The organism is Streptomyces sp. NPDC050560 (assembly GCF_044457285.1).
Lineage (GTDB): Bacteria > Actinomycetota > Actinomycetes > Streptomycetales > Streptomycetaceae > Streptomyces.
The window spans coordinates 115,211-171,551 of the sequence record NZ_JBITGT010000010.1; the positions used below are offsets into that span (position 1 = coordinate 115,211).

Annotated in this window: 53 protein-coding genes and 1 pseudogene (2 of these 54 cut by a window edge); 30 read left to right on the forward strand and 24 right to left on the reverse strand. The window is 74.0% G+C overall.

All coding sequences use genetic code 11. The features are described from left to right. The 6 genes in view from ACIBIW_RS23555 to ACIBIW_RS23580 are tightly spaced (at most 19 nt apart) and all read left to right on the forward strand, a layout consistent with a single transcriptional unit that may run on beyond the window. A protein-coding gene (locus ACIBIW_RS23555) for a sugar ABC transporter ATP-binding protein (protein WP_399338963.1) crosses the window boundary here: on the forward strand, positions 1-1,313 show its 3' portion. Its footprint begins 244 nt before the window's first position; only the last 1,313 of its 1,557 coding nucleotides appear in the window; its start codon lies off the left edge, out of view; it ends in the stop codon at positions 1,311-1,313. Continuing rightward, positions 1,306-2,340, forward strand: coding sequence for an ABC transporter permease (locus ACIBIW_RS23560; RefSeq protein WP_399338964.1), 1,035 nt, complete (start codon positions 1,306-1,308; stop codon positions 2,338-2,340). Before ACIBIW_RS23555 ends, ACIBIW_RS23560 begins: the two co-directional genes overlap by 8 nt. Positions 2,341-2,359: 19 nt before the next feature. Continuing rightward, positions 2,360-3,709, forward strand: coding sequence for an L-fuconate dehydratase (locus tag ACIBIW_RS23565; RefSeq protein ID WP_399338965.1), 1,350 nt, complete (start codon positions 2,360-2,362; stop codon positions 3,707-3,709). After that, positions 3,706-4,470, forward strand: coding sequence for an SDR family NAD(P)-dependent oxidoreductase (locus ACIBIW_RS23570; RefSeq protein WP_399338966.1), 765 nt, complete (start codon positions 3,706-3,708; stop codon positions 4,468-4,470). Before ACIBIW_RS23565 ends, ACIBIW_RS23570 begins: the two co-directional genes overlap by 4 nt. 5 nt (positions 4,471-4,475) lie before the next feature. Continuing rightward, positions 4,476-5,477 carry an aldo/keto reductase gene (locus ACIBIW_RS23575; protein ID WP_399338967.1) on the forward strand — a complete coding sequence of 334 codons (1,002 nt, stop codon included), beginning with the start codon at positions 4,476-4,478 and terminating at the stop codon, positions 5,475-5,477. Further along, positions 5,474-6,370 (forward strand): amidohydrolase family protein, encoded by an 897-nt coding sequence (locus ACIBIW_RS23580; protein ID WP_399338968.1) that lies wholly within the window; start codon positions 5,474-5,476, stop codon positions 6,368-6,370. The genes ACIBIW_RS23575 and ACIBIW_RS23580 overlap by 4 nt, the downstream gene beginning before the upstream one ends. Here the strand turns inward: ACIBIW_RS23580 and ACIBIW_RS23585 are convergent. Next, positions 6,316-7,755, reverse strand: a complete 1,440-nt coding sequence (locus ACIBIW_RS23585) for a lipase maturation factor family protein (RefSeq protein WP_399338969.1) — start codon at positions 7,753-7,755, stop codon at positions 6,316-6,318. The genes ACIBIW_RS23580 and ACIBIW_RS23585 overlap by 55 nt on opposite strands. 134 nt (positions 7,756-7,889) lie before the next feature. Here ACIBIW_RS23585 and ACIBIW_RS23590 point away from each other — a divergent pair. After that, positions 7,890-9,539, forward strand: a pseudogene (locus ACIBIW_RS23590) (SpoIIE family protein phosphatase); the annotation flags it as partial. Between the two features lie 134 nt (positions 9,540-9,673). Continuing rightward, positions 9,674-10,534 carry an Fpg/Nei family DNA glycosylase gene (locus tag ACIBIW_RS23595; protein WP_399338970.1) on the forward strand — a complete coding sequence of 287 codons (861 nt, stop codon included), beginning with the start codon at positions 9,674-9,676 and terminating at the stop codon, positions 10,532-10,534. A 23-nt stretch (positions 10,535-10,557) separates the two neighbouring features. Here ACIBIW_RS23595 and ACIBIW_RS23600 read toward each other — a convergent pair whose 3' ends face one another. Beyond that, positions 10,558-11,205 (reverse strand): hypothetical protein, encoded by a 648-nt coding sequence (locus tag ACIBIW_RS23600; protein ID WP_399338971.1) that lies wholly within the window; start codon positions 11,203-11,205, stop codon positions 10,558-10,560. Positions 11,206-11,329: 124 nt separating this feature from the next. Here ACIBIW_RS23600 and ACIBIW_RS23605 point away from each other — a divergent pair, with 124 nt between their 5' ends. From ACIBIW_RS23605 to ACIBIW_RS23620, 4 genes are read left to right on the forward strand one after another with little or no spacing between them, the layout of a single operon-like run. Then, positions 11,330-12,088, forward strand: a complete 759-nt coding sequence (locus tag ACIBIW_RS23605) for a LytR/AlgR family response regulator transcription factor (RefSeq protein WP_399338972.1) — start codon at positions 11,330-11,332, stop codon at positions 12,086-12,088. A gap of 58 nt (positions 12,089-12,146) precedes the next feature. After that, positions 12,147-12,530: a hypothetical protein gene (locus ACIBIW_RS23610; protein WP_399338973.1), complete on the forward strand. Its 384-nt coding sequence runs from the start codon at positions 12,147-12,149 to the stop codon at positions 12,528-12,530. Next, entirely contained in the window at positions 12,527-14,098 is a 1,572-nt protein-coding gene (locus ACIBIW_RS23615) for a cation acetate symporter (RefSeq protein WP_399338974.1), read from the forward strand. The genes ACIBIW_RS23610 and ACIBIW_RS23615 overlap by 4 nt, the downstream gene beginning before the upstream one ends. After that, positions 14,095-15,303, forward strand: a complete 1,209-nt coding sequence (locus ACIBIW_RS23620; RefSeq protein ID WP_399338975.1) for a sensor histidine kinase — start codon at positions 14,095-14,097, stop codon at positions 15,301-15,303. Before ACIBIW_RS23615 ends, ACIBIW_RS23620 begins: the two co-directional genes overlap by 4 nt. Before the next feature lie 131 nt (positions 15,304-15,434). Here the strand turns inward: ACIBIW_RS23620 and ACIBIW_RS23625 are convergent, their stop codons facing one another. After that, a complete protein-coding gene (locus tag ACIBIW_RS23625) occupies positions 15,435-15,950 on the reverse strand; it encodes a hypothetical protein (protein WP_399338976.1) in 516 nt (171 codons plus the stop codon). Between the two features lie 137 nt (positions 15,951-16,087). After that, positions 16,088-16,609 carry a sigma-70 family RNA polymerase sigma factor gene (locus ACIBIW_RS23630; protein WP_399338977.1) on the reverse strand — a complete coding sequence of 174 codons (522 nt, stop codon included), beginning with the start codon at positions 16,607-16,609 and terminating at the stop codon, positions 16,088-16,090. A gap of 219 nt (positions 16,610-16,828) precedes the next feature. On the opposite strand from ACIBIW_RS23630, the gene map reads away from it, so the two are divergent. Next, entirely contained in the window at positions 16,829-17,596 is a 768-nt protein-coding gene (map, locus tag ACIBIW_RS23635) for a type I methionyl aminopeptidase (protein WP_399338978.1), read from the forward strand. On the opposite strand, the gene ACIBIW_RS23640 is transcribed toward map, so the two are convergent. The 5 genes from ACIBIW_RS23640 to ACIBIW_RS23660 are packed head-to-tail and all read right to left on the reverse strand — an operon-like array spanning position 17,583 to position 23,057. Then, the gene (locus tag ACIBIW_RS23640) at positions 17,583-18,506 is read right to left on the reverse strand and encodes a Gfo/Idh/MocA family protein (RefSeq protein ID WP_399338979.1); all 924 of its coding nucleotides are present in this window, start codon (positions 18,504-18,506) and stop codon (positions 17,583-17,585) included. The genes map and ACIBIW_RS23640 overlap by 14 nt on opposite strands. Positions 18,507-18,561: 55 nt before the next feature. Continuing rightward, positions 18,562-19,761 (reverse strand): ROK family protein, encoded by a 1,200-nt coding sequence (locus ACIBIW_RS23645; protein ID WP_399338980.1) that lies wholly within the window; start codon positions 19,759-19,761, stop codon positions 18,562-18,564. A 60-nt stretch (positions 19,762-19,821) separates the two neighbouring features. Further along, a complete protein-coding gene (locus tag ACIBIW_RS23650; protein ID WP_399338981.1) occupies positions 19,822-20,688 on the reverse strand; it encodes a carbohydrate ABC transporter permease in 867 nt (288 codons plus the stop codon). Further along, positions 20,685-21,659 (reverse strand): carbohydrate ABC transporter permease, encoded by a 975-nt coding sequence (locus ACIBIW_RS23655; protein ID WP_399338982.1) that lies wholly within the window; start codon positions 21,657-21,659, stop codon positions 20,685-20,687. The genes ACIBIW_RS23650 and ACIBIW_RS23655 overlap by 4 nt, the downstream gene beginning before the upstream one ends. Positions 21,660-21,680: 21 nt before the next feature. Continuing rightward, positions 21,681-23,057, reverse strand: a complete 1,377-nt coding sequence (locus ACIBIW_RS23660; protein WP_399339207.1) for an ABC transporter substrate-binding protein — start codon at positions 23,055-23,057, stop codon at positions 21,681-21,683. 352 nt (positions 23,058-23,409) lie between these two features. Between ACIBIW_RS23660 and ACIBIW_RS23665 the strand changes: the two genes are divergently transcribed. From ACIBIW_RS23665 to ACIBIW_RS23685, 5 genes are all read left to right on the forward strand, one after another. Further along, a complete protein-coding gene (locus tag ACIBIW_RS23665; protein WP_399338983.1) occupies positions 23,410-24,456 on the forward strand; it encodes a zinc-binding alcohol dehydrogenase in 1,047 nt (348 codons plus the stop codon). Between the two features lie 11 nt (positions 24,457-24,467). After that, entirely contained in the window at positions 24,468-25,268 is an 801-nt protein-coding gene (locus ACIBIW_RS23670; protein WP_399338984.1) for a sugar phosphate isomerase/epimerase family protein, read from the forward strand. A 46-nt stretch (positions 25,269-25,314) separates the two neighbouring features. After that, positions 25,315-26,667: an MGH1-like glycoside hydrolase domain-containing protein gene (locus ACIBIW_RS23675; protein WP_399338985.1), complete on the forward strand. Its 1,353-nt coding sequence runs from the start codon at positions 25,315-25,317 to the stop codon at positions 26,665-26,667. Next, entirely contained in the window at positions 26,664-28,703 is a 2,040-nt protein-coding gene (locus ACIBIW_RS23680; protein WP_399338986.1) for a glycogen debranching N-terminal domain-containing protein, read from the forward strand. The genes ACIBIW_RS23675 and ACIBIW_RS23680 overlap by 4 nt, the downstream gene beginning before the upstream one ends. Positions 28,704-28,790: 87 nt before the next feature. After that, positions 28,791-29,975: a CapA family protein gene (locus ACIBIW_RS23685; RefSeq protein ID WP_399338987.1), complete on the forward strand. Its 1,185-nt coding sequence runs from the start codon at positions 28,791-28,793 to the stop codon at positions 29,973-29,975. Positions 29,976-30,005: 30 nt separating this feature from the next. Here ACIBIW_RS23685 and ACIBIW_RS23690 read toward each other — a convergent pair whose 3' ends face one another. The 3 genes from ACIBIW_RS23690 to ACIBIW_RS23700 all read right to left on the reverse strand — a co-directional run bounded on the left by ACIBIW_RS23690 (position 30,006) and on the right by ACIBIW_RS23700 (position 32,805). Then, complete coding sequence (locus ACIBIW_RS23690; protein WP_399338988.1) at positions 30,006-31,475, reverse strand: amino acid permease; 1,470 nt, start codon at positions 31,473-31,475, stop codon at positions 30,006-30,008. Positions 31,476-31,572: 97 nt separating this feature from the next. Continuing rightward, positions 31,573-32,034 (reverse strand): universal stress protein, encoded by a 462-nt coding sequence (locus ACIBIW_RS23695; RefSeq protein ID WP_399338989.1) that lies wholly within the window; start codon positions 32,032-32,034, stop codon positions 31,573-31,575. A gap of 96 nt (positions 32,035-32,130) precedes the next feature. After that, on the reverse strand, positions 32,131-32,805 hold the full coding sequence (locus ACIBIW_RS23700; RefSeq protein WP_399338990.1) for a class F sortase: 675 nt from the start codon (positions 32,803-32,805) through the stop codon (positions 32,131-32,133). Positions 32,806-33,186: 381 nt separating this feature from the next. Here ACIBIW_RS23700 and ACIBIW_RS23705 point away from each other — a divergent pair, with 381 nt between their 5' ends. After that, the gene (locus tag ACIBIW_RS23705; RefSeq protein WP_399338991.1) at positions 33,187-33,693 is read left to right on the forward strand and encodes a hypothetical protein; all 507 of its coding nucleotides are present in this window, start codon (positions 33,187-33,189) and stop codon (positions 33,691-33,693) included. A gap of 77 nt (positions 33,694-33,770) precedes the next feature. On the opposite strand, the gene ACIBIW_RS23710 is transcribed toward ACIBIW_RS23705, so the two are convergent. From ACIBIW_RS23710 to ACIBIW_RS23720, 3 genes are all read right to left on the reverse strand, one after another. Beyond that, positions 33,771-34,292: a hypothetical protein gene (locus ACIBIW_RS23710; protein ID WP_399338992.1), complete on the reverse strand. Its 522-nt coding sequence runs from the start codon at positions 34,290-34,292 to the stop codon at positions 33,771-33,773. Between the two features lie 188 nt (positions 34,293-34,480). Continuing rightward, the gene (locus ACIBIW_RS23715) at positions 34,481-35,242 is read right to left on the reverse strand and encodes a DUF4239 domain-containing protein (RefSeq protein WP_399338993.1); all 762 of its coding nucleotides are present in this window, start codon (positions 35,240-35,242) and stop codon (positions 34,481-34,483) included. A gap of 16 nt (positions 35,243-35,258) precedes the next feature. Continuing rightward, the gene (locus tag ACIBIW_RS23720) at positions 35,259-35,387 is read right to left on the reverse strand and encodes a hypothetical protein (RefSeq protein WP_399338994.1); all 129 of its coding nucleotides are present in this window, start codon (positions 35,385-35,387) and stop codon (positions 35,259-35,261) included. Between the two features lie 1,104 nt (positions 35,388-36,491). Here ACIBIW_RS23720 and ACIBIW_RS23725 point away from each other — a divergent pair. Then, entirely contained in the window at positions 36,492-37,304 is an 813-nt protein-coding gene (locus ACIBIW_RS23725) for an SAM-dependent methyltransferase (protein WP_399338995.1), read from the forward strand. After that, the gene (locus ACIBIW_RS23730) at positions 37,301-39,436 is read left to right on the forward strand and encodes a putative bifunctional diguanylate cyclase/phosphodiesterase (RefSeq protein ID WP_399338996.1); all 2,136 of its coding nucleotides are present in this window, start codon (positions 37,301-37,303) and stop codon (positions 39,434-39,436) included. Before ACIBIW_RS23725 ends, ACIBIW_RS23730 begins: the two co-directional genes overlap by 4 nt. A gap of 117 nt (positions 39,437-39,553) precedes the next feature. On the opposite strand, the gene ACIBIW_RS23735 is transcribed toward ACIBIW_RS23730, so the two are convergent. Continuing rightward, positions 39,554-40,435, reverse strand: coding sequence for a LysR family transcriptional regulator (locus ACIBIW_RS23735; protein ID WP_399338997.1), 882 nt, complete (start codon positions 40,433-40,435; stop codon positions 39,554-39,556). Between the two features lie 92 nt (positions 40,436-40,527). Between ACIBIW_RS23735 and ACIBIW_RS23740 the strand changes: the two genes are divergently transcribed. The 5 genes from ACIBIW_RS23740 to ACIBIW_RS23760 all read left to right on the forward strand — a co-directional run bounded on the left by ACIBIW_RS23740 (position 40,528) and on the right by ACIBIW_RS23760 (position 45,853). After that, a complete protein-coding gene (locus ACIBIW_RS23740) occupies positions 40,528-41,235 on the forward strand; it encodes a succinate dehydrogenase (protein WP_399338998.1) in 708 nt (235 codons plus the stop codon). A gap of 1 nt (position 41,236) precedes the next feature. Then, on the forward strand, positions 41,237-43,186 hold the full coding sequence (locus ACIBIW_RS23745) for a fumarate reductase/succinate dehydrogenase flavoprotein subunit (protein ID WP_399338999.1): 1,950 nt from the start codon (positions 41,237-41,239) through the stop codon (positions 43,184-43,186). Next, a complete protein-coding gene (locus ACIBIW_RS23750; RefSeq protein WP_399339000.1) occupies positions 43,183-43,932 on the forward strand; it encodes a succinate dehydrogenase/fumarate reductase iron-sulfur subunit in 750 nt (249 codons plus the stop codon). Before ACIBIW_RS23745 ends, ACIBIW_RS23750 begins: the two co-directional genes overlap by 4 nt. Positions 43,933-44,159: 227 nt before the next feature. Continuing rightward, complete coding sequence (locus ACIBIW_RS23755; protein ID WP_399339001.1) at positions 44,160-44,912, forward strand: GNAT family N-acetyltransferase; 753 nt, start codon at positions 44,160-44,162, stop codon at positions 44,910-44,912. Next, the gene (locus ACIBIW_RS23760) at positions 44,909-45,853 is read left to right on the forward strand and encodes a lysophospholipid acyltransferase family protein (RefSeq protein WP_399339002.1); all 945 of its coding nucleotides are present in this window, start codon (positions 44,909-44,911) and stop codon (positions 45,851-45,853) included. The genes ACIBIW_RS23755 and ACIBIW_RS23760 overlap by 4 nt, the downstream gene beginning before the upstream one ends. On the opposite strand, the gene ACIBIW_RS23765 is transcribed toward ACIBIW_RS23760, so the two are convergent. Beyond that, complete coding sequence (locus ACIBIW_RS23765; protein WP_399339003.1) at positions 45,787-46,797, reverse strand: MsnO8 family LLM class oxidoreductase; 1,011 nt, start codon at positions 46,795-46,797, stop codon at positions 45,787-45,789. The genes ACIBIW_RS23760 and ACIBIW_RS23765 overlap by 67 nt on opposite strands. A gap of 136 nt (positions 46,798-46,933) precedes the next feature. Here ACIBIW_RS23765 and ACIBIW_RS23770 point away from each other — a divergent pair, with 136 nt between their 5' ends. Further along, positions 46,934-47,419: a hypothetical protein gene (locus tag ACIBIW_RS23770; RefSeq protein ID WP_399339004.1), complete on the forward strand. Its 486-nt coding sequence runs from the start codon at positions 46,934-46,936 to the stop codon at positions 47,417-47,419. A 45-nt stretch (positions 47,420-47,464) separates the two neighbouring features. On the opposite strand, the gene ACIBIW_RS23775 is transcribed toward ACIBIW_RS23770, so the two are convergent. Then, positions 47,465-47,680: a dodecin gene (locus tag ACIBIW_RS23775; RefSeq protein WP_399339005.1), complete on the reverse strand. Its 216-nt coding sequence runs from the start codon at positions 47,678-47,680 to the stop codon at positions 47,465-47,467. A 241-nt stretch (positions 47,681-47,921) separates the two neighbouring features. On the opposite strand from ACIBIW_RS23775, the gene ACIBIW_RS23780 reads away from it, so the two are divergent. Next, positions 47,922-48,776: a hydroxypyruvate isomerase family protein gene (locus ACIBIW_RS23780; protein WP_399339006.1), complete on the forward strand. Its 855-nt coding sequence runs from the start codon at positions 47,922-47,924 to the stop codon at positions 48,774-48,776. Beyond that, complete coding sequence (locus ACIBIW_RS23785) at positions 48,773-49,669, forward strand: NAD(P)-dependent oxidoreductase (protein WP_399339007.1); 897 nt, start codon at positions 48,773-48,775, stop codon at positions 49,667-49,669. The genes ACIBIW_RS23780 and ACIBIW_RS23785 overlap by 4 nt, the downstream gene beginning before the upstream one ends. 59 nt (positions 49,670-49,728) lie before the next feature. Here the strand turns inward: ACIBIW_RS23785 and egtD are convergent, their stop codons facing one another. The 6 genes from egtD to trxA form a co-directional block, all read right to left on the reverse strand. Further along, positions 49,729-50,688 carry an L-histidine N(alpha)-methyltransferase gene (gene egtD / locus ACIBIW_RS23790; protein WP_399339008.1) on the reverse strand — a complete coding sequence of 320 codons (960 nt, stop codon included), beginning with the start codon at positions 50,686-50,688 and terminating at the stop codon, positions 49,729-49,731. Continuing rightward, the gene (gene egtC / locus ACIBIW_RS23795) at positions 50,685-51,476 is read right to left on the reverse strand and encodes an ergothioneine biosynthesis protein EgtC (RefSeq protein WP_399339009.1); all 792 of its coding nucleotides are present in this window, start codon (positions 51,474-51,476) and stop codon (positions 50,685-50,687) included. Before egtC ends, egtD begins: the two co-directional genes overlap by 4 nt. After that, positions 51,476-52,822: an ergothioneine biosynthesis protein EgtB gene (gene egtB / locus ACIBIW_RS23800; protein ID WP_399339010.1), complete on the reverse strand. Its 1,347-nt coding sequence runs from the start codon at positions 52,820-52,822 to the stop codon at positions 51,476-51,478. Before egtB ends, egtC begins: the two co-directional genes overlap by 1 nt. Beyond that, a complete protein-coding gene (gene egtA / locus ACIBIW_RS23805) occupies positions 52,819-54,135 on the reverse strand; it encodes an ergothioneine biosynthesis glutamate--cysteine ligase EgtA (RefSeq protein WP_399339011.1) in 1,317 nt (438 codons plus the stop codon). Before egtA ends, egtB begins: the two co-directional genes overlap by 4 nt. A gap of 46 nt (positions 54,136-54,181) precedes the next feature. Further along, entirely contained in the window at positions 54,182-54,640 is a 459-nt protein-coding gene (locus ACIBIW_RS23810; RefSeq protein ID WP_399339012.1) for a type II toxin-antitoxin system PemK/MazF family toxin, read from the reverse strand. Positions 54,641-54,761: 121 nt separating this feature from the next. Beyond that, complete coding sequence (trxA, locus tag ACIBIW_RS23815; protein WP_399339013.1) at positions 54,762-55,226, reverse strand: thioredoxin; 465 nt, start codon at positions 55,224-55,226, stop codon at positions 54,762-54,764. A 74-nt stretch (positions 55,227-55,300) separates the two neighbouring features. On the opposite strand from trxA, the gene ACIBIW_RS23820 reads away from it, so the two are divergent. Next, positions 55,301-56,341, forward strand: partial view of a dihydrolipoyl dehydrogenase family protein gene (locus tag ACIBIW_RS23820; protein WP_399339014.1) — the 5' portion only. 405 nt of this gene lie beyond the right edge of the window; only the first 1,041 of its 1,446 coding nucleotides appear in the window; its start codon is at positions 55,301-55,303; its stop codon lies beyond the right edge, outside the window.

Genomic DNA, 56,341 nt, shown 5'->3' on the forward strand with positions numbered 1-56,341 from the left:
CCGACCGCGCCGCCTGGCGCAGCCGGGTCGCCTGCGTCTACCAGTACCCCACCGTCGTGCCCGAGCTGACCGTCGCGGAGAACCTCTTCCTCGGCCGCCAGCCCGGCGCCAGACAGGGCTTCTTCAGTTGGCGCAGGCTGCGCTCCGAGGCCGCGGAACTCCTCGGCACCTGGGACATCCGCGTCGACCCCGACCTGCGCACCGGCGACCTCACCGTCGAGAACCGGCAGATGCTGGAGATCGCCCGCGCCCTCAGCCAGGGCACCCGCTTCATCATCCTCGACGAGCCCACCGCCCAGCTCGACAACCGCGAGATCGAGGGCCTCTTCGAGCGGATGCGGCGTCTCCAGGACTCCGGCGTCACCTTCCTGTTCATCTCGCACCACCTCCAGGAGGTGTACGAGGTCTGCCAGACCGTCACCGTGCTGCGCGACGCCCGCTGGGTGACCACCGCCCCCGTCGCCGAACTCGACCGGCACGCGCTGGTCGAGGCCATGGCGGGGGAGACCGTCACCCGCGAGGAGTCCGCGGCCAGGGCGGGCGTACCCGACGACGCCCCGGTCCTGCTCGACGTGCGCGGCCTCGGCGCAGCCGCGTACCGGGACATCGACCTCGCCGTCCGCAGGGGCGAGGTCGTCGGGCTCGCCGGATCGAGCGCGAGCGGCAAGATCGAGCTGGCCGAGACCCTGGCGGGGCTGCACCGCCCGGACAGCGGCAGCGCCACCATCGAGGGCCGCCCGCTGCCCTTCGGCGACGTCACCAGGACGCTGCGGGCCGGTGTCGGCTGGGTGCCACGCGACCGCCATGTCCAGGGCCTCGTCACCGAGCTGACCATCGGCGACAACGCCACCCTCAGCGTCCTCGACCGCATCGGCAACCGCGGCTTCGTCGCCACCGAGCGCAGACGCGGCGTCGCCGCCGACCTCATCGAACGCCTCGACATCCACGCCGAGGGCCCCGACCAGCCCGTCTCCGACCTCTCGGGCGGCAACGCGCAGAAGGTCGTCATGGCACGCGCACTGGCCTCGGACCCGCGCGTCCTGGTGCTGATCAACCCCACCGCCGGGGTGGACGTCAGATCCAAGGAGTCACTGCTGCAACGCGTCGACACCGCCCGCGAGGACGGCACCGCGGTGGTCATCGTCTCCGACGAGATCGACGACCTGCGCCGCTGCGACCGCGTCCTCGTCCTCTTCCACGGCCGTGTCACCGCCGAGCACCCCGCGGGCTGGCGCGACCACGAACTGATCGCCTCCATCGAGGGCGTCTCCGCTCGGCCGCAGCACCCACAAGGAGTTGAACACGATGGCTGACACGAAGGCGCAGTCGGCGCCCGGCCCCACCGCGGGGAAGCAGGAGGGAAGGGCCGCGCCCAGGTCGGTACTGCTCCGCAAGGCACGGGAACTCTCCCTCGTCCCCGCGCTGATCGTGCTCGTCGTCCTCGGCGCCGTCCTGAACGACGACTTCCTGACCGAGTCGAACCTGATCGGCATCCTCACCTCGTCCGCCGCCCTCGCCATGGTGGTGCTCGCCGAGTCCCTGGTGCTGATCTCCGGCAAGTTCGACCTGTCCCTGGAGTCCGTCGTCGGCATCGCGCCCGCCCTCGGCGCCCTGCTCGTGCTGCCCGCCGCCAAGTCCGGCTTCGGCACCGAGTGGCCCGCCTGGCTCTGCCTGCTGGCGATCCTGGCGGCCGGGGCGGTCCTCGGCACCTTCAACGGGCTGCTCGTGGTGAAGCTGAAGCTGAACGCGTTCATCGTCACCCTCGCCATGCTGATCGTGCTGCGCGGCCTGCTGGTCGGCGCCACGAAGGGCAAGACCCTCTTCGACATGCCCGACGCCTTCTTCACCGTCGCCACCACCACCTTCCTGCACGTGCCCATGTCGGTGTGGATCGCGGCCGTCGCCTTCGTCGTCGCCGGTCTCGTGCTGCGCTACCACCGCTGGGGCCGGGCGCTCTACGCCATCGGCGGCAACGTCGACGCCGCGCGCGCCGCCGGCATCAGGGTGGACCGGATACGCCTCGGCGTGTACGTCATCGCCGGGGTGCTCGCCGCCGCGGGCGGCATCATGTACACCGGCTACGTCGGCGCCATCGGCGCCAACCAGGGCGAGAACATGATCTTCACCGTGTTCGCCGCCGCCGTGATCGGCGGCATCAGCCTGGACGGCGGCCGGGGCACCATGTTCGGGGCCGTGACCGGGGTGCTGCTGCTCGGCGTGGTCAAGAACATGCTCACCCTGGCGCAGGTGCAGTCCTTCTGGATCGACGCCATCTACGGCGGAATCATTCTGCTCGCCCTGATGATCGCCCGCGTCACGACCGGCCGCGCACAGGACTGACCCGAACGAAAGGCCCCCCGTGACCTCCACCGCCACCCCAGCCGCCCGTATCACCGCGCTCGACACGTACGACATCCGCTTCCCCACCTCACGCGACCTCGACGGCTCCGACGCCATGAACCCCGACCCCGACTACTCGGCCGCCTATGTGGTGCTGCGCACCGACGCGGCGGACGGGCTCGAAGGGCACGGGTTCACCTTCACCATCGGGCGCGGCAACGACGTCCAGGTCGCCGCCATCGACGCGCTGCGCGACCACGTCGTCGGCCGCGACGTCGCCGCGCTCGGCGCCGACCCGGGCTCCCTCGGCCGCGCCCTCACCGGAGACAGCCAACTGCGCTGGCTCGGCCCGGAGAAGGGGGTGATGCACATGGCCGTCGGCGCCGTCGTCAACGCCGCCTGGGACCTCGCCGCCAAGGCCGCGGGCAAACCGCTGTGGCGGCTGCTCGCGGACGCCGAGCCCGAATGGCTCGTCGGACAGGTCGACTTCCGCTACATCACCGACGCGCTCACCCCCGACGACGCCCTCGCCCTGCTGCGCCGCGGCCGACAGGGCGCGCCGGAACGCGTCGCCACCCTGCTGGAGCGCGGCTTCCCCGCGTACACCACCTCCCCTGGCTGGCTCGGCTACGACGACGAGAAGCTGACCAGGCTCGCCGCGCAGGCCGTCGCCGACGGCTTCACCCAGATCAAGCTGAAGGTCGGCGCCGACCTGGAGGACGACACCAGGCGCTGCCGCGTCGCACGCTCCGTCATCGGGCCCGACGTCCGTATGGCCGTCGACGCCAACCAGCGCTGGAACGTGGACGAGGCCATCGCCTGGACCCGGGCGCTCGCCGAGTTCCGGCCCTACTGGGTGGAGGAGCCCACCAGCCCCGACGACATCCTCGGCCACGCCGCGATCCGCCGCGCCGTGGCCCCGGTGAAGGTCGCCACCGGCGAACACGTGCAGAACCGCATCGTGTTCAAACAGCTCCTCCAGGCCGGGGCCATCGACATCCTCCAGATCGACGCGGCCCGGGTCGGCGGCGTCAACGAGAACCTGGCGATCCTGCTGCTCGCCGCCAAGTTCGGCGTCCCGGTCTGCCCGCACGCCGGCGGCGTCGGCCTGTGCGAACTCGTCCAGCACCTCTCGATGTTCGACTACGCGGCCCTGGCCGGCTCCACCGACGACCGCGTCATCGAATACGTCGACCACCTCCACGAGCACTTCGTGGACCCCGTGGTGATCAGGGACGGCCACTACGCGGCGCCCACCGCGCCCGGCTTCTCCGCCACCATGCACCCGCGCTCCCTCACCGACTACACCTACCCGGGCGGCACCTTCTGGGCCGCCGACATCGCCGCACGAAAGGAAGCCGTCGCGTGAGCCACCCGCAGGACTTCGAAGGTCTCAGGGCGCTGGTGACCGGGGGCGCCTCCGGGATCGGACGGGCCACCGCGGCCCTCCTCGCCGCCCGCGGCGCCGCCGTCGCCGTGCTCGACCTCGACCCGAAGGACGTCCCCGAGGGCCAACTGGCGTTGCGGTGTGATGTGTCGGATGACGGTTCTGTGCGGGGTGCGGTGGGGGAGGTGGTGGAGCGTCTGGGGGGTGTGGATGTGGTGGTGAACAATGCGGGGATTGGTGCGCAGGGGACGGTGGTGGACAACGGTGATGCGGAGTGGCATCGGGTGCTGGATGTGAATGTGGTGGGGATGGTGCGGGTGGTGCGGGCGGTGTTGCCGTTTTTGCGGGTGTCGTCGTGTGCGTCGGTGGTGAATGTGTGTTCGGTTGCGGCGGTGGCGGGGTTGCCGCGGCGGGTGTTGTATTCGGCGAGCAAGGGTGCGGTGCTGGCGTTGACGCGGGCGATGGCGGCGGATCATGTGGGGGATGGGGTGCGGGTGAACTGTGTGAATCCGGGGACGGCTGATACGCCGTGGATCGGGCGGCTGTTGGACTCGGCCGACGACCCAGTGGCGGAGCGGGCCGCGCTGGAGGCCCGGCAGCCGATGGGGCGGTTGGTGTCGGCGGAGGAGGTGGCGGCGGCGGTGGTGTATCTGGCGTCTCCGGCGGCGGCGTCGACGACGGGTACGGCGCTGGCGGTGGACGGCGGGATGGACGGCCTGCGCGTACGCCCCACCGGGCGGTGACCCCCGTGCGCACCCGCACCCTCGGCCGCAGCGGAGTCGAGGTCAGCGCCCTGGGCTTCGGCACGGCGGGCATCGGCGGCCTCTACACCCCGGTCACCGGGGACGAGGCGCGCGCCGCCGTCGACGCGGCCTGGGACGCGGGCATCCGCTACTACGACACCGCGCCCCACTACGCCATCGGCCACGCGGAGCGCCGCGTGGGCGCCGCGCTCGCCGACCGCCCACGCGACGCCTACACCCTCTCCACCAAGGCCGGCAGACGCCTCATGGCGGGCCCCGCGCGCCCCGGCGACCGCGACGACAGCGCCCACGGCTTCGCCGTCCCCGCCACCCACCACCGGGTCTGGGACTTCACCGCCGACGGCATCCGCCGCAGCCTCCACGAGAGCCTGGAACGCCTCGGGCTCGACCGCGTCGACGTCCTCCTGCTCCACGACCCCGACGACCACGGCGAGCAGGCGTTCACCGAGGCGTACCCGGCCGCGGAACGGCTGCGCGCCGAGGGCGTGGTCCGCGCGATAGGCGCCGGCATGAACCAGACCGCGATGCTCACCCGCTTCGTCCGGGACACCGACGTCGACATGGTGCTCTGCGCGGGCCGCTACACCCTCCTCGACCAGAGCGCCCTCACCGGCCTGCTCCCCGAGGCCGAGCGGCGCGGCGCCGCCGTCGTGGCCGGCGGCGTGTTCAACTCCGGGCTGCTCGCCGACCCGCGCCCCGGCGCCACCTACGACTACACCACCGCGCCCCCCGGCCTCCTGGAGCGCGCCCTCGCCGTCAAGGCCGCCGCCGAGCGCCACGGCACCACCCTGCGCGCCGCCGCGCTCGCCCTGCCCCTCGCCCACCCCGCCGTCGCCGCCGTGCTCGTCGGCGCCCGCTCGGCGGCGGAGGTACGGGACTGCGCCGCCCTGGCCGCCGAGCCCGTACCCGACGCCCTCTGGCAGGAGCTGCGGGCCACGGGCCTGCTCGCGCCCGATGTCCCCGTACCGGAAGGAGGCAGCGCGTGAGCGCCGAGCCCTGGATCATCGACGCCCACCACCACGTATGGGACCTCGCGGTCCGCGACCAGCCCTGGATCAGCGGCCCCGCGACGGCGCCGCTGCGCCGCTCCTTCACGCTCGCCGACCTGGCGGCCGACACCGCGGGCGCCGGGATCGCCGCGACCGTGCTGGTGCAGACCGTCACCGTCGCCGCCGAGACCCCCGAGTTCCTGGCGCTCGCCGACGGCCCAGGACCCGTCGCCAAGGTGGTCGGCTGGACCGACCTCACCAGGCCCGACGTCGCCGAGGCGCTGGCCGCCCTCGGGGCCTGCCGCGGCGGGCGGCACCTCGCGGGCATCAGACACCAGGTGCAGGAGGAGAACGACCCGGGCTGGCTCCAGCGGCCCGACGTGGCGCGCGGCCTCGCCGCCGTCGCGGCCGCCGGACTCGTCTACGACCTGGTGGTGCTGCCGCACCAGCTCCCCGCCTGTGTCCGCGCCGCCGCCGCGCAGCCCGGGCTCACCTTCGTCCTCGACCACCTCGGCAAACCCCCCATCGCCTCCGGGAGCCTCGAACCCTGGGCCGGGTGGGTACGGGAGCTGGCCGCGCTGCCCAACACCGTGTGCAAGCTGTCCGGGATGGTCACCGAGGCCGACCCGGCGGCCTGGACCGTCGAGGCGCTGCGGCCCTACGCCGAGACCGTGCTCGACGCCTTCGGGCCCGCACGCGTGATGTTCGGCTCCGACTGGCCGGTGTGCACCCTCGCCGCCCCGTACACCCGGGTACTGGACGTCGCCCTGGCCCTCACCGACCGGCTCGCGCCCGCCGAGCGCGAGGCCGTCTTCGCCGGTACCGCCGCCCGCGTCTACGGCGTCGGGGCCCCGGACGGCGCCCCTTCGAGCCGGGTCGGCGCCAGGTAGTCCCGTACGAACGTCCGCTCCCAGCAGGCCCCCGTCGCCCGCAGCTCGGCGGGCGTGGTGAACCGGTAGCGGAACAGTCGCGCCCGCACATGCCGTGGCGGCGACCCGGGCGGGAAAGGCGAGGACCGCAGCAGCCGCAGCGTGTCACGGTCGCCTTCGAGGAGCCGTTCGACGAACGGGGTGAACCAGGAGCGGGCGTACGCGGGGGAGAGGGCCGCGAACCACATCATCCAGTCGAGCCGCAGGTGGTACGGCGCGAACTGCCGCGGCCACCTGCGCGGATCGCCCGGCTTGCCGCGGAACTCGTACGCCCGCCAGTCGCCGTCCGCCCGGGGCCGCTCGTCCGCCGTGCCCTCCACCACCACCTCGAAACGCATCCTGCTCACCGTCCCGAAGGCGCCGTAGGTGTTCACAAGACGCAGCGGCTCGAACGAACTGTTCATGAGCTGCCGCCTGGACAGCAGGTTGCGCACGGGCCCCAGGCTCAGCACCACGAGCACCGCCGTCACCGCGATCACCAGCACCTCGTACCAGAGCGGCGCCGCCCCCGACGCACGGTGCGCGCGCGTGTACGGGGTGAAGTCGAGCGCGGACAGGGCGATGACCACCGTCAGATGGTTCAGCCACGAGAAGTTCCCGGAGAGCACCAGCCAGAGCTGGGTCACGATCATCACGGCCGCCGCCAGACTCGCCACCGGCTGTGGAGTGAACAGCAGGAACGGCACCGCCAACTGGGTGACATGGTTCGCCGCCGCCTCCACCCGGTGCAGCGGCCTCGGCAGCCGGTGGAAGAACCAGCTCAGCGGGCCCGGCATCGGCTGGGTCTCGTGGTGGTGCTCAAGGCAGGTCAGCCGACGCCAGCACTCGTCCCCGCGGATCTTGATCAGACCCGCCCCGAACTCCAGGCGGAACAGCAGCCAGCGCAGCAGGAACAGCACGAGCACCGGCGGCCCCACCCGGTCGTTGCCCAGCCAGATCGCCAGGAACCCCGTCTCCAGCAGCAGGGTCTCCCAGCCGAACCCGTACCAGACGCCGCCCGTGTTCACGACCGACAGGTACAGCGCCCAGGGCAGCGCCCACAGCAGCATCGCCCCCCACAGCGGCAGCAGCCCGTCCGCGCCCGCGAGCAGCGCCGCCGCCACCGCGCACCCCGTCCACGCCACCCCCGCGAAGAAGCCGTCCGAGTAGTACGCGTGGAACAGGCTCGGCGCCCTGCGGAACGGCACCCGGGCGGTGAACGCGGGCACCGGGAGCATCCCCCGCGCCCCCACGAGCGCCCGGAACTGGCGCGCGGCGCACAGGAAGGCCACCAGGTAGAGGGCGGCCAGCCCCTTCTGGAACACCAGCCTGGCCAGGCCGTACCCGGGCGCCGTGAACCACTCCATCCCCCCAGTGTCACCGCCCCCGCGCAACCCCACGCCCCCGCGGCCGCGACGCGCACCGCGCACGGGATGAAATCCTGAGCCGCTTGGCGAACCATGGGGGGATGGAACCCCTGGAACCGTGACAAGGTGGCCCCATGGAGCATCGGGGAACGAGTGCCCTGTCACTGCCGGACGACTGGCCCGCGCCGCCCGATCCCATCCTCGCGCTCAATCACCTGGGCAGCTTCGACTGGGACCTGGTGCGCGGCCTCATGCACCTGGACGCCCAGGCCCGCGAGATCTTCGACATCAGGGCCGACGAGTACGACGGCCGCCCCGCCACCCTCGGCACCCGGGTGCCGTCGGCCGAGGCCGCCCGGGTCGACGCGCTGGTCGCCCAGGCGGTCAAGACCGGCTCCGCGTACTACGGCACCTACTTCCGGGTCCGCCGCCGCGACGGCACCCTCCGCTGGACCCACACCCAGGGCTATATCCACCGGGACACCGGCGGCCATCCCGTGCGCATCCTCGGCATCCTCAGGGACGCCACGCAGGAACTCGTCGAGACCGTCGCAGGCCAGGGGCGCGACCAGGGCCACAAGCCGCCCGTCGGCGTCGTCGAGGGCACCGCTGCGGCGCTCTCCCACGCCCACACCGTGCAGGACGTCATCGACATCCTGGACGACTCCCGCGCCCTGCTCCGCTTCGGCGCCGACGGCCTGGTCATGGGCCTCGTCGAGGCGGGCCGCATCCGGCTCGTCGCCGAGGGCCCGCCGGGCAGCTTCGTGCCCGGCACCCGCGTCACCCGGGTCGACGAGCCGTACCCCATGGGCGAGGTGGCGCGCACCCTCAGGCCGCGCTTCATCGAGTCCCCCGACGAGTTCGCCACCGGTTACCCGGGCCTGTGGCCCCACATCAGCCACCTCGGCGTCGGCGCCGCCGCCTATCTGCCGCTGATCGCCCAGGCCAGGCCCATCGGCGTGCTCGGGCTCCTCTACCAGGGCGCGAGGCGGTTCGCACCGCAGGAGCGCGACGTCCTGGTCGCGCTCAGCAGCAGCATCGCCCAGAGCCTCAAGCGGGCCATGTTCTACGAGCAGGAGAAGGACGTCGCACGCGGCCTCCAGGAGGCCATGCTGCCGCGCACCATCCCCGGCGTCACGGGCGCCGACGTCGCGGTCCGCTACCGCTCCGCCGCGCTCGGCCGTGACATCGGCGGCGACTGGTACGACGTGGTGCCGCTGCCCGGCGGCCGGGTCGGCGCCGTCATCGGCGACGTCCAGGGGCACGACACCCACGCCGCCGCCGTCATGGGCCAACTGCGCATCGTGCTGCGCGCGTACGCCGCCGAGGGGCACACCCCCGCCGACGTGATGGCCAGGGCCTCGGTGTTCCTCAGCGAACTCGACACGGAGCGCTTCGCCACCTGTCTGTACGCGGAGGCCGATCTGTCCACCGGCGTCGTGCGAGTAGTACGCGCGGGCCATCTCGACCCGCTGCTGCGCCTCGCCGACGGCGGCTGCCGCCGGGTCGCCACCGAGGGCGGGCTGCCGCTGGGGCTCTCCGCCGACTTCAACCGGCTCGGCTACCCCGTCAGCACCCTGGAACTGGAACCGGGGCAGGCACTCGTGCTGTGCACGGACGGGCTCGTGGAGCGGCCTGGCGCCGACCTCGACGACGGCATGCGGGTCCTCATGGACCGGGTCTCCACCGGCCCCCACGACCTCTCCGAGCTGGCCGACCTGCTCTGCGGGTCCGTCGACGAGCTGCGGGGCGGCGACGACATGGCGCTGCTGCTGCTCCGCCGCGGGAGCGCCTGACGGCCCGCCGCGCACCCCCCCGAGCCCGCCGCGCAGCCCCTCCCGGACCCTGCCTCGTACACACCGCCCCCCGTCCCGCCGCCACACTTGTCCGCCGCAGGCGGATTCCGCAGAGTGGGGGTATGCCAGAACTACCCGAGGTCGAGGCGCTGCGCGGGTTTCTCCAGGAGCAGGCCGTCGGGCACGACATCGTGCGGGTGCTGCCCGTAGCCATCAGCGTGCTCAAGACCTACGAGCCGCCCGTCACCGCCCTCGAAGGACGCACCCTCACCGCCGTGCACCGCCACGGCAAGTTCCTCGACCTGGACACGGACGGCGTCCACCTCGTCACCCACCTGGCCAGGGCCGGCTGGCTGCAATGGCGCGACCGGCTGCCCGACGGGCCCCCGCGCCCCGGCAAGGGACCCCTCGCGCTGCGGGTGGCCCTGGAGACCGGCGAGGGGTTCGACCTCACCGAGGCCGGGACGCAGAAGCGGCTCGCGGTGTACACCGTCACCGACCCCGCCCAGGTCCCCGGCGTCGCCCGCCTCGGGCCCGACCCGCTCGCCGACGACTTCGACGAGGCCGCCCTCACCGCGCTCCTCGCCGGAGAGCGGCGCCGCCTCAAGGGCGCGCTGCGGGACCAGAGCCTGATCGCCGGGGTCGGCAACGCCTACAGCGACGAGATCCTGCACGCCGCGAAAATGTCCCCGTACAAGATCGCCGGCACCCTCGGCCCCGCGGAGCTGCGCACCCTGCACACCGCCCTGCGTACCACCCTCGAAGGCGCCGTCGAGCGGTCACGGGGGCTCGCCGCCGGGCGGCTGAAGGCCGAGAAGAAGAGCGGCCTGCGGGTGCACGGCCGCACCGGGGAGCCCTGCCCGGTGTGCGGGGACACCATCCGCGAGGTGTCGTTCAGCGACTCCTCGCTCCAGTACTGCCCCACCTGCCAGACCGGCGGCAAACCCCTCGCGGACCGCCGCATGTCACGCCTGCTCAAGTAGCGGGCAAGCAGGCAGCACCCGCCTCACCGCGGCAGCAGCGTCAGCAGCCGCCGCCCGTCCGCGGTCCTGATCTCGAAGCGGGCGATCTCGCCCGTGTGCAGCGCCGCAGAACCGCGCGTCGCCATCTCGTCGCCGCCCGGCGCCGGCACCGTCCACCTGGTCACCGTCTCCCGGTGCCCGTCCCTGCCGACCGCCACCAGCTCGCACTCCCACGGCCCCCGCGCCCCCGTCACCGTGAGCCCCACCTGCGTCCCCCACGAGCGGTCCCACGCCGTCACCGTCGCCGAGATCCCGCCGCGCCCGTCGTGCCCGACCAGCCGCTCCGGCCCCGGCTCGTGCGCCGCCGCGAGGCTCCCGCACACCGCGGCCCCCGCCGCGCCCGCGAGCACCGCGCCCAGCACCGCGCGCCGCCTGCGCCGCGCCGCGCCCGCCGCCCGCGCCATCTCCCCGAGCAGCCGCCGCAGCGGCTCCGCGCGCGGCGCCCCGGACGGTACGGGCGCCCCCGCGCTCCCGTACCGCCCGAGCGCCCGTACCGTCGGCCCGAAGGCCGCCACCCGCGTCGCACACAGCGGGCACTGTGCGAGATGGTCCTCGAAGCGGAAGGCGTCCGCCGCGCCCAGCACACCGAGCGCGTACGCGGCGGCGTCCCGGTGCCTCCCGATGGATCTCATACGCCTCCAGCCCTGCCGGCGGGGGTCCGCCCCCCGCCCGTCCACCCGTACGGACACCGCGGACGAAACGCTCAGGACACACCCCGATTGGCCCCGCCCCCGCGAACCCCTACACTCCACCGGCATGCTGCGCGTACTGGCCGTCGACGACGAGGAACCCGCGCTCGCCGAACTCCTCTACCTGCTGCGCGCCGACCCCCGGATCGCGCACGCCGAGGGCGCCACCGACGCCACCGACGCGCTGCGCCGCCTCGGCCGGGCCCTGGAGGGCGCCGCCGACGCCGCCGACGCCTACGACGTCCTCTTCCTCGACATCAGGATGGCCGGGCTCACCGGCCTCGACGTTGCCCGGCTGCTCGCCGGTTTCGCGCGGCCCCCGCTCGTCGTCTTCGTCACCGCCCACGAGGACTTCGCCGTCGAGGCGTTCGAGCTGAAGGCCGTCGACTACCTCCTCAAACCGGTACGCCGCGAACGCCTCGCCGAGGCCGTGCGCCGCGCCGCCGCCCAGACCGCCGCCGCCCGGCACGCCGAACCGCCGCCCACCGCGGGCGCCGACCGCATCTCCGTGGAGCGCGGCGGCGTCACCCGGCTGCTCGCCGTCGCCGACATCGCCTACGCCGAGGCGCAGGGCGACTACGCCAGGCTGCACACCGCCCAGGGCAGCCACCTGGTACGGGTGCCGCTGAGCACCCTGGAGGAGCGCTGGGCGCCGTACGGCTTCGTGCGCATCCACCGCAGCCACCTCGTCGCGCTGCACCGCATCGACGAACTCCGCCTCGACGGCGGCGGCATGAGCGTCCGGATCGCCGGGGCCGAACTCGCCGTCAGCCGCCGGCACGCCAGCCGGGTGCGCGAGCTGCTGCTGCGCGGCGGCGACGGCTGAGCCCCATCCCTTTCCCTCCCTCTTCCCCCGATCCTCGGTGCTGTCTACACTCCACGCCGTGACCGCCAGCGCCGAACCCCCACGCCGTGAGCGCGTCACCGGCGAGCCGCGCCCCGCGCGCCGCACCCCCGCGCGCCGCACCCAGTGGGAGATAGCCGAGCAGACCACCCTCGGCGCCGCCTACGTCCGCTCCCTGATGCGCAGTCAACTGCGGGCAGGACTCGCCGCGTTCGCCGCACTCGCGCTGCCCGTCGTGACCCTGCCGCTGTTCTTCGCGGCGCTCGGCAACGCCACCGTCGTCTGGGCCGTCCTCGGCTTCTGCTGCTACCCGCTGCTCGTCCTGATCGCCTACTGGTACGTGCGCCGCGCCGAGCGCAACGAGCGGGACTTCGCCCGCCTCGTCCACGGCGGCGACCACCCGCCGGGCCCCGGGGCGCCGTGAACGAGGGCTACGCCGTGGCCGCGGTGGCCACCGTGGTGCTCGCCACCGTCCTCGTCGGCGGCTTCGGACTGCGCCTCTCCCGCACCACCTCCGACTTCTACGTGGCCTCACGCACCGTGGGCCCCTCCCTCAACGCCGCCGCCATCAGCGGCGAGTACCTCTCCGCCGCCTCCTTCCTCGGCGTCGCGGGGCTGCTGCTCGCCTACGGGCCCGACATGCTCTGGTACCCGGTCGGCTACACCGCCGGGTACCTGGTGCTGCTGGTGTTCGTCGCCGCCCCGCTGCGCCGCTCGGGCGCCTACACCCTGCCCGACTTCGCCGAGGGGCGCCTGGAGTCGCCCCGGGTGCGCAGGCTGGTGAGCGTGTTCGTGGTCGGCGCCGGATGGCTCTACCTCGTACCGCAGCTCCAGGGCGCCGGGCTCACCCTGCGCACCCTCACCGGCTCCCCACGCTGGCTCGGCGGACTCCTCGTCGCCGCCGTGGTGGTGGTCTCGGTGGCCGCGGGCGGCATGCGCAGCATCACCTTCGTGCAGGCGTTCCAGTACTGGCTGAAGCTCACCGCGCTGCTGGTGCCCGCGTTCTTCCTGCTGCTCGCCTGGCACCGGGACGGCGGCGCGCCCCCCGCGTTCCCCGCGCAGGAGCCGTCCCCGGCCGGGGCGGGCGCGGGCCAGCCCTTCGCCACCGGCCGCGCCGACCACCCGCTCTACGCCACCTACGGACTGATCGCGGCCACCTTCCTCGGCACCATGGGCCTGCCCCATGTCGTCGTGCGCTTCTACACCAGCCCCCACGGCCGCGCCGCCCGCCGCACCACGGTCGTCGTGCTCACCCTGATCGGCCTCTTCTACCTGCTGCCGCCGCTGTACGGCTGGCTCGGCAGGCTGTACGCGCCCGAGCTGACCGGGGCCGGGGACGCCGACACCGCCGTGCTGCTGATTCCCGACCGCGCCGTCGCCGGGGTCGGCGGCGACCTGCTGGGCGCGCTGGTCGCGGGCGGCGCCTTCGCCGCGTTCCTCTCCACCACCTCGGGGCTCACCATGGCCGTCGCCGGAGTCCTCGGCCAGGACGTGCTGCCCGCCCGCGGGGTGCGGCACTTCAGGCTCGCCACCCCGCTCGCCATGCTGGTGCCGCTCGGCGGCGCCCTCGTGATGAACGGGGTCCCGGCGGCGGACGCGGTCGGGATGGCGTTCGCGGTGTCCGCGTCCTCGTTCTGCCCGCTGCTCGTCCTCGGCATCTGGTGGCGCGGCCTCACCCCGCCTGGCGCGGCCGCGGGCCTGCTGCTCGGCGGTGGCTCGGCGCTCGTCGCCGTCACCCTCACCGTGGCGGGCGTCGGCGGTGCGGGCTGGCCGCACACCCTGCTGGCCTGGCCCGCCGTCTGGTCGGTGCCGGTCGGCTTCCTCGCCATGGTGCTGGTCTCGCTCGCCACCCCCGGCAGCATCCCCCCGCACACCAGCGCCATCATGACCCGGCTGCACCTGCCGGAGTCGCTGGCCCGCCCCGCCGTCCCGGCGCCCGGGCCGCGGGGGCGCGGGCGCGGGGACACCGCCGGGCCCGGGTGGCCCGCGTGACCGGCACCGCCGCGGCCGTACTGGTCGCGCTCTGCCCGCTGCTCCTCGCCGGGGGCTTCCTCGTCGGCCGCCGCACCGCGCACCCCGACGGCCGCAGCGACGTCGGCTCCCCGGTGGAGCGCGCCACCTTCGAGACCCTGCACACCGCCTCGCTCGCCGCGCCCCCGCTGCGCGCCGGGCTCACCGCGGACACCGCGGGCAAGGCCGTGCGCGGCCTGCGCACCCTGCTGGGCACCGGCGCCCTGTGCGTCACCAACCGCTCCTCCGTGCTCGCCTGGGACGGCACGGGGGAGCGGCACGCGGCCTGGGTGGTGGACAGGCTGGGGGCGCTGCTCGACACCGGCCGCAGCGCCGCCTTCGACTGCGGCTGCGGGGACCCCGACTGCCCGCTGCGCTGGGCGATCGCCTCGCCCGTGGTCGTCGACGGCCGGGTGCTCGGCGCCCTCGTCGCCTACGCCTCACGGGACTTCGCGGTGCTGGCCCGCGCCACCGACGAGGTGGCCCGCTGGATGTCGGTGCAGTTGGAGCTGGCCGAACTCGACCGCTCCCGCACCCGGGTGATCGAGGCCGAGATCAGGGCGCTGCGGGCGCAGATCTCCCCGCACTTCATCTTCAACTCCCTCGCCGCCATCGCCTCGTTCGTGCGCACCGACCCCGAGCGCGCCCGGGAACTCCTGCTCCAGTTCGCCGACTTCACCCGCTACTCGTTCCGCAGCCACGGCGAGTTCACCACCCTCGCCGACGAACTCCATTCCATCGACCAGTACTTGGCCCTGGCGCGGGCGCGCTTCGGGGACCGGCTCGCGGTCACCCTCCAGATAGCGCCCGAGGTGCTTCCCGTGTCGCTGCCGTTCCTGTGCCTCCAGCCGCTCGTCGAGAACGCCGTGAAGCACGGCCTTGAGGGCGCGGTGGCGCGCAGCCGTATCACCATCGGCGCCAGGGACGCGGGCGCGGAGGCCGAGGTGGTGATCGAGGACGACGGGGTCGGGATGGAGCCCGGGCGGCTGCGGCGGATTCTGCGCGGCGCGGACGGGCCGGCGTCAGGGGTGGGCCTGTCCAACGTGGACGAGCGGCTGCGGCAGGCGTTCGGCGACGCGTACGGACTCGTGATCGACACGGGTGTCGGCGCCGGTATGCGGATCACGGTGCGCATCCCCAAGTACCGGGCGGGGGTGCATCCGCAGGTCGCGGGCGAGGAGGCGTGAACGGGGCGCGGGCAGCGGCGCGGTGCGGGCGGCGGGGCGCGCCGCGTGGTGGCGGGGGCGGGGCCTGGTGGTGGCGGGCGTGGTGGCGGCCGGGCGCGGCGGTGGCGGGGCGCGGTGTGGTGGCGTGGGTGTCAGAAGAGGTGGATGGCGAGGTGGCCGAGCGGCAGGCCGAGCTGCCACGCCGGGGTCCACACCTGGGGCGCCTCCTCCTCGCCCGCGCCCGGCGGGCCCCCGGGCACCGCGTCGAGGTCGGGCGCGAGCAGCTCCGTCTCCTCCAGCCAGCGCCATGCCTCGGCCGCCAGCTCCAGGTCGGGTCCCGGGCCGCCCGCCGCGAGCGCGTCGGCGGTCAGCACCGCCATCCGCTGCCGCACCCAGTCGCGCCACGGCTGGTCGTACGCGGTCAGCGACAGCCAGGTCTCCAGACGGGACACCGTCTGGATGTCGGAGAGCCCCGGTCCTGAGCCCGAGAGGTAGACCGTCAGCGCGAGCGCGTCGCGCCCGGCGCGGAACTCGAACGAGGTGGGCGGCATGAGGTCGCCGGTGAGCAGCACCTCGTCCGCCATGTACGCGGCGCAGAACCAGTCCATGGGCACCGTCATCTCGCCGCCCCCGGTGCCCTCCGCGCTTCCGGTGCTCTGGTGTTCCATCCCTTCCCGCCTTCCTCCGTCCCGTGCGCGCCCCTCGGGTGCGGGCCGCCGGGGACCAGTGGCCCGACACACACAGCCGAGTACGCAACCGGCCCACTGGCAAGGCGGTTTACCGGGATTTGACACAAGGTGCGGTTTCAGTGCAGGTCACCGGCGTATCCCGGAAGCTCCCGGCGCAGTGCGCGCAGCGCGTAGTACGCGCGGGACTTCACAGTACCGGGCGGAATCCCCAGCGTTTCGGCTGCTTCCGCCACGCTGGCACCGCGGAAGTACACCAGCATCAGGACTGCACGGTGCTGCGGAGTGAGAGTCTTCACAGCCTCCCGGATGTCGAGCGCGGCGGCGGAGCGCTCCGCGTGGTCCGCGCACACCTCGGCGCTGTCCAGGACCTCGGCGCCGACCTCGGCAGGGCGGGCGGAGCGCGCCCTGCGGGCGTCGATGGCCAGCCGCCTGCCGACCGTGAAGAGCCAGGGGCGCACGGAGTCGTAGTCGGCGCACAGCGCTTCCGGGTGCTGCCAGGCGCGCACGAACGTCTCCTGCATCAGATCCTCGGCGCGCTGCCTGTCCCCGTCGCTCAGCCGCAGCAGCAGGGCGAACAGGGCTCCGGCGTGTTCGCGTTGGAGTTCGGCGAGCACGCGTTCCTCCGTCGTGACCGTCATGGGCGTATGGCAGCGCAGGGCGCCGGGCGTCGACAGGTGCCGGGCGCGCCACAGCGCCGGGCGGTCGATGCGATCGGCGAGCGGTGCGGCGAACGGAGGGACGGGCGCCGCCCGCGCCGCCCGCGGCCCCCCGGCGGGCGCGGCACCACCATCGCGACCGTGATACTCATACCGGTATAAGTATTGGGTCAGTCGGGTCGAGACGGGGAGTCACGACACATGGTGGAGATCAAGACCGATGCCGCGCTGGACGCGATGCGGGAGGCCGGGAGGGTGGTGGCCCGCGCCCTGGCCGCGACGCGGGAGGCGGCGGGCGTCGGGGTGCCGCTGCGGGCACTCGACGAGGCGGCCCGCGCCGTCCTGGACGAGGCGGGCGCACGCTCGCCCTTCCTCGGGTACCGGCCGTCCTTCGCGCCCGTGCCCTTCCCCGCGGTGGTCTGCGTGTCCGTCAACGACGCCGTGGCGCACGGCATCCCCACCGGCCGACGGCTGCGCGACGGCGACCTGGTGAGCGTCGACTGCGGCGCCCTCCTCGACGGCTGGGCGGGCGACGCCGCCACCACCTTCACCGTCGGCACCCCGCGCCCCGCCGACCTCGCACTGATCGACGCCACCCGGCGCGCCCTCGACGCCGGTGTCGCCGCCGCCGTGGCCGGTGGCCGGCTGGGCGACATCTCCCACGCCGTCGACACCGTCGCCCGCGAGGCCCGCTGCGGGATGCCGGCCGACTTCGGCGGGCACGGCATCGGCCGCAGCATGCACGAGGACCCGCACGTCCCCAACCGCGGCCGCCCCGGCCGCGGCTTCCCCCTCCGCCACGGCCTGGCCCTCGCCATCGAGCCCATGCTCATGGCCGGCGGGCGCGACGTCTACCGCACCGACCCCGACGGCTGGACCCTGCGCACCACCGACGGCAGCAGGGCCGCCCACTTCGAGCACACCGTCGCCGTCACCGACCGCGGCCCGCGCGTCCTCACCCTGCTCTGAGCGCCGCCGCCGCGCGCTCGATCAGCTCCTGGAGGCGCAGCCCCCTGGCCGCGTCGAGCGGATGCGGGGTGCCGGTGCGCACCGCCGCCGCGAACTCCCGGCGCAGCACCGGCCAGCACTCCTCGTGGTCGAGTTCCGCGGTGTCGTACACCACCGGGTCGCCGGGCCCGTACAGCTCGATCCTGGTGAGCCCCGCGGGCAGCCGCACCGCGCCGGACAGCGACGCCTGGCTGACCGCGCCGCCCTCGTGCGCGCAGCTCAGCTCGGCCCAGCGGCGGGAGTCGCCGACGGCGCGCACGGACACGATCGGGCCGGCCGCCGCGTCCAGCAGGTCGAGCAGGTGCGGCCCGAGGTCGTACAGCGCGCCTTGGTCGAGCCGCCAGCCGTGGGCGAACTCGCCGCCGAGGAGCGAGCCGCTGAGGTAGCAGGAGCGGACGCCCTCGACCCTGGTGCCCGCGGCGCGTTCGAGGAACGCGCGCGTGCGGGGGTGGTAGCGCTTGGAGAGGACGAGTTGCGAGATGACGCCGTGCTCCGCGACGGCCTCGGCCACCGCGCGCGCCCCCGCCAGGTCCCCGGCGAGCGGCTTCTCCAGCAGCAGCGCCCGCCCGGCCGCTGCGGCGCGCACGGCGAGCGGGGCCTGCACGGCGGGCGGCACCGCGAACGCGACGGCCTCGCAGCGGTCGAGCAGTTCCTCGAACGAGCCCGCCACCGCGGCCCCGTGGGGCGCCGCGGTCTCCCGCGCGGCCTCGGGGCGGCGCGCCCAGACCGCGGTCAGCTCGGTCTCGGGCCCCGCCGCCAGCATCCGGGCGTGCATGGCGCGGGCCCAGGGCCCGGCCCCTGCCAGGCCGACCCGCAGCGGCGCCGCGGGCGTTTTGGCGTCGGACGGGTGGTGTGTGGCGGGAGGCGTCATGGTGGCTCCGGGAGTCGAGGGCGGTTGTGGGGTGCCGGGGTGTGCCGAGGGGCCGTCAGCGTGCGGCGAGGGCGGCGAGTCGGGCGTCGGCGCGGTCCGGCGCGTACAGGTGCTCGACGACCATGGCGGCGGCGCCCGCGAGCCCCGCCAGGTCGCCGAGGCGGGAGGTGACGACGTCCAGGTGCGCGGTGGTACGGGGCATGGCGCGCTGGTAGAGCAGTTCGCGGACCCCGGTGAGGAACGGGGTGCCCGCGAGGTCCCCGGCGAGCACCAGCACCCCGGGGTTGAGCACCGTCACCACCGTCACCAGGACCTCCCCGATGCGCTGCCCCGCCTCCCTGGCGAGCCGCACCGCGTCCGGCACCCCCGCGGTGAGGTGCGCGCGCACGTCGGAGCCCGAGGCGGTGGGGATGCCCGCGGCGGCGAGCCGGGCGGCGATGGCCCGGCCGCTGGCCACGGCGGCCAGACAGCCGTACGAGCCGCACATGCACAGCGCGTCGGAGGCGTCGTGCAGCCTGATGTGCCCGATGTCGCCCGCGCCGCCGTCGATGCCGCGGTACGGCTCGCCGTCGACGACGACGCCGGCGCCGATGCCGGTGGAGATCTTCACGAGGACGAAGGCGGAGCAGTCCGGGTAGTGGCGGCGCTGCTCGGCGAACGCCATCAGATTGGCGTCGTTGTCGACGAGCACCGGTATCGGGGCCCCTGCCGCCCCCACGTGCCGGGCGTACGCCTCCGCCATCGTCGCGGGGACCGGGTGCCCGTCCCAGCCGGGCATGATGGGCGGCTGGACGATCAGCCCCGTCGCCCAGTCCACGGGGCCAGGCACCGACAGCCCGATCCCGCACACCCGGGAGGCGTCGGCGCCCGCCTCGTCGAGCAGCGCGGGGAACCAGCCCGCCACCCTGTCGAGGACCGGTTCCGGGCCCTCCGCGATCTCCAGCGGCCCGGTGTGCTCGGCGAGCAGCCGCCCGTCGAGGTCGAGCACCCCGGCCCTGGCGTGCCGGGTCTCCAGGTCGACCGCGATGACGACGGCGTGCGCCGCGTCGAACTCGAGCCGGGCCGAGGGGCGGCCGCCCGTGGAGGCGCCGCCCGCGGTGTGCCGCAGCCAGCCCGCGCCGAAGAGCTGGTCGAGCCGCTGCCCGATGGTGGACCTGGAGAGGCCGGTGGCGGTCTGGAGTTCGCCGCGGGTGGTCGCCTGCCCGGTGCGGATCAGCCGCAGCAGATGGCCCGCGCTCGCCTGGTTGGACGGCATGGTGGTCGGTGGCTCCGCTCTCTCGTTCCTCGTGCGCCGCGCGCCCGCTGCCCGGGGCCCTCAGCCCTTGTCCGCGCCGCTGGTCAGACCCTCCGTCAGCAGCCGCTCGGCCGCGTAGAACAGCAGTACCACGGGAATGGTGAGGATCACCGAACCGGCCATCAGGACGGTCTTGGGCACCTCGATGCCGTTCGAGAGCTGCTGGAGGCCGAGCGAGACCGTCCACCTGTCGGGGTCGGCCGCGAGGAACAGCAGCGCGAACAGGAACTCGTTCCAGGCGATCATGAAGACGTACAACCCTGTCGCCATCAGCGACGGGAGCGCGAGCGGCAGCACCACCCTGCGCAGCGTGGTGAGCCGCCCGGCGCCGTCGAGCGCCGCCGCCTCCTCCACGCTCACCGGGATGGTGACGAAGTAGTTCTTCAGCATGTAGATCGAGACCGGCACGGTCTGCGCGATGTAGACGACGGCGAGCCCCACCAGGCTCCCCGACAGGCCGACCTTCGCGAACATCACGAACAGCGGCACCGCGAGCAGAGTGGACGGAAACAGGTACACCGCCAGGAACAGCGCGCTGACCTGACGGTTCCCGAAGAACCGCAGCCGGCTGACCGCGTAGGCGCCCGGCACCGCCGCGGCCAGCGTCAGCAGCACCGTGCCCAGCGACACCAGCAGCGAGTTCAACAGCAGCCGCAGGAAGCCCTGGCCGCCCGAGGCGGTGGATTGCAGGACGTTGCGGTAGGTGTCGAGGGTGAAGTCCTTCCCTGACACCCACAGCGAGCCGGGGTCGAGCAGCAGCGCGTCGATGGGTTTCACCGACAGCAGCAGCATGTAGCAGAAGGGCACCAGGGTGATGAGGGCGAGCACCGCGATGGTGACCCGGCGGGCCACCCCGAAGAACCGCTCCTCGAACTGCGCGCGGGTCATGACGCCTCCTTGCTGACCCTCTTGGCGAAGAACGCGAAGTACACGCCGAGCAGCACCATCAGGGCGGCGGCCAGGACGAGCGCCTGCGCCGCGGCGGCGCCGACGTCGAAGTTCGCGGTGAGGAAGTCGTAGACGCGCACCGCCACCACGTCGGTGCCCGAGCCGCCGCCGGTGAGCAGATAGACGTCGTCGAACTTGTTGAACGTCATGATGAAGCGCAGCACGCTCAGCAGCGCGATCACCGGCATCAACTGCGGCAGCAGCACGTGGCGGAACCGCTGGGTGGGGGTGGCGCCGTCCACCCGGGCCGCCTCCTCCAGGCCGGCGGGCACGGCCTGGAGCCTGGCCAGCAGGAAGAGGAAGGCGAACGGGAAGTACCGCCAGGTCTCGAAGGCGATGACGGTCAGCAGCGCGAGCGGCACGGTGACATGCGCCCCGAACACGTCGACCGCGTACGAGCGGGTGGAGAGGAACGCGACGGGGTGGTCCCAGCCGAGTACGCGCTGCCCCCAGTCGTTGACGATGCCGTACTGCGGGCTGAGCGCGACCTCCCAGACGAACGCGACGGCCACCACGGGCGCCACGTACGGCAGCAGCATCGTGCCGCGCAGCAGGCCCCTGCCGCGGAACGGGCGGCGCAGCGCGAGCGCGGCGACGAGGCCGAGCAGGATCGAGCCCGCCGTGCCGCCCACCGTGTAGGCCAGCGTGGTGCCGAGGCTCGACCAGAAGCCGGGGGAGCCGAAGACCTGGGTGAAGTTGTCGAGTGACCAGTTGCCGAAGAGTCCCGAGCCCTGGATGTCGATGAGCCTGGCGTGCTGGAACGCCAGCAGGACCGTCCACAGGATCGGGACGATCACCACCACCAGGACCACCAGGAGGGTGGGGGTGACGAAGGCGAGTCCCGCGCGGTTCTCCCGGCGGGCCGCGGTCAGGGGGCGCCGCCGTCTCGCGCCGCTCGTTGCTGTACTCATGGTCCTTCCTGGGGCCGGTGGCTACTTGAGGGACTTCTGAAGGGCGCCGACCTCGTCCTGGGACTGCCGGGCGGCCTCGGCGGGGGAGATCTGGCCGCCGGTCATCGCGCTCACCGCCTTGGGCACGGGCAACTGCCCGTTGGTGGCGCCCACCAGCGCGCCCTGGCCCTGCTTGAAGCCCCAGCGCTGCATGTGCCCGACGCCCGCGACGAGCTGGTCGAGCAGCGCGTCGGGGAAGACCTGGTCGAGCCGTCTGCGGGTGTCGACGCCGATGGTGGCGGAGCGCCAAGCGTCGAGGTATTTGTGCGGCTCGGCCGCGGTGCCGGAGCGCACCGGGATCTGGCCCTCGGGCGACATGCCGAACCAGTCCTCGTAGCCCTGGTCGACCATGTACTCGACGAACGTGCGGGACGCCGCGGTCTCGGCGGTCTTCGTGACGGTCCAGGAAGCCACCTCGCCGAACTGGGCGGGCTCGCTGCCCGCCGTGCCGGAGAGCGCGGTGACCAGGCCGGTGTGCTCGGCGAGCCACCCCTTGTCCTTCCGGCACCGGGGGCAGCTCGGCAGCGAGTCGTCGCGCAGGCCGGCCAGCTCGTCCAGCAGGAAGGTGGACCACAGGAGCATGCCGGACTGCCCGGCGAAGTAGGTGGCGCGGGTGGAGTCCACGGTCTGGGTGCCGGGGGAGCCGTAGGCGCTGCCGAGCCTGTCGTACACCTCGAAGGCGCGGCGGCAGGCGGGGGAGTCGAGGGTGACGTCGCCGCCGCCGTCGGTCAACTGGCAGTTGTTCGCCAGCGCGACGTCCTCGAAGCTCTGCTGGGTGAAGACGTCGGCGGGGTCGGTGGCGACCGCGGCCCCCACCCGGTGGCCCGTGGTGAGGGCCTTGGCGTCGCGGAGCAGGTCGGCGTAGGTGTCGGGGGCCGGGAGGCCCGCCGCGGCGAGGAGGTCCTTGCGGTAGGCGAGGACCTGGAGCCAGGCGTCGGAGGGCACGGCGAGGCGGGCGCCCTTGTCGCTGACGAGCCCGAGCGCGTTGTCGTCGAAGGTGGCGCGGCCGAGATGGCGCACGGCCTCGGTGGTGACGTCCGTGTTCAGCAGGCCGTTGGTGTACATCTGCCAGACCTGGCCGATGGGGATTCCGCCCATGACGTCCGGCAGGGTGCCGGCCGCGGCCGCCGACATGATGAGCTGCGGGAGCTGGTTCTCGTCGACGCCGACGAGCTTCACCCGGATGCCGGTCTGCTTCTCGAACCGGTCGATGATCTTCTGGGTGGCGACGGTCTGCGGCGGCAGGTTCTCCTCCGACCACACCGTGATCCGGTTGTCGGGCGCGGCGGGGCCCGTCCTGCCCCCGCAGCCGGTCAGCAGCCCCGCGGCCAGCACCGCGGCGAGGGCGGGCACGGCGATCCGCAGCCTCCCGGGCCCCTTCGTCCGGATCGCGCCCGGCCCCCGGGTCCGGAACCGCCGTCGGCCGCCCGGGGGCCCGGGGCGCTCGCCACCGCGGCTCCCGCCGCGCGCTCTCGGGCGGTTCCACTTGCGCATCGCACATCCTTAGGCCGACTTCTGCTTGATACGGATGCATCACAGCATCACTTTTGCTTGTTGACAAGACATAAGTCTGGGATATCTTCGACGTAAGCCGGACGGGGGCCCCGGCCGCACCCCCTCACCAGGAGGGCCCGCCGCACGGCGGGCGCCCGGCCCCGCCCGGCGCCACCGTCCAGGCACCCCGCCCCAGCGCCAACGTCTCGGAGTCCACGTGGAACGCGTCGTCCAGTTCACCGGCCCCCGCCAGGTCGAGGTCGCGGAGCACGAGAGTGCCCCGCTGCCCCCCGGCCACCTGCGGGTGCGCACCCGCTACTCGGGCGTCTCCGCGGGCACGGAACTCACCGCCTACCGCGGCACCAACCCGTACCTCACCCGCACCTGGGACGCCGGGGCCCGGCTGTTCAGGGAGGGCCACGCCGGCATCGCGTACCCGGTCGTCGGCTGGGGCTACTCGGAGGTCGGCGAGGTCACCGAGGTCTCGCCGGAACTGGCCGGGACGCCCGGCCTGCCCGCCGCCGGGGACCTCGTCTGGGGCATCTGGGGCCACCGCAGCGAGGGCGTCGTGCCCGCGGAGCGGATGGCGGGGCACACCCTGCCCGCGGGGCTCGACGCGCTCGCCGGCACCTTCGCCCGGGTCGGCGCCATCGCGTACAACGCCGTACTGGCCGCCGACCTCCATCTCGGCGAGGACGTCACCGTGTTCGGACAGGGCGTGATCGGGCTGCTCACCACGCGCCTCGCCGCCCTCAGCGGCGCCCGGGTCACCGCCGTGGACGCCCTCGACGGGCGCCTCGCCACGGCCCGCGCCCACGGCGCCCTGCGCACCCTCGACGCCCGCGAGGACGCGGTGGCAGAGGAGGTCCGCGCGGCCACCGAGGGCCGCGGCGCCGACGTCGCCATCGAGATCAGCGGCGCCTACCCGGCGCTCCACGAGGCGCTGCGCTCCGTCGCCGTCGGCGGGCGCGTCGTCGCCTCCGGCTTCTACCAGGGCGACGCCGTCGGGCTGCGGCTCGGCGACGAGTTCCACCACAACCGCGTCCACCTGGTCTGCTCCCAGATCGGCGGCGTGCCCCCGCAGCTCACCGGCCGCTGGAGCGTCGAGCGCCTCCAGCGGACCTTCCTCGCGCTCGTCGCCGAGGGCCGGGTCGACACGGCCTCCCTCGTCAGCCACGTCGTCCCCGCCGCGGCCGCGGCCGACGCGTACACCCTGCTCGACGAGCGCCCCGCCGACGCCCTCCAGGTCGTCCTGGAATTCTGAGAGGCCATCCGATGCCGAAGACCGCCTGCCAGGAGCAACTGCTGCCCGGCGACACCCTCCAGGAGAAGTGGGAGTTCGCGCAGGACAGCGGCTACGACGCCATCGAGCTGCGCGGCAGGGGAGAGGGCCGCTTCGCCGCCCGGCTGCCCGAACTGCGCCGCGCCCGCGCCGACGGCGTCGTCATGCCCACCGTCTGCGTCGACATGCTCCACTTCCTCGGCGCCTTCGACCCCGGCCTGCGCCGCGACGCCCTCGTCCAGATGAAGTCCCAGCTCTCCGTCATCGCCGAGATCGGCGGCACCGGCGCCCAGACCCCCGCCTCCTACGGCATGTTCTCCCGCCGCCTGCCGCCCTTCGATCCGCCCCGCGGCCCCGAGGAGGACCGCGCCGTGCTCCTCGAAGGGCTGACCGTGCTCGGCGAGCACGCGCGCGCGGAGGGCGTCACCCTCTTCCTCGAACCGCTCAACCGCTACGAGGACCACATGGTCAACCGCCTCGACCAGGCCGCCGACCTGATCCGCGAGGTCGGCCTCGACTCGGTGCGTATCGGGATCGACAGCTACCACATGAACATCGAGGAGGCCGACCCCGCGGCCGCCATCGTCGCCGCCGCCCCCTACATCGGCCACGCCCAGGTCAGCGACTCCAACCGGCTCCAGCCCGGCGCCGGGCACCTGGACTGGCCCGCATGGCTCGGCGCGCTCGACGCGATCGGCTACGACGGCCACCTCGCCGTGGAGTGCCGGCTGTCGGGCGACCCGGCGGCCGCCGTCCGCTCCATCCCCGCCCATCTGGCCAGAAACGGCGCATGAGCACCGCCCCGCGCCCCGCGCCCGCCCCCGCGACCACCACCGGACGATGACCACCACCACAGCCCCCGCCCCCACCGCCGCCCGCAGCGACCTGCGGCGCGCCGCCGTGCGCGTGCTGCTCGCCAACGCGACCGGCTCCGCCACCGTGCCCTCCCGCTCCCTCTACCCCCACCAGTGGAGCTGGGACTCCGCGTTCGTCGCCCTCGGCCTCGCCCGGCTCTCGCCCCGCCGCGCCCAGCGCGAACTGGAGACCCTGCTCGGCGCCCAGTGGGCCGACGGGCGAGTCCCGCACATCGTCTTCAACCCGGCCGTGCCCGCGGGCGCCTACTTCCCCGGGCCCGACTTCTGGCGCTCCTCGCGGGCCGGTGCCGCGGCCGGGGCCCCGCGCCGCACCGAGACCTCGGGCATCGTCCAGCCGCCCGTGCACGCGCTGGCCGCCTGGCTCGTGCACCGGGCGGCCCCCGACGCCTCGGACCGCCGCGGCTTCCTGCGCCGCGTGTACCCCCGGCTGCGCGCCTGGCACCGCTACCTCGCCAGGGAGCGCGACCACGGCGGCACGGGGCTCGTCTCCGTGATCCACCCCTGGGAGGCCGGCATGGACAACAGCCCCTGCTGGGACGGGCCGCTCTCCCGGGTCGTCCCGGCGCCCGCCGCTTCCTTCCGGCGCGCCGACCTCACCCACGCCAGCGCCGCCGACCGCCCCACCGACCTCGACTACGGGCGCTACGTCAGCCTCGCCGCCGCCTACCGCGACCAGGGCTACCGCGACGGGCCCCCGGCGGGACCGGCCGCGTTCGCCGTCGAGGACCCCGGGTTCAACGCCCTGCTCGCCGCCTCCGCCGAGGCGCTGGCCGCCATCGCCCGTACCCTCGGCGAGGACCCGGGCGAGCACCGCGCCACCGCCGCCGCCCTGCGCACCGCCCTCACGGCCCGCCTCTGGTGCCCCGAGCGCGGCCAGTTCCTCTGCCGGGACGTCACCGCCGCCGCCCTCGTCGGCGAACGCTCCGTCACGGGACTGCTGCCGCTGCTCGTCCCCGGCCTGCCGCCGGAGGCCGTCGCCGCGCTCACCGCCACCCTCACGGGACCCCACTTCGGCCTCGGCACCACCACCCGCCTCGCCCCCAGCTACGACCTGCGCGCCCCGGGCTACGACGGCTCCCGCTACTGGCGCGGCCCCGCCTGGGCCAACACCAACTGGCTCCTGGAACGCGGCCTGCGCCAGTACGGGGACACCGCGCGCGCCGACGCCCTGGCCGAAGCGCTGCTCGACTCCGCGGCGGCCACCGGGTTCGCCGAGTACACCGACCCGCTCACCGGCGAGGGCCGCGGCACCCGCGACTTCGCCTGGACCGCGGCCGTCGCCCTCGACCTGCTCGCCCGCGCGAAGGAGCGCCGGTGAACGCGCCCCGCGCGCTGCTCGTCCACGACGGCGCCTTCGCCGCGCTCGACGGGTCCCGCGACATCACCGGCGCCGCCTCCCGCAGCCCCGACGGCCTCTTCGTCCGCGACGCCCGCCACCTCAGCCGCTGGCAGGTCACCCTCGACGGCGCCGCGCCCACCGTCCTGGTGCCCGCGCACGACGAGGACGCCATCGCGGTCCTCAACCCCGAGGGCACCCGCGACGAGCCCCCCGCCTGCACCCTGCTGCGCACCCAGGCCCTCCACGGCGGCCGGCTCGTCGAGCGGCTGCGGCTGCTCAGCAACGTCCCCCACGACACCGTCGTCACCCTCGCGCTCACGGCCGACGCCGACTTCGCCGACCAGTTCGAACTACGCGCCGACCACCGCCACTACCCCAAGCCCGGCGCCCACCGCACCGCCACCGCCACCCCCGAGGGCGTCACCTTCGACTACCGCCGCGAGGACTGGCACGCCCGCACCGTCGTCACCGCGCAGCCGCCCCCCGCCGTCACCCCGGCGGACCGGGAGGCCCCCACCGCCCGCCTGCTGACCTGGCGTCTGACCCTGCCGGGACACGGCAGCGCCGAGGTGCGCGTGGACGTCACCGCGCACGCCCCCGGCGCCCCGGAAGGCCCCCCGCCGCCCGAGGGCCCCGAGGCCGCGGCCGCCCTGGTGCGCGCCGAGCGCCGCGCGTTCACCGCGGCCCCGCTCCCGGCGCCCGCGGACGGCGGCGCAGGGGAGGGCGGCGGCCACTACGGCGTGGAGCAGGGTGGCGAGGAGAGCGCCGAGGAGGGCGGTCAGGGCGGTGGTGACCTCGGCAGGGCCTGCGCCGTGGGCCTCGCGGACCTCGCCAGGCTGCTCGTCCCCGCGACCGGGGTGGACGGGGAGTCCGTACGGGTGCCGGGGGCGGGCGTGCCCTGGTTCCTCACCCTCTTCGGCCGCGACGCCCTCCTCACGTCCTTCTTCGCGCTGCCGTACCGGCCCGGCCTCGCCGCCGCCACCCTCGGCGCCCTCGCCGCCGCGCAGGCCACCGCGGACGAGCCGGAGCGCGTCGCACAGCCCGGCAAGATCGTCCACGAGGTCCGGCACGGCGAACTCGCCCGCTTCGGCCAGGTCCCGTACGGCCGCTACTACGGCTCCGTCGACAGCACCCCGCTGTTCCTCGCGCTCCTCGGCGCGCACGCCAGGCAGACCGGGGACCCGGCGCACGCCCGCCGCCTTGAGCGGCACGCACGCGCCGCGGTCGACTGGATGTTCCGCCACGGCGGACTCGACGACCACGGCTACCTCGTCTACGAGGCGGACGGGCGCGGGCTGCTCAACCAGAACTGGAAGGATTCCGCGGGCGCGATCTGCTTCCGCGACGGCACCCACGCGACCGGCGCCGTCGCGGTCGCCGAGGTCCAGGGCTACGCCTACGACGCGCTGCGCGAGAGCGCGGGGCTCGCCCGCGCCGTGTGGGGCGACCCGGTGCTGGCGCGGCGGCTCGACGGCGCCGCACGCGGCCTGCGGGAGCGCTTCACCGCCGACTTCCTGCCCGGCGGCGCCGAGGTGCCCGCCCTGGCCCTGGACGGCGCGCGGCGCCCCGTGGACGCCCCCGCGTCCGACGCGGGCCATCTGCTGTGGTCCGGCATCCTGGACCGGGCGAGCGCCGTCCGGGTCGGGCGCAGGCTGCTGCGGCCCGACTTCTTCTCCGGCTGGGGCGTGCGGACCCTCGCCGCGGGCGTCCCCGCGTACCACCCGCTCTCGTACCACCGCGGCAGCATCTGGCCGCACGACAACGCCGTGACCGTCCTCGGGCTCGCCCGGTACGGGCTGCACGCGGAGGCGGCCTTGCTGAGCAGGGGGCTGCTCGACGCCTCGGCCCACTTCGGCCACCGGCTGCCCGAGGTCATCGCCGGATACGCCAGGCCGCCGCGGTCCGCCGCCGGCCCCGTGCCCTATCCGCACGCCAACTCCCCGCAGGCGTGGGCCGCGGCGACCCCGCTCGCCCTGCTCACCGCCGCCAGAGCCGCCGGGCGGCGCGGCACCTGACCCCGCGCCGCCCGGCATGTCGGAACACCCCAATTAGTCATATAAGCGGATTATGGGTGGATTGGTTCTCCCGAGGAGAGGCAGCCCATGGCCATCCCCCCACACCGCCCCCGCACCTCGCGCCGCGCCCTCGCACTCACCGCCGTCACCGCCCTGTGCGCCCTCGCCGCCTGCGGCGCGCCCCACCGCCCGCAGCAGCACCAGCGGCCGGACAGCGCGGCGGGCGGCGCCGACCGGGTGCCCAAGGGCTTCACCCTCGTCGCGACCGGCGACGTACTGCCGCACGACTCGGTCATCGCCAGGGCACGCGCCGACGCGGGCGGCACCGGCTACGACTTCCGGCCCATGCTCGCCGGGATCAAACCCGTGGTCTCCCGCGCCGACCTGGCGATCTGCCACATGGAGACGGTGTACGGCGCCGACGGCCACTACCACGGCTACCCCACCTTCACCTCGCCCCCGCAGATCGCCCCCGCCCTCGCCGCCACCGGCTACGACTCCTGCTCCACCGCCTCCAACCACAGCCTCGACGACGGCCCCGCCGGGATCACCCGCACCCTCGACGCCCTCGACCGCGCCGGGGTCAAGCACGCCGGGAGCGCCCGCAGCGCCGCCGAGGCGTCGTCCCCCACCTGGCTGCACGCGGGCAGCGCCAAGGTCGCCCACCTCGCGTACACCTACGGCACCAACGGCATCCCGGTGCCGAAGGACAAGCCCTGGCTGGTACGGCTCACCGACCGCGACCGCGTCGTGCGCGACGCCCGGGCCGCGCGCAAGGCCGGGGCCGACGTGGTGGTCGTCTCGGTCCACTGGGGCACCGAGTGGCAGGACGCCCCCGACGCGAACCAGCTCACCCTGGCCAGACAGCTCACCGCCGCCGCGGCGGGCGACCGCCCCGCGATCGACCTCGTCCTGGGCACCCACGCCCACGTCCCGCAGGCGTACGAGAAGGTCAACGGCACCTGGGTGGTCTACGGCATGGGCGACCAGATCGCCGGAGACATGATCAACGACCGGAACCGCACCGACCCACGCGGCAACCAGGGCAGCCTCGCCCGCTTCACCTTCGCGCCGCCCGCCCACGCGGGGGAGCGCTGGCGCGTCAGCCGCGCCGAGTCCGTGCCCACCTGGTACGACACCTCCACGGGCCGCGTCACCGACCTGGCACGCGCCCTGCGCACCAGGCCGTCGCTGAAGAAGACCTACGACCGCATCCGCACCGTCGTCCTCAGCCGGGGCGCCGCCGCCGACGGGCTGCTGGTGGACCACTGACGCCGCATGGCGGCCCGCACCGCCCCGGCCTCACCCACGCCCCTCCGGCGGTGCCTCCTTGACCGGCGGCACCGGTCCGGCCAGCGCCGACCTGCGGTACGAGTAGCCGAAGTACACGCCGAGGCCGATCACGAACCACACCGCGAACCGCACCCAGGTCTGCCACTGGAGGAACGTGATCAGCCAGATCGAGAAGCCCACACCCACCACGGGCACCACCGGCATCCACGGCGTACGGAACGAGCGCGGCAGGTCGGGGCGGCGGTAGCGGAGCACGATCACCGCCACGCACACCACCACGAACGCCAGCAGGATGCCGATGTTGGTCAGCTCCGCGGCGTCGCCGATCGGCAGGAAGCCCGCGATGACCGCGGAGGCCGCCCCCACGATCCACGTCACCCGGGTCGGCACATGGCGGGTCGGGTGCGTCTTGGCGAACCACTTCGGCAGCAGCCCGTCCCTGCTCATCGAGAACCACACCCGGGTGACGCCCAGCATGAACGTGAACATCACCGTGAGGATGCCGATGATGGCGCCGACCGCGATCACGTCGGCGAGCCCGCCGAGCCCCACCGACTTGAACGCCGTCGAGAAGCCGCTCTCCGCGTCGATGTCCTTGTAGTCCTGCATGCCCGTCAGCACCAGGCAGGCCAGCACGTACAGCACCATCGCGATGACCAGCGAGTAGATGATGGCCTTCGGCATGTGCCGCTGGGCATCCTTCGACTCCTCCGCGGCCGTGCTCATCGCGTCGTAGCCGAACACCGCGAAGAACACCGTCGCCGCGCCCGTGAACGCGCCACCCGCGCCGAACGGGAAGAACGGCCGGTAGTTCCCGGTGTCGATGTGGAAGACGCCCACCGCGATCACCACGAGGACCACCAGCACCTTCAGACCCACCACCACGGTCTCGAAGCGCGCCGCGTTCTTCACGCCCAGGTTCAGCAGGTACGCGATCAGCAGGCACAGCAGCGCGGCGAACAGGTCCACCCGGTGCCCGTCGCCCGTGCCGGGCGCGCCCAGCATCCAGTCGGGCAGCGACGCCCCCATGTCGCCGAGCAGGAAGTTGAAGTAGCCCGATATGCCGATCGCCACCACCGCCACGATCGCCGTGTACTCAAGCAGCAGGTCCCAGCCGATGAACCAGCCGGGCAGCTCGCCGAGCACCGCGTAGCCGTAGGTGTAGGCAGAGCCCGCCTTCGGGATGAGCCCCGCGAACTCCGCGTACGACAGCGCGGCCGCCGCGCTCGCCACGCCCGCGATCAGGAACGAGAGCAGCACCGCGGGGCCCGCCGTGCCGTTCGCCACGGTCCCCGCGAGGGTGAAGATCCCGGCGCCGATGATGCCGCCCACCCCGATCGCGGTGAGCTGCCACAGGCCGAGCGTGCGCCGGAGCCCGGGACCCCCGTCCGCCGCGCCGTCCGCGGGCTCGTCCACCGCCGTGATCTGGTCCAGCGGTTTGCGCCGCAGGACGCCCTCGCCCATGCGCACTCGCCCCATGAGTTGACCCCTTTCGCGACGGCAGCCGATGGGCGATCATGATGGCCGACAGCCGCCCACGAGGGAAGAGCACGAAAGGGACGGGCAAGGAACGGAGTTACGGCACCACGGTGACCGGCCAGCGCCCCGCCTTCACCAGGCGGATCGCCACGGAGCCCACGATCCGGTGCCCCGCCTGCTCCGAGGCGCCCACCACCACCGCGTCGGCCTTCAGCTCGTCCGCCGCCGTCACGAGCCCGTTGTACGGGTCGCCGCGGAAGGTGTGGAACTCCCAGCGCACGTCGAATATGTCCTTGACCCGCTCGGCGGCGGTACGGATCTCGTGGATGAGGCTCTCCGCGATCTCGTCGGTGGTGTCCGCCACCGGCACCCCCATCGCCGCCCCCGCGGCCATCACCGGCTGGATGTACACCACCGCGAGCAGGGCGCGCTGCCGTCTCGCAAGACCCCCCGCGTAGGAGGCGGCGCGCAGCGACGACTCGGAGCCGTCGACACCGACGACGATCAGCTTCGGGCCGTCGGTGCCGCGTTCGAATCCCGTGGACTGTTGATCGGTCACAGGGCGGAGGCTAGCGGAAGGCGCAGCTCAGGCAAGAGTTCGCGGAGCGTGCTGACCGGACGGGAACACGGATGCCGCCGCCCGGGCCCGGACCGTTCAGCGCACTTCCACCATGCGGGCGAACACCACGACATTTCCGTCGTAACCGTTCTGCTTGGAGAATCCGCCGCCGCAGGTGATCACCCGCAACTCCGGCCGCCCGGTGTCCCGGTAGACCCGGTCGCCGGGGAAGTCCTCCTTGTCGAAGACCTCGATGCCGTAGACCTCGAAGACCGCGGTGCGCCCGTCCTCGCGGGCCACCTCGACGTGGTTGCCCTTCTTCAGCGAGCCGAGGCCGTAGAACACCGCGGGCCCCCGCTGGTTGTCGACGTGCCCCACGACCACCGCGGTGCCCTTCTCGCCGGGGGAGACCGCCCCGGTGAACCAGCCCGCCAGGTTGGAGTCGTCGGGCGGCGGCGCCCCGACCCAGCCGTCCGCGTCCAGGCCCACCGCGGTGACCGGCGCGCTCACCCGGATCGCCGGGATGGCCACCCGCTTCGGCGCCGCGTGCGACAGCGCCCGCGGTTCCTGCCCGCCCGGCGCCGCCGGGGCCCTGGTGTCGGGGGCCGCGGCCGACGCGGGCTGCGGGGGGCCCACGTCGAACTCGCCCGAGCCGTTCCTGATCAGCGCGAGACCGGTCAGCAGCACCAGCGCGAGCACGCCCCACGGCGCGCGCCTGCGCCGCGGCTCCTCCTCCGCTTCGGCCGCGTCGGCCGACCGGGACGAAGACATTCGCCATCCCCTCTCGACACGGCCGCAGCGGCCGCGTGCGGTACGCGTACCAGCACGCTAAGCGCGCCGCCCGCGGGCGGCGCGGTGGCGGCGGCGAACGGGGGAGGGGGCTGTACGGGCCCGGCACAGACCGCCGCGGGACGGCCCCCGACGGCGCCATGATCACCGTGAGCCATCCGGGGACCCGGCGTCCCACAAATTTCTGACGGTGTGTGACCTGCGGTGATATCCACCGTGTCGGACGGCGCCCGGCGTGTCGTCTCACCAGGACGGGCGAGCGCCGAAGTGCGGCCCCGCGCACCGCAACTGAGTGTTCCTCTCGAAGGCGCTCTCGCCGATCGACCGGGGACGGTTCCCCGGGGCGCCTTCGCGGAGGAACCCATGCGAACCAAACGAGCCCTGGTGGTCTCGGCCGTCTCGGTCGCCGCCATCGGACTCGCCGCCCCCACCGCGGCGGCCTGGACCGACCCGAAGAACATCACCGCGTCGCCGAGCGTGATCGCGCGCGGCGGCCAGCTCACCGTCTCCGTCGACGGCACCTCCTGCTCGCTGCCCGGCAGCACGGTGTCCTCGCCAGCCTTCCCCACCACCAAGCTCAAGGCGATGCCGGGCGGCAGCAGGGCGCAGGCCACGGTGCGGGTGAACGGGAACGCGAACCCCGGCTCCTACGACATCACCGCGCGCTGCGGCGAGGGCAGGACCCTCACCAAGCCCGCCGCGTTCACCGTCATCCGCGGCGGTGTCCAGGGCGGTCTCGGCGGCAGCAGTTCGACCGGCGCCACGCCCACCGACATGGCGATCGGCGGGGGCCTCGTGGCCGCCGCGGCCGTCGGCGGCGGGGTCTTCCTGATCCGCCGCCGCACGACCCGCACGACCCGCGCGGCCTGACACACCCCGCGCACCACACGGACTCGCCCCGGAACCACGTGAGTTCCGGGGCGAAGCCATGCGCCGCGTGCATGGCGTCAGCCGGCCTGCCTGTCCGCGCCCCGCCGCCTCGTGCGCCGCAGCGCGATCCCCAGCACCCCGGCGACCAGCAGCGCCCCCGTGGCGAGCCGGGTCGCGTCGTACCCTCCCGCGCCGCCGCCGACGCCAGCGTTCACCCCGTGGTGCGCGGGCGGCGCCACCGGGCCGCCGCCGTCGTGGCCGCCCGCGATCATCAGGTCGAGCGTGCGTACCGGCCCGTCCGCGCAGGCGAACGTCACCTGGTACTTGGCGCCCCGCTTGGCGTCCCAGAAGACCTTGGCGGTGGCCTGCCCGCCGCCGGGGCGGATGGTGACCGCGTCGAAGACCGCGGAGTCCACCGTCGTCTGCCCGCCGCAGCCGCGCGCCGTGAGCCTGACCTGCCCGCCGGGTGCGATCGTCGTCGGCTCGACGGCCGCCTCGAAACCGCCGTGGTGGTCCCCGCCGTCCGCGGCGGCCGGAACACAGCCGATCGCGGTGGCGCCGAGCAGCACGGCCGAGGCGGCGGCGCGTATCACGCGCATAGGAGTCCTCCGCGTTCCCGGGGGGCAGCCGCGGCCCGCTGCCGCGGAGCGTCGTCCATGCCCCTCGATGCCCGAAACGTTAGGGAGGCGCGCCGGACACCGCGATCGGTGTCGCGCGAACGGGTCATGCCGCTGGTCCCGACGGGGTACGTCCCCGCCGGGACCGGTGGCGCGGTGCCCGCCCGGGCTCAGTGGGCCCCGGGGAACAGCAGCATGAACGGCTCCGTGGAGGCGGAGAGCCCCCGCGCGTAGGGCGTGTCCAGATCCCAGATGAGGAAGAGCAGGAAGGCGATGAGCGCGGAGAACAGCCCCGCGAGCAGCACCTCACGCCCGGTCCTTCTGATCTGGAGCACGAACAGCATCCCCACCGTGACCACGCCGCCCGCGACCAGCCCGAACCACACCGTGCCCGGCATGGTCGGCCCGGCCGCGTCCGCGCGCGCCGAGCGTGCGTCGTCCGCCGCCATCACCTGGTCGAGCAGCGGCTGGTACGCCTGGGCCTCGAAGTCCGACGCGGGCTCGTAGTCCGTGACGTCGTGCCTGACCTTGGCCAGCAGCGTGGTGCCGCGCTTCGTGAGGGTGCCGTCGGACGCCATGGTGTCCCACTCGGCGCCCACGACCTGGTGAACGTACGCGTTGACGTCGGCCCTGACGCGGTCGCGCACCGCGGGCGGGTAGCTGCGCACCCGCTCGCTGATCTCGTGCAGCGCCTGCGCCTCGGCGTGCACATGGTCCTGGGCGGCGCTGCGCTCCTCCCAGACACCGGCGATCGCGAGGCCGAGCACGATCGCGTAGACCACGCCGATCATCATCGTCATGTACTCGATGACGTCGGGTGTCTCGGTGGGGTCGTCGTCCTCACCGATCCTGCGCTGCTTGAGCACGGTGACGGTGAGCACCACCCCGCACACCACGACCATGGCCAGCACGAGAACGAGCCATTCCGACATGGGAACCTCCTGACGGTCAACGGGGCCGCAGCACGGCGACGGCGAGCACCGCGGGCGCGGTGATCAGCAGGGTGAGGGCGACGAGGGACGGGCCGTGCCGGATCGTGCGCTGCCTCGCCTGCGGCCGGTACTCCGGGTAGCCCACGCGCTTCGCCGGAGGCGCAGGGCGCGGGGTGGGCTTCGGGGTCGGCTCGGGGGTCGGCGTGGGCGCCGGCCGGGGTGCGGCGGGCCGCGGCGCGGGGGTGGGCGCCGCCGGAGCCGGGCGCGCGGCCGGTGGCTTCGGCGCGGGCGGCGGTGACGGGGCCTTCGGCGGCGGTGGGGTCGGTGTCGGAGTCGGCGGGGGAGTCGGCGGGGGAGTCGGGGGCGGCGGGGGAGTCGGCGGCTTGGGAGGGTGCGGCGGGCACGGGTGGGGGTGGTGCGGCCACGGGGGACGCGGATGGTGGTGGTGGGGTGGATGCGGCGGGTGCGGCGGGTGCGGTGGACGGGGCGGGTGCAGCGGCCACGGCAGCCGGGGCGGGCGTGGCGCCCCGGGCGGGCGCGGCCCGTGGGGGACCTCCGCGCAGCCGCCCGCGCCGCCCGTGTGCGCGGCGGCCCGCTGCGGCGCGGCGGAGCACCCGTCCCCGGCGGCCGCCGCCACCGGAGCCGCCGCGGGAAGCAGCATCGCGCCGCCGAGCGCCCAGCCGAGGGCGAGCAGCGATATGAGTCGAACGCCCCTGGTGGGGCGCCGATGTTGGGATGTTTCCACGGCGAGAGCATGGGCGCCGCCGGGAACGCACACGCCGTAGCGGCTCCGGATTGGCCCGATCGGGCGGTGTGATGGCCCGACAGGTTTCAAGTGCGATAAGGGAGTTACCGCGGAGGCGGGGTCGCGTCGGACCCCCGCGTCGAACACCCCTGCCCGACCGTGCCGTCCGGCGCCGAAAAAACGTCGGCGAAGGTATGGCGAAAAACGATCAGTTCCCGGTCACGGGTGCGCGGCCACCGACGCCGGGCGTCGTCTTCCGGCCACCGATCTCCACCAGGGGCTTTACGGACGCGAACGGTGGGCACGACGTCGGATACCCCTCCCGCTGCGAACATTTCACGGCATTTTCCATCAAGTGCCGTCAAGTGCGCTGTCGTTCCGCCCGGCAATTGCCAACGGCAGTGACCGATAACGGATCGCCAATTTCCGTTTGGGCTCGCCCCGTTGCCGGGCGATCAGTAGATTCGGCTCGAACACCGCACCGTCCACCTCTGGGAGACTTCGATGCAGCGACCCGCCTGGGCCCCGCGGGGCATTGACATCTCGGTGCCGAGCCCCAGCCGCGTCTACGACTACTACCTGGGCGGATCGCACAATTTCGAGGTCGACAGGGAGGCCGCGCGCAGGGCCATGGGGTTCCTGCCGGGGCTGCCGAAGATCACGCAGGCGAACCGGGCCTTCATGCGGCGCGCGGTGCGCTACGCGGTCTCCGAGGGCGTCACCCGGTTCCTCGACGTGGGTTCCGGTATCCCGGCGTTCGGCAACGTCCACGAGGTGGCACGGCAGACCGCACCCGAGGCGCGGGTGGTGTACGTGGACCACGATCCCGTTGCCGTCGCACACGGTCGCGCGGTGATCGGCGACGACCGGGACACGGCCTTCGTGGCGGGGGATCTGCGCAGCCCAGCGGCGCTGCTCGGCACGGAGGAGGTTCGCTCGTTGATCGAACTGAACCTTCCCATCGCCCTGTTGACGGTTGCCGTTCTCCATTTCGTGGAGGAAAGTGACGACCCGTACGCGGCGATGGCCGAACTCCGGGCAGCGATGGCGCCCGGTAGTCTGCTCATCCTCACGCACGCCTCCTACGAAGGGATTCCGGTACCGCCCGAACAGGCGGGCGGCGCGTTGGATGTCTATGAGAGCATCCGCAGTCCGTTGATGATGCGTTCGCGTGACGAGATCGCGCGGTTCTTCGAGGGATACGACATGGTGGACCCGGGACTCGTACCGATGCCGAACTGGCGGCCCGACACCCCTCCCGAGGACGAGGACCCCTTTGCCTTCTCGGGCCTCGCGGGCGTGGGGCGCGCGGCGTGAGGGCCGAGCCGGACGGGCCGGAGGACAGACTGCGCAGGTTCGCCACCATCTGGGGACGCGCGGTGTTCCCGGTGACCGCGACCTCCCTCGACCGCCCCGAGTTCGAGCGGCTGCTGCTGCCGCTCGCCAGGAACCTCAGGGACGCGCTGCTCGCGCGCACCTTCGACGCGGCCGGCGGACAGGCCGCGGGCGCCGCGCTCGTCGACGCGCACTGCACCAACCCCGAGGCGCTGAGCAGGACCCTCGACGTCGTCGACGCGTACCTCGTCCTCTACTGCGGGGGCGACGGCCCACGCGAGGACCTGCGCTCCCGCTCCTCCCGTATCCAGCACGCGATGGCCGCCGGGTACGCCGCGGCGCTGCGCGAGCGCACCCTCGCCGAGCAGGAGGCCATCGCCAGGGCCGCGCTCGACGCGCGCAGCGCGGTCGCCGAGGCGCTGCACGCCAGCGAGGCGCGCTTCCGCGCGATCTTCGAGGACGCCCCCATAGGCATCGGGATATCCGGCCTCGACGGCACGGTCCTCGACGTCAACGACGCCCTGGTGCGGATGTTCGGCGGCAACGAACAAATGGTTCGCGACCGCAATGTCTCGACCTGGGCGCACCCGGACGACGCCCCCCAGATCTGGCGGCTCTACGAGGAGCTGGTCCACGGAGTACGCGACCACTTCCGGGTGGAGAAGGCGTTCGGCAGGCCCGACGGCACCGTGCTGTGGACCAACCTCACCGCCTCGCTGCTGCGCGACGCCGACGGCGAGCCGCAGTACATGCTCGTCATCGTCGAGGACACCACGGAGCGGCGGCTGCTCAACCTGCGGCTGCGCTACGAGGCCACCCATGACGCGCTCACCGGGCTCCCCAACAGGACCCTCTTCTTCGAGCGCCTCGAGAAGGTGCTCGGCGCGGGCGACGGCAGCGGCTTCGGGCTCTGCTACCTCGACCTGGACGGCTTCAAGACCATCAACGACAGCCTCGGGCACGCCGTCGGCGACCGGGTGCTCGTCGAGGTCGCCGACCGGCTCCAGGCGTGCGCCACCGCACCCGGCGAGATGATCGCCAGGCTCGGCGGCGACGAGTTCGTGGCGCTGACCACCGGACCCCGCGGCACCACCGATGTCGACGACCTCGCCGACCGCATCATGCACGCGCTCGACGGCCCCATCAGCGTCGACGGCCGCCAGTTGACGGTCCGCGGCAGCATCGGCATCGTCGAGGGCCCCGCCGCCGAGCGCACCCCCGCAGAGGTGCTGCGCAGCGCCGACATCAGCATGTACCGGGCCAAGTCGGCGGGCGGCAACCGCTGCGAGACCGCCGACCCCGAGACCGAGGCGCGCACCATCACCCGGCACGGCCTGACGAACGCGCTGCCCGCCGCCCTCGAACGCGGCGAGTTCTTCATCGAGTACCAGCCGCTCGTGCACCTCGCCGACGGCAGCGTGCGCGGCGCGGAGGCGCTGGTGCGCTGGACCCACCCGCAGCACGGGGTGATCAGCCCCGACCGCTTCATCCCGCTCGCCGAGCGCACCGGCCTGATCGTGCCGCTCGGCCGCTGGGTGCTTGAGGAGTCGGTGCGGCAGGCCAAGCGGTGGCAGGACGGGGAGGGCGGTGTGGGCCCGCTGCGGGTCAACGTGAACCTCTCGCCCTGCCAGCTCACCCACCCGGGGCTCGTCGCCGACACCCTGGAGATCCTGGAGCGCACCGGGCTCGACCCCGACGCGCTCTGCCTCGAAGTCACCGAGTCCGCGCTCATCGGCGCCGACGACGACCTGCTGAAACCGCTGCGGCGGCTGGCCGAGCACGGCATCGACATCGCCCTCGACGACTTCGGCACCGGCTACTCCAACCTCGCCAACCTGCGCCGGCTGCCGGTGAGCGACCTGAAGCTCGACCGGTCCTTCACCCAGGGCATGCAGCAGTACCCGGCCGACCCCGTCGACCTGAAGATCGTCGAGGGCATCGTCTCGCTCGCCCACAGCCTCGACCTCTCGGTCACCGTGGAGGGCGTGGAGACCGCCGCCCAGGCGGAACAACTGCGCCACATGGGCTGCGACACGGCCCAGGGCTGGTACTACGCCCGCCCGGGCCCGCCGGACCGCCTCCACCAGCTTGTCTACGCGGACGTGACGGCCTGAGACCCCCGCCGCCGCGGGGGGAGGCGGCCCCCTGAAGGAATCCCACCGCGACGGCGAGCAACCACGGGAGCCCCGCCCGGCGGCCCCCGTCACGCCTGCGGCCCCCCGCGGCCCCGCTCAGCGCGCGAGCAGCATCCGCTGCAACTCCCGCGCCGCCCGGGGCGGCGCGACATCGCTGCGGTGCGCCAGCGCGATCGTCCGGTACAGGCCGGGCCGCGCCAGCGGAGTCACCCGCAGCCCCCGCCCCGACCGCGCGGCGACCATGTGCGGCACCACCGCCACCCCGAGCCCCGCCCGTACGAACCCGAGCACCGCGTCCATCTCGCCGCCCTCCACCGCGAGGTCCGGCTCGAACCCTTCGGCACGGCACGCCGCAACCGTTAGCTCCCGCAAATCGTAGCCGTGCCGGAACATCACGAGGCGCTCGCCCTCCAGATCCGCGATCCGTACGGGGCGGCCCCCGCCGGGCTCCCTGGCCTCGGGCGAGGAGACCACCACCAGGTCCTCGCGCAGCAGCTCCACGGTGGTCAGCGCGGGGGAGGGCGTCGGCAGCGGCAGCACCACGAGCGCCAGGTCGAGCGCGCCGCGCGCCAGCTCGCGTACCAGGTCGTGTGAGCCGCCCTCCTCGATCAGCAGCCTGATCCCCGGGTAGCGGTCGTGGAACTCGCGCAGCACGTCGGGCAGCAGCCCCGTGCACAGGCTCGGGGTCGCGCCGAGCCGCACCCGGCCGCTGCGGAGCTGCGCCAGCTCGTGCACCTCCTGGCGCGCGGTGTCCGCGTCGGCGAGGATGCGCCTGGCCAGCGGCAGCAGCGCCTCTCCCGCGTCCGTGAGGGCGATGTTCCCCCTGGCCCGCTGGAACAGGTCGGCGCCCAGCTCCCGCTCAAGCGCCCGGATCTGCTGGGAGAGCGAGGGCTGCGCCACATGCACGGTCTCGGCGGCCCGGGTGAAGTGCCGGGTCTCCGCGACCGCCACAAAGTACTGGAGCTGCTGGAACTGCACGGCCCCAGCGTACCCACGATAGGCAACGCCTATGGGAATGAGGTGATCCATCTCTTGGACTGATGGCGATCCCTGGTCATACCGTTCATGACATGGCTCTGGCAACGCGGACGGACCGACGGCCGTCCTTTGCTCGCACTCTGTGGGACTCCACCGTCGGCAAGAAGACGGTGATGGCCGTCAGCGGCATCCTCATGCTGCTGTACCTGGTCGTACACATGTACGGCAACCTGAAGATCTTCTTCGGGCCCGGCACCTTCAACGAGTACGCCCACTGGCTGCGCACCATCGGCGAGCCCTTCATGCACTACGAGTGGACGCTGTGGATCATCCGCGCCCTCCTCGTCGTCGCCGTGGTCGCCCACATCGTCTCCGCGTACCAGCTCAGCAAGCGGGACCTCAAGGCCCGCCCCAGCAAGTACGTCCACACCAGGGCCAGGGCGAGCTTCGCCACCAACACCATGCGGTGGGGCGGCGTCATCCTCGCCCTCTTCATCGTCTGGCACATCCTCGACCTCACCACGGGCGACGCCCACCCCGGCGGCTTCCAGCCCGGACACCCGTACCAGAACGTCGTGGACACCTTCTCCACCTGGTACGGAAACACGATCTACATCGTCGCCATGCTCGCGCTCGGCCTGCACATCCGGCACGGCTTCTGGAGCGCGGCCCAGACCCTCGGCGTCGGCAGCCGCACCCGCGACCGCGTCCTCAAGTCGCTCGCCAACATCCTCGCGCTCCTGCTGACCGTGGGCTTCATCGCCGTACCCGTCGGTGTCATGACCGGATTGGTGGACTGACATGACGTCCTACGCCCAGTACTCGACCGGCGAGCCCGTCGCCGACGCCAAGGCCCCCGAGGGCCCGGTGGGCGAGCGGTGGGACACCCGCCGCTTCCAGGCGAAGCTCGTCAACCCCGCCAACCGCCGCAAGCACACCGTCATCGTCGTCGGCACCGGGCTCGCGGGCGGCTCCGCGGGCGCCACCCTCGCGGAACAGGGCTACCACGTCGTCCAGTTCTGCTACCAGGACTCCCCGCGCCGCGCCCACTCCATCGCCGCGCAGGGCGGCATCAACGCCGCCAAGAACTACCGCAACGACGGCGACTCGATCTACCGGCTCTTCTACGACACGGTCAAGGGCGGCGACTTCCGCTCCCGCGAGTCCAACGTCCACCGGCTCGCCCAGATCTCCGTCGAGATCATCGACCAGTGCGTCGCCCAGGGCGTCCCCTTCGCCCGCGAGTACGGCGGCCTCCTCGACACCCGCTCCTTCGGCGGCGTCCAGGTCTCCCGCACCTTCTACGCACGCGGCCAGACGGGACAGCAGCTCCTGCTCGGCGCCTACCAGGCGCTCTCCCGGCAGATCGCCGCGGGCAACGTGGAGATCCACCCCCGCACCGAGATGCTCGACCTCATCGTCGTCGACGGCCGCGCCCGCGGCATCGTCGCCCGCGACCTGGTCACCGGCGAGATGCAGAGCCACTTCGCCGACGCGGTGGTCCTCGCCAGCGGCGGCTACGGCAACGTCTTCTACCTGTCGACGAACGCCATGAACTCCAACGCCACCGCGATCTGGCGCGCCCACCGCAAGGGCGCCTACTTCGCGAACCCCTGCTACACCCAGATCCACCCCACCTGCATCCCGCGCACCGGCGACCACCAGTCCAAGCTGACCCTGATGAGCGAGTCGCTGCGCAACGACGGCCGCATCTGGGTGCCGAAGACCAAGGGCGACACCCGCCCGCCGAACGAGATCCCCGAGGACGAGCGCGACTACTACCTGGAGCGCATCTACCCCTCCTTCGGCAACCTGGTCCCCCGCGACATCGCCTCCCGCGCCGCGAAGAACGCCTGCGACGAGGGCCGCGGCGTCGGCCCCGGCGGCCAGGGCGTCTACCTCGACTTCGCCGACGCCATCAAGCGCATGGGCCGCGAGAAGGTCGCCGAGAAGTACGGCAACCTCTTCGACATGTACGAGCGGATCACCGCGGAGAACCCGTACGAGGTCCCGATGCGGATCTACCCCGCCGTGCACTACACGATGGGCGGCCTCTGGGTCGACTACGACCTCCAGACCAGCGTCCCAGGACTGTTCGCGATCGGCGAGGCCAACTTCTCCGACCACGGGGCCAACCGCCTCGGCGCCAGCGCCCTGATGCAGGGCCTCGCCGACGGCTACTTCGTACTGCCCGCGACGATCAACGACTACCTCGCGCGCAACCCGCACGCCGAGCAGGTCACCGCGGAGCACCCCGAGGCGCAGGCCGTCCTTGAGGAGACCAAGGACCGCCTCGCCCGGCTGCTCGCCGTCGACGGCGACCGCACCCCCGACTCCTTCCACCGGGAGATCGGCGAGCTGATGTGGGAGTTCTGCGGCATGGCCCGCACCGAGGAGGGCCTGTACAAGGCACTCGACCGCATCCCGCAGATCCGCGAGGAGTTCTGGCGCCGCATCAAGGTGCCGGGCACCGGCGAGGAGTTCAACCAGTCGCTGGAGCGCGCCAACCGCGTCGTCGACTACCTGGAGCTGGCCGAGCTGATGTGCCTCGACGCACTGCACCGCAGCGAGTCCTGCGGCGGCCACTTCCGCGAGGAGTCCCAGACCCCGGACGGCGAGGCCGCCCGTAAGGACGAGGAGTTCTCCTACGCCGCCGCCTGGGAGTACACCGGCACCGGCGAGGCCCCCGTCCTGCACAAGGAAGACCTGGTCTTCGAGTACGTCCACCCCACTCAGCGGAGCTATGCATGAAGCTCACCCTGCGCGTCTGGCGCCAGAAGAACGCCGACGCCGAAGGCGCCATGTCCACCTACGAGGTGGACGGCATCTCGCAGGACATGTCGTTCCTCGAAATGCTCGACACCCTCAACGAGGAACTCACCCTCAAGGGGGAGGACCCGGTCGCCTTCGACCACGACTGCCGCGAGGGCATCTGCGGCGCGTGCAGCCTCGTCATCAACGGCGACGCCCACGGCCCCGAGCGCACCACCACGTGCCAGCTCCACATGAGGGCCTTCGAGGACGGCGACACCATCGACATCGAGCCCTGGCGCGCCTCCGCCTTCCCGGTCATCAAGGACCTGGTGGTGGACCGCACCGCGTTCGACCGCATCATCCAGGCCGGCGGCTACGTCACCGCGCCCACCGGTGCCGCCCCCGAGGCGCACTCCACCGCCGTGCCCAAGGCCGACGCGGACTTCGCCTTCGAGCACGCCGAGTGCATCGGCTGCGGCGCCTGCGTCGCCGCGTGCCCCAACGGCGCCGCGATGCTGTTCACCTCCGCCAAGGTGAACCACCTCAACGTGCTGCCCCAGGGCGCGCCCGAGCGCGAGACCAGGGTGCTCGACATGGTCTCCCAGATGGACGAGGAGGGCTTCGGCGGCTGCACCCTCGCCGGGGAGTGCGCCACCGCCTGCCCGAAGGGCATCCCGCTGATGTCCATCACCGGCATGAACCGCGAGTGGCTGCGCGCCACCCGCAAGGCCGCCAAGAGGTGACCTGACCCACCCGGCACCACCCGGCCCCCGGCGCCCCCGCACAGGACGGCGCCGGGGGCCGCGCCGTGCCCGCCCGCCTGCCCGTGCCAGGAGCGGCGTTACTTAAGGCGCCGCTCACCCACTCTCCTGTCGCGCGACACCCGCACGCCAGTCGGCGGCGGAACAACTGAACCGGGCGGACCGGGCCTCCGGCCGCCCCCTCAAGCCCCCCGCGACGGGAGTACCCCATGACCTCCGCCATCGCCGCCCCGCCCCGGTACCGGGTCACCCTCGCCCGTGACGAGGACGACGTCAGGGCCGCGCAGCGGCTGCGGCACGACGTGTTCGCCGAAGAACTCGGCGCCACCCTGCGCCCCACCGCCGAGCCCGGGCTCGACACCGACGCCTTCGACGCCTACTGCGACCACCTGCTGGTCAGGGACGAGGGCACGGGCCAGGTCGTCGGCACCTACCGGCTGCTCCCGCCCGACCGGGCCGCCGTCGCAGGACGGCTCTACTCCGAGAGCGAGTTCGACCTGCGCGCCCTCGCGCACATCCGGCACTCCCTCGTCGAGGTCGGCCGCTCCTGCGTCCACCCCGACCACCGCGACGGCGCCGTCATCGGCCTCATCTGGGCGGGCATCGCCCGCTACATGACCGACAGCGGCCACCAGTGGCTCGGCGGCTGCTGCTCCGTACCCCTCGCCGACGGCGGCGCCCTCGCCGCGGGCACCTGGGACCGGGTGCGCGCCCGCCACCTCGCGCCCGAGGAGTACCGCGTCACCCCGCTGCTGCCCTGGGACGACGCGGGCGTGCCCAGGCCCGTGCGCACCGAGCTGCCCGCGCTGCTGCGCGGCTACCTCCGGCTCGGCGCCCAGATCTGCGGCAGGCCCGCGCTCGACCCCGACTTCGGGGTGGCCGACCTCTACGTGCTGCTGCCCATGAGCCGCGTCAACCCCCGCTATCTGCGCCACTTCCTCGCACTCGCCCCCGCGTCATGAGCTTCTGGCAGCCCACCGCGCCCTGCACCCCCGACGCCTGCGTGCCCGCCGCCGCGGGCCCGGTGGCACCTGCCAGGGCCGCCGCGCGGCTCGCGGTGCTCGCGGCCGTGTTCTGCGCGGGCGTCGCCCTCGTCCCCGCCGTCGCCCGGCTCCCCGCCGCCCCCAGGGACCGGCTGGTACGGCTCTGGTGCCGCGCCCTGGTGCGCTGCGCCGGGGTACGGGCCCGGTTCACCGGCACGGCGCCCCGCGACGGCGGCCTGCTGCTGGTCGCCAACCACATCTCCTGGCTCGACATCCCGCTGCTCGCCGCCGTCCGCCCGGCCAGGATGCTCGCCAAGCGGGAGATCAGGGACTGGCCGGTGGCGGGCAGGATCGCCGCGCTCGGCGGCACCCTCTTCATCACCCGGGACCGGCCGCGCGCCCTGCCCGGCACCGTCGCCGGGATCGCCGAGGCGCTGCGGGCCGGCTCCGCCGCCGCCGCGTTCCCCGAGGGCAGCACCTGGTGCGGCCGGGGCCAGGGCACCTTCCGCAGGGCGGTCTTCCAGGCCGCGGTGGACGCCGGGGTGCCGGTGCAGCCGGTGCGCATCACCTACCGACTGGCCGCGGGGGAGCCGAGCACCGTGCCCGCGTTCGTCGGCGGCGACACCCTCGCCGCCTCCCTGTGGCGGGTCGCCGCCGCCCGGGGCGTCACGGCCGAGGTGCGGGTGCTCGCCCCGCTCACCGACCACGAGGGCGGCCGCCGCACCCTCGCGGGCGCCGCCCAGGCCGCCGTCGTCCCCCTCGCCACCGCCGCCCGCGACGACCACGCGCCGGGCACAGGACACGTACCGGCACCGCGCGATCCCGCGCCGCGCCCCGTGGCCGTACGCCCCCGCTACCTGCCGAGGCCCGCGAGCCGGGCCAGCCGGGTCAGGGAGTCGACCAGCGCCGCACGGTCGTAGGTGCTCGTGGTGACCAGGACCTCCCGGGCCCCGGTCGCCTCGACCAGCTCCGCGAGTTGGTCGGCCACCTGCTCCCCGGTGCCCGCGACATGCCCGGTGAGCGCGGCCTCGTAGAACTCCCGCTCCCTGGCCCCCATGGCATGCCGCGCAAGCTCCTCGACGTCCTCGGCGGGCAGCAGCGGCGGGAAGCTGCCGTGGGTGCGGGAGTACGCCGCCGACCACGCCTCGGGCAGCAGCAGCCGGTGCGCCTCCTCGGGCGTCCCGGCCACCGCCACCGTCGACGCCACCACCACATACGGCTCGGCCGCCCACACCGAGGGCCTGAACTCCTTGCGGTAGCCCTCCACCGCCTCCACCAAACGCTCCCTGCCCCGCACCGCCGCGATCACCAGCGGAAGCCCCAACCGCGCCGCCGTGCCCGCACCGGCGCCGGTGGCCAGCACGAACGGCGGCACCCGCAGCCCCTCCGCGGGCCTGGCCCTGGCGTCGGGGGAGTCGCCGAGGAACCAGCCGAGCAGCTCCCGAAGCTGCTCGGCGAACCCCTCGGCGTCGTCCTTGCCGTGCCCGAGCGCCCTGCGCACCCCGTCCGTGAACCCCACGGAACGGCCGAGGCCCATGTCGACACGGCCGGGGAAGAGGGAGGCGAGGACCCCGAACTGCTCGGCCACCACATAGGGCCTGTGGTTCGGCAGCATCACACCGCCCGTGCCCACCCGTATCCGCCGGGTGGCCGCCGCCACCGCCGCCGCGAGCACCGTCGGCGCCGACCCCGCGACACCCGGCACCCCATGGTGCTCGGAGACCCAGAAGCGGTGGTAGCCGAGCGCCTCCACACGCCGGGCCAGCCGCACGGTGTCCCGCAGCGCCTCGGGCGCCGAGTGCCCCTCCCGCACCCGGGAGCGGTCGAGTACCGAGAACCTGGTGGATGCCACGACAGAACTCACCCTCGTTCCAACGCCCGTACGCCGCCAGGATTCCCGCACCCGGCGCCGCCGGGCGGGCCCCACCGGCCCTCGTGGCCTCGTGGCCTCGTGGCCTCGTGGCCTCGTGGCCTCGTGGGGGAGCGTTTAGGCTGGCCGGGTGACGGCATCGAGACCGCTCGCCCTGTTCGACCTCGACGGCACCCTCGCGGACACCGCGCACCGCCGGCGCTTCCTTGAGCGCCGCCCGCGCGACTGGCGCGGCTTCTTCGACGCCGCGCCCGCCGACCCGGCGCTGCCGCGCGGGGTGGCGCTGCTGCGCGAGCGCGCCGCCGACCACGAGATCGGCTACCTCACCGGCAGGCCCGAGCGGTGCCGGGCCGACACCGTCGCCTGGCTCGCCCGGCAGGGGCTGCCCGAGGGCACCGTGTGGATGCGGCGCGACGACGACCGCCGCCCGGCACGCACCACCAAGCTGGAGGCGCTGCGCCGCATCGGCCGCCGTCGCACCGTTGGCGTCCTCGTGGACGACGACGCCCTGGTCTGCGAGGCGGCGCGGCGCGCCGGGTTCACGGTCGTCCACGCCGACTGGTCCGCCCCGTCGGGCGCGCTGCGCGACGCCCAGGAGCGCCAGGGCAGGACCTGACACGCGGGCGCCCAGGGGCCGGGTGTGTGCGTGGGGCCGGGTGCGTCAGTCCTCGTCCTCGATCCGGAAGCCGACCTTCAGACCCACCTGGTAGTGCTCCACCCGGCCGTCCTCGATCTGGCCGCGCACCTCGGTCACCTCGAACCAGTCGAGGTTCCTGATGGTCCGCGACGCCCGCTCGATGCCGTTGCGCACCGCCTGGTCCACGCCCTCGTGCGAGGTCCCCACGATCTCGGTGACCCGGTAGGTGTGATCCGACATGGCCGCACTCCCCTCTCCGACGCCGTACGGACGCCGACCGCCCGGGGGCGGCCGGCGCACCGCTCTTACGTTCCGAGTCTCCCGTGCGGGCGCGCTCATGCCACCCGGGGCACCGCCGGAGGACACCGCGCCGCCCGGCCCCGCCTAAAGAGCCGCTAAGGCGCCATGCCCCGCAATGGAGGCGAGAGGCGTGTGCGCGGTCCCGCGCGGCACCCCCGCAACGGACTGGACGGTGGCAACCATGACGCGATTCTCGGCCAACCTGAGCCTGCTCTTCACCGAAGCGCCCTTCCTCGAACGCTTCGCCGCCGCCAGGGAGGCCGGATTCGCCCTCGTCGAGTGCCAGTGCCCCTACGGGGTCCCGCACGAGGAGATTGCGAGGCAACTGCGCCGCACCGGAGCCGAGATGGTGGCGTTCGCGCTGCCCGGCGGCCGGGGCTGGGAGGGCGAGCGTGGCGTCGCCTGCCTGCCCGACCGCCGCGAGGAGTTCTGCCACGGCGTCGACCTCGCCCTGTCGTACGCGGGCGGCACCGGCTGCCGCACCCTGATCTGCCTGCCGGGCCGCAGACCACCGGGCCTCGACCACGCGGCGGCCTGGAACACCCTGCTGGAGAACGTCGCATACGCCGCCGACCGCTGCGCCGAGCACGGCGTCGCCCTGCTCGTGCAGCCGCTCAACCCGGTGGACGCGCCCGGCTGCCCGCTGCCCGGTGTCAGCGACACGCTGCGGCTGCTCGACGACCTCGACGGGCCGGGCGCCCCCGGCGGCGCGCCCACCGCCGGTGTCTGCTTCGACGCCTACCACGTCCAGCGCGCCGAGGGCGATGTGACCGCGCGTCTCGCCGCCGCCTTCGACCGGGTCGGACACGTGCGGATCGCCGACAGCCCCGGACGCCACCAACCGGGCACCGGCGAGCTGAACTACGGTTTCCTCCTGGAGGAGCTGGACCGCCTCGGCTACGGGGGCGCCGTCGGCCTCGCCTACCGGCCGGAGCCGACCACCGAGGAGTCCCTGCGGCAACTGCGGTCGACGCTCCTCGCACCGGACACCCCCGGCGCACCTGACGTCCAGGACAAGGAGAGAGCAGGGCTATGAGCACCGTCGCATTCATCGGCCTCGGCATCATGGGCAGCCCCATGGCCGCCCATCTGGCACGGGCAGGACACGACGTCGTCGGCCACAACCGCACCCCGGGCAAGGAGGGACCGCTGCGCGAGGCGGGCGGCCGGGCGGCCGGAAGCGTCGCCGAGGCGGTGTCGGCGGCCGAGGCGGTGGCTCTGATGGTGCCCGACACCCCGGACGTGGAGGCCGTACTGCGCGGCCCGGACGGGGTGTTCGCGAACGCCCCCGCGGGCGCACTCGTCATCGACTTCTCCACCATCAGGCCCGACGCCGCCGCCGCGCTCGCCGAGGAGGCGGGCAGCCACGGCCTCGGCATGGTCGACGCCCCCGTCTCCGGCGGCGAGGCGGGTGCGCAGGCGGCCACCCTCTCCGTCATGGCGGGCGGCTCGGCCGCCGACTTCGAGCGGGCCAGGCCGCTGCTCGACACCGTCGGCAAGACCGTCGTCCACGTCGGACCCGGTGGCGCGGGCCAGACCGTGAAGGCCGCCAACCAGCTCATGGTCGCCGCCCACCTCCAGGCGCTCGCCGAGGCCGTGGTGTTCCTTGAGGCCCACGGCGTCGACCTGCCGAGCGCCCTCGACGTGCTGGCCGGCGGCCTGGCCGGCTCGGCGGTGATCACCCAGAAGCGGGAGAAGATGCTCACCCGGGAGTTCGCCCCCGGCTTCCGCGTCGACCTGCACCACAAGGACCTCGGCATCGTCGCCGCTGCGGGCCGCGAGGCGGGCCTCGCACTGCCGCTCGCCGGTGCCCTCGCCCAGCTCATGGCCTCCGCGCGGGCCTGCGGCGACGGCGGGCTCGACCACTCGGCGCTGCTGCGCGGCGTCGCCAGGTCGAGCGGCCTCCCGCTCGACCGCCCCGCGGACTGACCCGCCACCCCCGCGGCGGTCCCGGCGACGGCGCCGGGACCCGCCCGCGGGCGGCGGCCTCAGGCCCGGCTCAGCGACAGCGCGAAACGGCCCGCCGCGTCCGTCCACCACTCGGCGAGTTCCAGCCCCGCCGCGGCCAGTTCGTCCCGCACCCCGGCGCGCCTGAACTTCGCCGACACCTCCGTGCGCAGCTCCTCACCGGCGCGGAAGTCCACCACCAGGTCGAGCGCGGTGACCTTCACCGTCTGCGCGTGGCGCGCCCGCAGCCGCATCTCGATCCACTCGCGCTCCCGGTCCCACCGCGCCACGTGCGCGAACGCGCCGGGGTCGAAGTCGGCGCCCAGCTCCCGGTTGATCACCCGGAGCACATTGCGGTTGAACTCGGCGGTCACACCCGCCGCGTCGTCGTACGCGGCCACCAGCGTGGCCTCCTCCTTCACCAGGTCGGTGCCGAGCAGCAGGCTGTCGCCCGGCGCCAGCAGCGCCCGTACCGACGCCAGGAACGCGGCGCGCTCCGGCGGCAGCAGATTGCCGACGGTGCCGCCGAGGAAGGCGACGAGCCGCGGCCCCGGCGACGCGGGCAGTGCGAGGGGCGCGGTGAAGTCGGCCACCAGCGCGTGCACCGTGAGGCCCGGGCGCTCCGCGAGCAGTTGCCCTGCCGCCCCGGTCAGCGCGCTCTCGCTCACGTCCACCGGCACATACGTGTCGAGCCCGCCGAGCGCGTCCAGCAGGTGCCGGGTCTTCGCGGAGGAGCCGGAGCCCAGCTCCACCAGGGTGCGCGCGCCGCTCGCGGCCGCCACCTCGCCCGCCCTCGCCAGCAGGATCTCCCGCTCGGCACGGGTCGGGTAGTACTCGGGCAGCGCCGTGATCTCCTCGAAGAGGTCGCTGCCGCGGGCGTCGTAGAACCACTTCGGCGGCAGCGTCTTCGGCTCGCCTGTCAGGCCCGCGGCGACGTCCGCGCGCAGCGCGGCGCCCGTGACGTCCTCGGGCAGGGTCCTGGTGATGCGGTACGGGCTCACGGTGACTCCTTGAGCGGGGTCAGGGAAACGGGCTCTGTGCCGTCGGGTGCGGGGCGGGCGACGAGCAGGGTCCTGTCGGGCACCTCGCGCCAGCGGGGGTCGTCGTCGTACGGCTCGGAGGCGACCACGACCCGGGCCCCGGGGCCCGTCAGGTACCAGAGCGTGTCGCCCCACGCCGTCGCCATGACCGCCCGGCCGTCGGTCAGCAGCAGGTTGAGCCGGGAGCCGGGTGCCGCCCCGGCCACCTCGGCGACCACGGAGGCGAGCGCGTTGCCCGCGTCCTCGGGGCGGGCCGCGCCCATCATGTCGCCGGTGCGCAGCCGTTCACGCACCAGCGCCCACAGGAACGCGGCGTCGCAGCGCGCCTCCAGGGTCAGCAGGTCACCTGCGGGCAGCCGCGCCGCCGGCCGGGCGAGCGAGCCCGGCCAGCCGCTGACCGCGCCGTTGTGCCCGAAGAGCCAGGGCCCCTCGGTGTACGGGGCCGCCGCGGCCTCCCCGTCGGAGCCCGACTCGGTGGCGTCCCTGACCGCGGCGAGCAGCGCCCCGGTGCGCACCACCCGGCCCAGGTCGGCGAAGGCCGCGTCGCCCCACACCGGTCCTGAGCGCCGGTAGCGCGCCGGGACCGGATCGCCCGGCGCGTACCAGCCCACCCCGAACCCGTCCGCGTTCACGGTGCCGTGCCGCTGTCTGCGCGGCGCCCACGACTGCCGGTAGAGGCCGTGCGGCGGCGCCACCAGCACCTGCCCGAACGGCACCTCGGGGCCGACGTAGGCGAGCTGCCGGCACATCAGCCGGCCTCCGTCTCCGCCTCGCCGGGACCGGCGTCCCGCGCGGTGCGGAACCCGGCGAAGATCTGCCGCCTGACCGGGTAGTCCCAGTTGCGGAACGTGCTGCGGGCCGTCACCTCGCCGACGGCGAAGGAGCCGCCGCGCAGCACCTTGTACTCGGGCCCGAAGAACACCTCCGAGTACTCCCGGTACGGGAACGCGACGAAGCCCGGGTACGGGAGGAAGTCGCTCGACGTCCACTCCCACACGTCACCGACCAACTGCCGCACCCCGAAAGGCGACTCGCCCGCCGGATAGCTCCCCGCGGGTGCCGGGCGCAGATGGCGCTGGCCCAGGTTGGCGTGGGCCGGGGTCGGCTCCGCGTCGCCCCAGGGGAAGCGCCGGGAGCGCCCGGTGGCCGGGTCGAACCGCGCGGCCTTCTCCCACTCCGCCTCGCTGGGCAGCCTGCGCCCCGCCCAGCGCGCGTACGCGTCGGCCTCGTACCAGCTCACGTGCACCACGGGCTCGTCCGGCGGCACCTCCTCGGTCACCCCGAACCTGCGCCGCACCCACCCCGCGCCCTCCCTGCGCCAGAACAGCGGCGCCTCGATCGCGTGCTCGCTGCGGTACGCCCAGCCCTCGTCGCTCCACCACTGGCGCCGCAGGTAGCCGCCGTCCGCCATGAACAGCAGGTACGCGCCGTTGGTGACCGGCGCCGTGTCGAGGAAGAACGGCGGCACGAGACGCCGGTGCGCGGGCCGCTCGTTGTCCAGCGCCCAGGGCTCCGCCGTGGTGCCCATGGTGAACGCGCCGCCCGGCACCAGCACCTCGGCGGGCCCGGTGAACGCCGCGGGCGCCGGGTCGGGCGCCGTGAGCGCGGCGGGGCCGCGGCGGAGCTGGTGCGTGATCAGCATCGTCTCGTCGTGCTGCTGCTCGTGCTGCGCGATCATGCCGAACGCGAAGCCCGCGTCGGTCAGCGGCGAGCCCGTCAGCGCGGCACGCTCCAGCACGTCGAGGGCCCGGCCGCGCACCTCGGCCGCGTACGCCCTGGCCTCTGCGGGCGCCAGCAGCGGCAGCGAGGGGCGCTCGGCGCGCGGATGCTCGAACGCGTCGTACAGCGGGTCGATGTCCGGCCGCATCGCCTCGCGCCCCGCGACCGCCCGCAGCAGCCACAGCTCCTCCTGGTTGCCGATGTGCGCGAGATCCCACACCAGCGGTGACATCAGGGGGGAGTGCTGGGCCACCAGATCGGGCTCGTCCACGCAGTCGGTGAGCAGCGCGGTCCGTTCCCTGGCCCCGAGCAGGGCAGCGAGGGCGCGCCCGCGGATGACGTCGGGGTCCCCGGTGTGCCCCGGTGTGTCGGTCATGGCGTGACGTCCTTCCCCTGGACGGTGAACTGGTCGCTGGCCGGCCGCGCGGCGGAGGCGAGTGCGTCGGCGAACTCGTCCGCGGGGCTGCGCCCGGGTGTCACATGGCGTTCGGTGTACGCGTCGACGGCGCGCCGCACCGCGGGGGACGCGCCCAGCCGCGGCAGCGCCTCGCGGGCCGCGGCGAAGCAGTCGACGGCGGCCTCGTGCAGCTCGGGGTCGGTCATCGCGTCCCGCGCCGCGGCCCGCCACAGCTCGTCGGCGGGCGGCGGCTTTGGCCCCGCGCGCTCGGCGAGCGGCTTCACCACGCGGTACGCGGTCTCGGCCGCCGCCGGGTCGTCGAAGAGCGCGCACACCACGGCGAGCGGCACGATCCAGCCGTCGTCGCCTGGCTGCGCGTCGATCATGCGCAGCTCCAGATGGCCGCGCGGGCGCACCGGTGGGAACAGGGTGGACAGGTGGTAGTCGAGGTCGGCGCGGGTCGGCGGTCTTGGCCGGCCGCCGCGCGCCCAGTCGAGGAAGGAGAGGCCCTCCGGCACCAGCCAGGGCCCGTCGTCGTCGGCGCGCACACACATCACGGGCGCCGCCAGCGCCCGCGCCGCCCACGCCGCGCGCGGCTCGGCCGTCAGGTCGGGCGCCGCCGACCTGCCAGGATCGATCTCGGCCCACAGCAACTGCCGGGTGGACCGCCAGCCGGTGGCCTCGCCGTGCAGCAGCGGGGAGTTGGCGAACGCGGCCACCAGCACAGGACCGAGGAGATGGGCGAGCCGCCAGCGCCGCGCGTGGCCGAGCGGCCCCGGCGCCTCGTGGCCCGCGTCCACGCACACCTGTACCGAGGCCGAGGAGCACATCATGGCCCTTCCCTCGGGTCCCGCCCGGTCGAGACAGCTCTCCAGGGCGTCATAGCGAGGCTCCCGCAGCAGCCGCACGGGGGGCCGCCAGGGATCGGTTCCCAGGCCGGTGAGAACGAGCCCCATGGGGCGCAGTGCGCCGCGTACCGCGGCGAGGTCGGCGCTGACGGCCGACACGCAGGCCATGAGGGAGGAGGCGGGCGGCGAGCTGAGTTCGAGCTGGCCGCCGGGTTCGACGGTGAACGCCGAACGCAGGGGCAGTGCCCCGAGCGCCGCCCTGACGGCGGCGAAGCGAGCGGGGGCGATGGGTATGTGCGGCCGTCCCGCCTCGTGGACCAGCCACTCCACCTCGACCCCGACGGTGCGCGGAGGGCCCGTCTTGAAACAGATGCCGCGCACCAGCGAGTCGAGCCCTACCCCCGTATCCCGCCCCGCGGGCGGGAACACCGTGCTTCCCGTCACGTGACACACCCCCCGCCGCGACAACAGCCGCGGCCCGCGGCGGCGGTCAGCGCCAGCCGTACCGTTCCCGCAGCCGGTGCACCACCAGATTGAAGCGCATACGGTCCAGCGCGCACGCCTCGCGCCGCATGCCCTTGTCGTGTACCCGCAACACCCGATCCAGATCCACCCATGAGTCACGGCCCTCCCGGTCCCACGGTCCGCTGCCGATCGGTACCCACTCCCGGTCCCCGTCGTGCCGCTTGCTGGAGAGCTGCACGGCGAGCAGGGTGCCCGCGTCCTCGCGGGCCACCACCAGGACCGGCCGGTCCTTGCCCCGGCCGTCGTTCTCCTCGAACGGTACCCACGTCCAGACGATCTCGCCCGGATCGGGATCACCGTCGTACTCCGGCGCGTACTCGGTGCGCACCGTGCCCACCCGGTCCGCTCTCGCCTCGGTGGTCGCATGGGGCCCGGTGCGCCCCGGTACGTCGTCGCCGGTCCGGTCTTCGATGCTGTACGTCACCCGGGTTACGTTAAGCCCCCGGCCGAGCCGCTTCCCACCCCGCACCGCTCACGGGGCGAGAACGCGACGGTGCGGCCGGGGCGCGTACCGGGCCGTCCCGGCACGCGCCCCGCGGCACCGCTCAGGCGCTCTCCTGGCCGTCGCCCTCGGCCTGCTGCTTGGCCTCGGCCTCGGCGATCGACTTGCGCACCTCGTCCATGTCCAGCTTCCTGGCCTGCCCGATCACGTCGTCAAGGGCCTCCTTCGGCAGCGCACCCGGCTGGGCGAACACCGCCACCTGGTCCCGCACGATCATCAGCGTGGGAATCGACTGGATGCCGAACGCCTGGGCAAGCTCGGGCTGCGCCTCGGTGTCGATCTTACCGAACACCAGATCGGGATTGGCCTCGGCCGCGCTCTCGTACACCGGCGCGAACTGGCGGCAGGGACCGCACCAGGACGCCCAGAAGTCGAGCAGGACGAACCCGTGCTCGGTGACCGTCTGGTCGAAGTTCTCCTTGGTCAGCTCCACGGTGCTGCTCATTGATGACTGCCTCTCGTGGTCTTTCGGTACGCGGTCCCGCGTCCGGTGAAGCGGTTGCCACAACCCGCCGGTCCGCTGCGATATTCCGCGCGCGTACCCATGTGGCCACGCGGCACACCTCGCGCCAGACTGCTCCCATGACGGAAACGAACCAACGCGCCACGTACGAGTACGACGTCGTGGTCATCGGCGCGGGCCCCGTGGGCGAGAACGTCGCCGACCGGGCGCGCGCCGGCGGCCTCAGCGCCGCCATCGTGGAGAGCGAGCTGGTCGGGGGCGAGTGCTCGTACTGGGCCTGCATCCCGAGCAAGGCCCTGCTGCGCCCCGCGGTCGCCCGCTCCGAGGCCCGCCAGGTGCCGGGGCTCAGGGGCGCCGTGGGCGGCCCGCTCGACGTGCCCGCGGTGCTGGCCAACCGCGACGCCTTCACCTCCGGCTGGAACGACGACGGGCAGGTCGCCTGGGTGGAGGGCATCGGCGCCGTGCTGCACCGCGGCCACGGCAGGATCACCGGGGTCCGCACGGTGTCGGTCACCGCGCCCGACGGCTCCGAGCAGATTCTGACCGCCCGGCACGCCGTCGCCGTCGTCACCGGCAGCCGCGCCGTCCTGCCCGACCTGCCGGGCATCGCCGACGTACGCCCCTGGACCAGCAGGGAGGCCACCGCCGCCGACCACGCGCCCGGCCGCCTCGTCATCGTCGGCGGCGGTGTCGTCGCCGCCGAGATGGCCACCGCCTGGAACGCGCTCGGCTCCCGGGTCACCCTGCTGGTACGCGGCGGCGGCCTGCTGGAGCGCATGGAGCCCTTCGCCGGGGAGCTGGTCGCGAAGACCCTCACGGAGGCGGGCGCCGACGTGCGCACCCACACCTCCGTGGCGGCGGTGCGGCGCGACGGCGACACGGTCACCGTGGAGCTGGAGGGCGGCGGGACCGTCGAGGCCGACGAGATCCTCTTCGCCACAGGACGCGCCCCCCGCACCGACGACATCGGACTCGACACGGTGGGCCTCGAACCCGGCTCCTGGCTCACCGTCGACGACACCATGCTCGTCGAGGGCACCTCCTGGCTGTACGCGTTCGGGGACGTCAACCACCGCGCCCTCCTCACCCACCAGGGCAAGTACCAGGCCAGGGTCGGCGGCGACGCGCTGGTGGCGCGCGCCCAGGGCGTGCCGCTGCTG

Coding starts and splice junctions, on each gene's coding strand:
- ACIBIW_RS23560 (WP_399338964.1), top strand. CDS start 1,306: ATGGCTGACACGAAGGCGCAGTCGGCGCCCGGCCCCACCGCGGGGAAG.
- ACIBIW_RS23585 (WP_399338969.1), bottom strand. CDS start 7,755: ATGGAGTGGTTCACGGCGCCCGGGTACGGCCTGGCCAGGCTGGTGTTC.
- ACIBIW_RS23595 (WP_399338970.1), top strand. CDS start 9,674: ATGCCAGAACTACCCGAGGTCGAGGCGCTGCGCGGGTTTCTCCAGGAG.
- ACIBIW_RS23600 (WP_399338971.1), bottom strand. CDS start 11,205: ATGAGATCCATCGGGAGGCACCGGGACGCCGCCGCGTACGCGCTCGGT.
- ACIBIW_RS23605 (WP_399338972.1), top strand. CDS start 11,330: ATGCTGCGCGTACTGGCCGTCGACGACGAGGAACCCGCGCTCGCCGAA.
- ACIBIW_RS23625 (WP_399338976.1), bottom strand. CDS start 15,950: ATGGAACACCAGAGCACCGGAAGCGCGGAGGGCACCGGGGGCGGCGAG.
- ACIBIW_RS23630 (WP_399338977.1), bottom strand. CDS start 16,609: ATGACGGTCACGACGGAGGAACGCGTGCTCGCCGAACTCCAACGCGAA.
- map (WP_399338978.1), top strand. CDS start 16,829: ATGGTGGAGATCAAGACCGATGCCGCGCTGGACGCGATGCGGGAGGCC.
- ACIBIW_RS23640 (WP_399338979.1), bottom strand. CDS start 18,506: ATGACGCCTCCCGCCACACACCACCCGTCCGACGCCAAAACGCCCGCG.
- ACIBIW_RS23645 (WP_399338980.1), bottom strand. CDS start 19,761: ATGCCGTCCAACCAGGCGAGCGCGGGCCATCTGCTGCGGCTGATCCGC.
- ACIBIW_RS23650 (WP_399338981.1), bottom strand. CDS start 20,688: ATGACCCGCGCGCAGTTCGAGGAGCGGTTCTTCGGGGTGGCCCGCCGG.
- ACIBIW_RS23655 (WP_399338982.1), bottom strand. CDS start 21,659: ATGAGTACAGCAACGAGCGGCGCGAGACGGCGGCGCCCCCTGACCGCG.
- ACIBIW_RS23670 (WP_399338984.1), top strand. CDS start 24,468: ATGCCGAAGACCGCCTGCCAGGAGCAACTGCTGCCCGGCGACACCCTC.
- ACIBIW_RS23675 (WP_399338985.1), top strand. CDS start 25,315: ATGACCACCACCACAGCCCCCGCCCCCACCGCCGCCCGCAGCGACCTG.
- ACIBIW_RS23685 (WP_399338987.1), top strand. CDS start 28,791: ATGGCCATCCCCCCACACCGCCCCCGCACCTCGCGCCGCGCCCTCGCA.
- ACIBIW_RS23690 (WP_399338988.1), bottom strand. CDS start 31,475: ATGGGGCGAGTGCGCATGGGCGAGGGCGTCCTGCGGCGCAAACCGCTG.
- ACIBIW_RS23700 (WP_399338990.1), bottom strand. CDS start 32,805: ATGTCTTCGTCCCGGTCGGCCGACGCGGCCGAAGCGGAGGAGGAGCCG.
- ACIBIW_RS23705 (WP_399338991.1), top strand. CDS start 33,187: ATGCGAACCAAACGAGCCCTGGTGGTCTCGGCCGTCTCGGTCGCCGCC.
- ACIBIW_RS23710 (WP_399338992.1), bottom strand. CDS start 34,292: ATGCGCGTGATACGCGCCGCCGCCTCGGCCGTGCTGCTCGGCGCCACC.
- ACIBIW_RS23715 (WP_399338993.1), bottom strand. CDS start 35,242: ATGTCGGAATGGCTCGTTCTCGTGCTGGCCATGGTCGTGGTGTGCGGG.
- ACIBIW_RS23725 (WP_399338995.1), top strand. CDS start 36,492: ATGCAGCGACCCGCCTGGGCCCCGCGGGGCATTGACATCTCGGTGCCG.
- ACIBIW_RS23740 (WP_399338998.1), top strand. CDS start 40,528: ATGGCTCTGGCAACGCGGACGGACCGACGGCCGTCCTTTGCTCGCACT.
- ACIBIW_RS23745 (WP_399338999.1), top strand. CDS start 41,237: ATGACGTCCTACGCCCAGTACTCGACCGGCGAGCCCGTCGCCGACGCC.
- ACIBIW_RS23750 (WP_399339000.1), top strand. CDS start 43,183: ATGAAGCTCACCCTGCGCGTCTGGCGCCAGAAGAACGCCGACGCCGAA.
- ACIBIW_RS23755 (WP_399339001.1), top strand. CDS start 44,160: ATGACCTCCGCCATCGCCGCCCCGCCCCGGTACCGGGTCACCCTCGCC.
- ACIBIW_RS23760 (WP_399339002.1), top strand. CDS start 44,909: ATGAGCTTCTGGCAGCCCACCGCGCCCTGCACCCCCGACGCCTGCGTG.
- ACIBIW_RS23775 (WP_399339005.1), bottom strand. CDS start 47,680: ATGTCGGATCACACCTACCGGGTCACCGAGATCGTGGGGACCTCGCAC.
- ACIBIW_RS23780 (WP_399339006.1), top strand. CDS start 47,922: ATGACGCGATTCTCGGCCAACCTGAGCCTGCTCTTCACCGAAGCGCCC.
- ACIBIW_RS23785 (WP_399339007.1), top strand. CDS start 48,773: ATGAGCACCGTCGCATTCATCGGCCTCGGCATCATGGGCAGCCCCATG.
- egtC (WP_399339009.1), bottom strand. CDS start 51,476: ATGTGCCGGCAGCTCGCCTACGTCGGCCCCGAGGTGCCGTTCGGGCAG.
- egtB (WP_399339010.1), bottom strand. CDS start 52,822: ATGACCGACACACCGGGGCACACCGGGGACCCCGACGTCATCCGCGGG.